This is a genomic window from Nocardia sp. NPDC058244 (genome assembly GCF_042882065.1).
Lineage (GTDB): Bacteria > Actinomycetota > Actinomycetes > Mycobacteriales > Mycobacteriaceae > Nocardia.
Window position 1 is genome coordinate 1 of the sequence record NZ_JBHVWX010000018.1, and the last position, 55,637, is coordinate 55,637.

At 70.2% G+C, this 55,637-nt stretch carries 59 protein-coding genes (1 of these 59 running past the window's edge); 22 read left to right on the forward strand and 37 right to left on the reverse strand.

Going from position 1 to position 55,637, the window contains the following annotated elements:
• The first annotated feature begins 602 nt into the window (after positions 1-602).
• Positions 603-1,091 (forward strand): transcriptional regulator, encoded by a 489-nt coding sequence (locus tag ACFVW6_RS34445; RefSeq protein ID WP_355284974.1) that lies wholly within the window; start codon positions 603-605, stop codon positions 1,089-1,091.
• A 60-nt stretch (positions 1,092-1,151) separates the two neighbouring features.
• On the opposite strand, the gene ACFVW6_RS34450 is transcribed toward ACFVW6_RS34445, so the two are convergent.
• Together ACFVW6_RS34450 and ACFVW6_RS34455 are read right to left on the reverse strand one after the other, a co-directional pair.
• Positions 1,152-1,556 (reverse strand): hypothetical protein, encoded by a 405-nt coding sequence (locus ACFVW6_RS34450; protein WP_355284971.1) that lies wholly within the window; start codon positions 1,554-1,556, stop codon positions 1,152-1,154.
• A gap of 79 nt (positions 1,557-1,635) precedes the next feature.
• Positions 1,636-3,132 (reverse strand): flavin-containing monooxygenase, encoded by a 1,497-nt coding sequence (locus tag ACFVW6_RS34455; protein ID WP_378833616.1) that lies wholly within the window; start codon positions 3,130-3,132, stop codon positions 1,636-1,638.
• 42 nt (positions 3,133-3,174) lie between these two features.
• On the opposite strand from ACFVW6_RS34455, the gene ACFVW6_RS34460 reads away from it, so the two are divergent.
• Genes ACFVW6_RS34460 through ACFVW6_RS34470 form a run of 3 tightly spaced genes read left to right on the forward strand, consistent with a single transcriptional unit; the run spans position 3,175 to position 6,165 of the window.
• A complete protein-coding gene (locus tag ACFVW6_RS34460; RefSeq protein ID WP_378833728.1) occupies positions 3,175-3,750 on the forward strand; it encodes a YdcF family protein in 576 nt (191 codons plus the stop codon).
• A gap of 57 nt (positions 3,751-3,807) precedes the next feature.
• A complete protein-coding gene (locus tag ACFVW6_RS34465) occupies positions 3,808-5,412 on the forward strand; it encodes a GMC oxidoreductase (protein ID WP_378833618.1) in 1,605 nt (534 codons plus the stop codon).
• A gap of 30 nt (positions 5,413-5,442) precedes the next feature.
• Entirely contained in the window at positions 5,443-6,165 is a 723-nt protein-coding gene (locus ACFVW6_RS34470; RefSeq protein ID WP_378833621.1) for a VIT family protein, read from the forward strand.
• A 6-nt stretch (positions 6,166-6,171) separates the two neighbouring features.
• Here ACFVW6_RS34470 and ACFVW6_RS34475 read toward each other — a convergent pair whose 3' ends face one another.
• The 11 genes from ACFVW6_RS34475 to ACFVW6_RS34525 form a co-directional block, all read right to left on the reverse strand.
• A complete protein-coding gene (locus ACFVW6_RS34475) occupies positions 6,172-7,746 on the reverse strand; it encodes a Na+/H+ antiporter (protein ID WP_378833623.1) in 1,575 nt (524 codons plus the stop codon).
• A gap of 53 nt (positions 7,747-7,799) precedes the next feature.
• The gene (locus ACFVW6_RS34480) at positions 7,800-8,414 is read right to left on the reverse strand and encodes a hypothetical protein (protein ID WP_378833625.1); all 615 of its coding nucleotides are present in this window, start codon (positions 8,412-8,414) and stop codon (positions 7,800-7,802) included.
• A 136-nt stretch (positions 8,415-8,550) separates the two neighbouring features.
• The gene (locus ACFVW6_RS34485; protein WP_378833627.1) at positions 8,551-9,510 is read right to left on the reverse strand and encodes an MlaD family protein; all 960 of its coding nucleotides are present in this window, start codon (positions 9,508-9,510) and stop codon (positions 8,551-8,553) included.
• Positions 9,507-10,556: an MlaD family protein gene (locus tag ACFVW6_RS34490; protein ID WP_378833630.1), complete on the reverse strand. Its 1,050-nt coding sequence runs from the start codon at positions 10,554-10,556 to the stop codon at positions 9,507-9,509. Before ACFVW6_RS34490 ends, ACFVW6_RS34485 begins: the two co-directional genes overlap by 4 nt.
• Positions 10,553-11,641, reverse strand: a complete 1,089-nt coding sequence (locus ACFVW6_RS34495; RefSeq protein WP_378833633.1) for an MlaD family protein — start codon at positions 11,639-11,641, stop codon at positions 10,553-10,555. The genes ACFVW6_RS34490 and ACFVW6_RS34495 overlap by 4 nt, the downstream gene beginning before the upstream one ends.
• Complete coding sequence (locus ACFVW6_RS34500) at positions 11,641-12,648, reverse strand: MlaD family protein (RefSeq protein ID WP_378833635.1); 1,008 nt, start codon at positions 12,646-12,648, stop codon at positions 11,641-11,643. Before ACFVW6_RS34500 ends, ACFVW6_RS34495 begins: the two co-directional genes overlap by 1 nt.
• On the reverse strand, positions 12,636-13,640 hold the full coding sequence (locus ACFVW6_RS34505; protein WP_378833638.1) for an MlaD family protein: 1,005 nt from the start codon (positions 13,638-13,640) through the stop codon (positions 12,636-12,638). The genes ACFVW6_RS34500 and ACFVW6_RS34505 overlap by 13 nt, the downstream gene beginning before the upstream one ends.
• A complete protein-coding gene (locus tag ACFVW6_RS34510; protein ID WP_378833640.1) occupies positions 13,640-14,671 on the reverse strand; it encodes an MlaD family protein in 1,032 nt (343 codons plus the stop codon). The genes ACFVW6_RS34505 and ACFVW6_RS34510 overlap by 1 nt, the downstream gene beginning before the upstream one ends.
• A 4-nt stretch (positions 14,672-14,675) precedes the next feature.
• On the reverse strand, positions 14,676-15,542 hold the full coding sequence (locus ACFVW6_RS34515; RefSeq protein WP_355284124.1) for an ABC transporter permease: 867 nt from the start codon (positions 15,540-15,542) through the stop codon (positions 14,676-14,678).
• Positions 15,542-16,387 carry an ABC transporter permease gene (locus ACFVW6_RS34520; protein WP_355284127.1) on the reverse strand — a complete coding sequence of 282 codons (846 nt, stop codon included), beginning with the start codon at positions 16,385-16,387 and terminating at the stop codon, positions 15,542-15,544. The genes ACFVW6_RS34515 and ACFVW6_RS34520 overlap by 1 nt, the downstream gene beginning before the upstream one ends.
• A gap of 198 nt (positions 16,388-16,585) precedes the next feature.
• Positions 16,586-17,686, reverse strand: a complete 1,101-nt coding sequence (locus tag ACFVW6_RS34525; RefSeq protein WP_378833644.1) for a calcium:proton antiporter — start codon at positions 17,684-17,686, stop codon at positions 16,586-16,588.
• 95 nt (positions 17,687-17,781) lie between these two features.
• On the opposite strand from ACFVW6_RS34525, the gene ACFVW6_RS34530 reads away from it, so the two are divergent.
• Positions 17,782-18,438: a PhoU domain-containing protein gene (locus ACFVW6_RS34530; RefSeq protein ID WP_355284133.1), complete on the forward strand. Its 657-nt coding sequence runs from the start codon at positions 17,782-17,784 to the stop codon at positions 18,436-18,438.
• Positions 18,439-18,443: 5 nt separating this feature from the next.
• Here ACFVW6_RS34530 and ACFVW6_RS34535 read toward each other — a convergent pair whose 3' ends face one another.
• Positions 18,444-19,277, reverse strand: a complete 834-nt coding sequence (locus ACFVW6_RS34535; RefSeq protein ID WP_378833646.1) for an RNA polymerase sigma factor — start codon at positions 19,275-19,277, stop codon at positions 18,444-18,446.
• Between the two features lie 17 nt (positions 19,278-19,294).
• Positions 19,295-20,218: a haloalkane dehalogenase gene (locus ACFVW6_RS34540; protein ID WP_378833649.1), complete on the reverse strand. Its 924-nt coding sequence runs from the start codon at positions 20,216-20,218 to the stop codon at positions 19,295-19,297.
• Between the two features lie 201 nt (positions 20,219-20,419).
• On the opposite strand from ACFVW6_RS34540, the gene ACFVW6_RS34545 reads away from it, so the two are divergent.
• The 3 genes from ACFVW6_RS34545 to ACFVW6_RS34555 are packed head-to-tail and all read left to right on the forward strand — an operon-like array spanning position 20,420 to position 22,216.
• Complete coding sequence (locus tag ACFVW6_RS34545) at positions 20,420-21,205, forward strand: HNH endonuclease family protein (RefSeq protein WP_378833651.1); 786 nt, start codon at positions 20,420-20,422, stop codon at positions 21,203-21,205.
• A gap of 35 nt (positions 21,206-21,240) precedes the next feature.
• Positions 21,241-21,465 (forward strand): hypothetical protein, encoded by a 225-nt coding sequence (locus ACFVW6_RS34550; protein ID WP_355284144.1) that lies wholly within the window; start codon positions 21,241-21,243, stop codon positions 21,463-21,465.
• Between the two features lie 25 nt (positions 21,466-21,490).
• The gene (locus ACFVW6_RS34555) at positions 21,491-22,216 is read left to right on the forward strand and encodes a phosphatase PAP2 family protein (protein ID WP_378833655.1); all 726 of its coding nucleotides are present in this window, start codon (positions 21,491-21,493) and stop codon (positions 22,214-22,216) included.
• Positions 22,217-22,226: 10 nt separating this feature from the next.
• Here the strand turns inward: ACFVW6_RS34555 and ACFVW6_RS34560 are convergent, their stop codons facing one another.
• Positions 22,227-22,577 (reverse strand): hypothetical protein, encoded by a 351-nt coding sequence (locus ACFVW6_RS34560; RefSeq protein ID WP_378833657.1) that lies wholly within the window; start codon positions 22,575-22,577, stop codon positions 22,227-22,229.
• Between ACFVW6_RS34560 and ACFVW6_RS34565 the strand changes: the two genes are divergently transcribed.
• The gene (locus ACFVW6_RS34565) at positions 22,534-23,178 is read left to right on the forward strand and encodes a transcriptional regulator (RefSeq protein WP_378833660.1); all 645 of its coding nucleotides are present in this window, start codon (positions 22,534-22,536) and stop codon (positions 23,176-23,178) included. The two genes, ACFVW6_RS34560 and ACFVW6_RS34565, sit on opposite strands and share 44 nt — an antisense overlap.
• Positions 23,179-23,203: 25 nt before the next feature.
• On the opposite strand, the gene ACFVW6_RS34570 is transcribed toward ACFVW6_RS34565, so the two are convergent.
• The 5 genes from ACFVW6_RS34570 to ACFVW6_RS34590 form a co-directional block, all read right to left on the reverse strand.
• A complete protein-coding gene (locus tag ACFVW6_RS34570) occupies positions 23,204-23,674 on the reverse strand; it encodes a DUF2231 domain-containing protein (protein WP_355284154.1) in 471 nt (156 codons plus the stop codon).
• Positions 23,675-23,763: 89 nt separating this feature from the next.
• Positions 23,764-24,975 carry an FAD-dependent oxidoreductase gene (locus tag ACFVW6_RS34575; RefSeq protein ID WP_378833662.1) on the reverse strand — a complete coding sequence of 404 codons (1,212 nt, stop codon included), beginning with the start codon at positions 24,973-24,975 and terminating at the stop codon, positions 23,764-23,766.
• A gap of 160 nt (positions 24,976-25,135) precedes the next feature.
• Positions 25,136-25,777 (reverse strand): PadR family transcriptional regulator, encoded by a 642-nt coding sequence (locus ACFVW6_RS34580; protein WP_378833665.1) that lies wholly within the window; start codon positions 25,775-25,777, stop codon positions 25,136-25,138.
• Positions 25,778-25,859: 82 nt separating this feature from the next.
• Positions 25,860-27,890: an MDR family MFS transporter gene (locus tag ACFVW6_RS34585; RefSeq protein ID WP_378833667.1), complete on the reverse strand. Its 2,031-nt coding sequence runs from the start codon at positions 27,888-27,890 to the stop codon at positions 25,860-25,862.
• A 67-nt stretch (positions 27,891-27,957) separates the two neighbouring features.
• Positions 27,958-28,590: a TetR/AcrR family transcriptional regulator gene (locus ACFVW6_RS34590; RefSeq protein WP_378833669.1), complete on the reverse strand. Its 633-nt coding sequence runs from the start codon at positions 28,588-28,590 to the stop codon at positions 27,958-27,960.
• Between the two features lie 129 nt (positions 28,591-28,719).
• On the opposite strand from ACFVW6_RS34590, the gene ACFVW6_RS34595 reads away from it, so the two are divergent.
• The 4 genes from ACFVW6_RS34595 to ACFVW6_RS34610 are packed head-to-tail and all read left to right on the forward strand — an operon-like array spanning position 28,720 to position 31,403.
• Complete coding sequence (locus ACFVW6_RS34595; RefSeq protein ID WP_378833671.1) at positions 28,720-29,640, forward strand: RNA polymerase sigma factor RpoD/SigA; 921 nt, start codon at positions 28,720-28,722, stop codon at positions 29,638-29,640.
• Between the two features lie 39 nt (positions 29,641-29,679).
• Positions 29,680-30,555: an oxidoreductase gene (locus tag ACFVW6_RS34600; protein WP_378833673.1), complete on the forward strand. Its 876-nt coding sequence runs from the start codon at positions 29,680-29,682 to the stop codon at positions 30,553-30,555.
• Between the two features lie 51 nt (positions 30,556-30,606).
• Positions 30,607-31,038: a transcriptional regulator gene (locus tag ACFVW6_RS34605; RefSeq protein WP_357350959.1), complete on the forward strand. Its 432-nt coding sequence runs from the start codon at positions 30,607-30,609 to the stop codon at positions 31,036-31,038.
• Positions 31,035-31,403, forward strand: coding sequence for a DUF3817 domain-containing protein (locus tag ACFVW6_RS34610; protein WP_357350957.1), 369 nt, complete (start codon positions 31,035-31,037; stop codon positions 31,401-31,403). The genes ACFVW6_RS34605 and ACFVW6_RS34610 overlap by 4 nt, the downstream gene beginning before the upstream one ends.
• Before the next feature lie 64 nt (positions 31,404-31,467).
• Here the strand turns inward: ACFVW6_RS34610 and rdgB are convergent, their stop codons facing one another.
• The 10 genes from rdgB to clpS all read right to left on the reverse strand — a co-directional run bounded on the left by rdgB (position 31,468) and on the right by clpS (position 38,331).
• A complete protein-coding gene (gene rdgB, locus ACFVW6_RS34615) occupies positions 31,468-32,073 on the reverse strand; it encodes an RdgB/HAM1 family non-canonical purine NTP pyrophosphatase (protein ID WP_378833676.1) in 606 nt (201 codons plus the stop codon).
• A gap of 2 nt (positions 32,074-32,075) precedes the next feature.
• Positions 32,076-32,840 carry a ribonuclease PH gene (gene rph, locus ACFVW6_RS34620; RefSeq protein WP_218716805.1) on the reverse strand — a complete coding sequence of 255 codons (765 nt, stop codon included), beginning with the start codon at positions 32,838-32,840 and terminating at the stop codon, positions 32,076-32,078.
• 44 nt (positions 32,841-32,884) lie between these two features.
• On the reverse strand, positions 32,885-33,649 hold the full coding sequence (locus tag ACFVW6_RS34625) for a cyclic nucleotide-degrading phosphodiesterase (protein ID WP_378833678.1): 765 nt from the start codon (positions 33,647-33,649) through the stop codon (positions 32,885-32,887).
• Positions 33,650-33,718: 69 nt separating this feature from the next.
• Positions 33,719-34,444 (reverse strand): rhomboid family intramembrane serine protease, encoded by a 726-nt coding sequence (locus ACFVW6_RS34630; protein WP_355284184.1) that lies wholly within the window; start codon positions 34,442-34,444, stop codon positions 33,719-33,721.
• A 56-nt stretch (positions 34,445-34,500) separates the two neighbouring features.
• Positions 34,501-35,463, reverse strand: a complete 963-nt coding sequence (locus ACFVW6_RS34635) for a cysteine synthase (protein WP_355284187.1) — start codon at positions 35,461-35,463, stop codon at positions 34,501-34,503.
• A 1-nt stretch (position 35,464) separates the two neighbouring features.
• Positions 35,465-35,743, reverse strand: coding sequence for a MoaD/ThiS family protein (locus ACFVW6_RS34640; protein WP_355284190.1), 279 nt, complete (start codon positions 35,741-35,743; stop codon positions 35,465-35,467).
• A 35-nt stretch (positions 35,744-35,778) separates the two neighbouring features.
• Positions 35,779-36,198: a M67 family metallopeptidase gene (locus ACFVW6_RS34645; protein WP_355284262.1), complete on the reverse strand. Its 420-nt coding sequence runs from the start codon at positions 36,196-36,198 to the stop codon at positions 35,779-35,781.
• Between the two features lie 114 nt (positions 36,199-36,312).
• Positions 36,313-37,371: a P1 family peptidase gene (locus ACFVW6_RS34650; RefSeq protein ID WP_378833682.1), complete on the reverse strand. Its 1,059-nt coding sequence runs from the start codon at positions 37,369-37,371 to the stop codon at positions 36,313-36,315.
• A 24-nt stretch (positions 37,372-37,395) separates the two neighbouring features.
• Complete coding sequence (locus tag ACFVW6_RS34655; RefSeq protein ID WP_355284194.1) at positions 37,396-37,965, reverse strand: DUF2017 domain-containing protein; 570 nt, start codon at positions 37,963-37,965, stop codon at positions 37,396-37,398.
• 15 nt (positions 37,966-37,980) lie between these two features.
• Entirely contained in the window at positions 37,981-38,331 is a 351-nt protein-coding gene (gene clpS, locus ACFVW6_RS34660) for an ATP-dependent Clp protease adapter ClpS (RefSeq protein ID WP_378833685.1), read from the reverse strand.
• Between the two features lie 61 nt (positions 38,332-38,392).
• Between clpS and ACFVW6_RS34665 the strand changes: the two genes are divergently transcribed.
• From ACFVW6_RS34665 to ACFVW6_RS34690, 6 genes are all read left to right on the forward strand, one after another.
• Positions 38,393-39,706 (forward strand): nicotinate phosphoribosyltransferase, encoded by a 1,314-nt coding sequence (locus tag ACFVW6_RS34665; RefSeq protein WP_378833687.1) that lies wholly within the window; start codon positions 38,393-38,395, stop codon positions 39,704-39,706.
• 116 nt (positions 39,707-39,822) lie between these two features.
• A complete protein-coding gene (locus tag ACFVW6_RS34670; RefSeq protein WP_378833689.1) occupies positions 39,823-40,389 on the forward strand; it encodes an isochorismatase family protein in 567 nt (188 codons plus the stop codon).
• An 86-nt stretch (positions 40,390-40,475) separates the two neighbouring features.
• Complete coding sequence (locus ACFVW6_RS34675; RefSeq protein WP_355284205.1) at positions 40,476-41,012, forward strand: hypothetical protein; 537 nt, start codon at positions 40,476-40,478, stop codon at positions 41,010-41,012.
• Between the two features lie 56 nt (positions 41,013-41,068).
• Positions 41,069-43,114, forward strand: a complete 2,046-nt coding sequence (locus ACFVW6_RS34680; protein WP_355284207.1) for an ATP-dependent DNA helicase — start codon at positions 41,069-41,071, stop codon at positions 43,112-43,114.
• Between the two features lie 167 nt (positions 43,115-43,281).
• Positions 43,282-43,911, forward strand: coding sequence for a methyltransferase domain-containing protein (locus tag ACFVW6_RS34685; protein ID WP_355284209.1), 630 nt, complete (start codon positions 43,282-43,284; stop codon positions 43,909-43,911).
• A gap of 150 nt (positions 43,912-44,061) precedes the next feature.
• Positions 44,062-45,399, forward strand: coding sequence for a glycosyltransferase 87 family protein (locus ACFVW6_RS34690; RefSeq protein ID WP_378833693.1), 1,338 nt, complete (start codon positions 44,062-44,064; stop codon positions 45,397-45,399).
• 3 nt (positions 45,400-45,402) lie between these two features.
• On the opposite strand, the gene ACFVW6_RS34695 is transcribed toward ACFVW6_RS34690, so the two are convergent.
• The 6 genes from ACFVW6_RS34695 to ACFVW6_RS34720 form a co-directional block, all read right to left on the reverse strand.
• Positions 45,403-46,215 (reverse strand): hypothetical protein, encoded by an 813-nt coding sequence (locus tag ACFVW6_RS34695; RefSeq protein WP_357350936.1) that lies wholly within the window; start codon positions 46,213-46,215, stop codon positions 45,403-45,405.
• A gap of 210 nt (positions 46,216-46,425) precedes the next feature.
• The gene (locus ACFVW6_RS34700) at positions 46,426-46,983 is read right to left on the reverse strand and encodes a DoxX family protein (RefSeq protein WP_378833695.1); all 558 of its coding nucleotides are present in this window, start codon (positions 46,981-46,983) and stop codon (positions 46,426-46,428) included.
• A 178-nt stretch (positions 46,984-47,161) separates the two neighbouring features.
• On the reverse strand, positions 47,162-47,575 hold the full coding sequence (locus ACFVW6_RS34705; protein ID WP_355284221.1) for a hypothetical protein: 414 nt from the start codon (positions 47,573-47,575) through the stop codon (positions 47,162-47,164).
• Between the two features lie 64 nt (positions 47,576-47,639).
• Entirely contained in the window at positions 47,640-49,001 is a 1,362-nt protein-coding gene (locus ACFVW6_RS34710; RefSeq protein WP_378833699.1) for an NCS2 family permease, read from the reverse strand.
• 97 nt (positions 49,002-49,098) lie between these two features.
• The gene (glgP, locus tag ACFVW6_RS34715) at positions 49,099-51,669 is read right to left on the reverse strand and encodes an alpha-glucan family phosphorylase (protein ID WP_378833701.1); all 2,571 of its coding nucleotides are present in this window, start codon (positions 51,667-51,669) and stop codon (positions 49,099-49,101) included.
• Positions 51,670-51,739: 70 nt separating this feature from the next.
• Positions 51,740-52,162, reverse strand: coding sequence for a VOC family protein (locus ACFVW6_RS34720; protein ID WP_378833703.1), 423 nt, complete (start codon positions 52,160-52,162; stop codon positions 51,740-51,742).
• Positions 52,163-52,241: 79 nt separating this feature from the next.
• Here ACFVW6_RS34720 and ACFVW6_RS34725 point away from each other — a divergent pair, with 79 nt between their 5' ends.
• The 3 genes from ACFVW6_RS34725 to ACFVW6_RS34735 form a co-directional block, all read left to right on the forward strand.
• Positions 52,242-52,832: a TetR/AcrR family transcriptional regulator gene (locus ACFVW6_RS34725; RefSeq protein WP_378833706.1), complete on the forward strand. Its 591-nt coding sequence runs from the start codon at positions 52,242-52,244 to the stop codon at positions 52,830-52,832.
• Positions 52,833-52,883: 51 nt separating this feature from the next.
• Positions 52,884-53,531: a LysE family translocator gene (locus ACFVW6_RS34730; RefSeq protein WP_378833708.1), complete on the forward strand. Its 648-nt coding sequence runs from the start codon at positions 52,884-52,886 to the stop codon at positions 53,529-53,531.
• A gap of 156 nt (positions 53,532-53,687) precedes the next feature.
• Positions 53,688-55,637, forward strand: partial view of a maltotransferase domain-containing protein gene (locus ACFVW6_RS34735; RefSeq protein WP_378833711.1) — the 5' portion only. Its footprint extends 51 nt past the window's final position; the window shows 1,950 of its 2,001 coding nt (coding positions 1-1,950); it begins with the start codon at positions 53,688-53,690; the stop codon falls past the right edge of the window.

Sequence of the window (55,637 nt, forward strand, 5' to 3'; positions counted from 1 at the left end):
GGGGGTATGAGAAGCGGAACCAATAATAATATTGGCACTGACATTCATCGACACACTATTGAGTTCTCAAAGAACACACGCACAAGCATCCACCCACAACATTTCGCAGGGGCTTCAGCAGGGCAAGGGTTCAAACTTTAGCGCGGGCGATCCACCGAAGCAAGTCCGGAAGACAGTGAGCCCGCACACATGATCAGTCAGGCGCTCATCGTCCTACCTCGTTTCCCTGTGCGATCCGCTAGCCTCGAGAGGCTCGGCGGTTCGGCACCGGGTCGGTGTCCGTGTCGCTCTGACTCGAATTAAGTTACGCAGCCGCGAACGCGAAGTCAAATCGCCTGGTAGACGCGGTGTTTCCCGAGGTTTTCGCACCTGACCGCGACCATTCGCCTGCGAGACCCGGCGGTCGAGCCGATGCCGGCGGCAACCCGCTTGTCGCGGCGATCCATTGGCAACTGATCATTCGTCCAGCTCTCGACGATCTTCGAAACTTCCCCCCACCTGCCGACATGACATGACACACGTAGACACCCCACCCCCTCCGAGATACAGTTTGCCGACGTTCAGCAATTTTCCAGTTAACGTCAGGGTGGAAGGAGGCCGAGGTGACGGAGGATCTCGACTCGGTCGAACGTCGCGCCTGGAGCGCGGTGGTCACCCTCGCGATGCGAGTGCCGAGCGCGCTCGACTCGCGGCTGCAACGCGAGTTCGGCGTGACCCATTTCGAGTACCGGGTCATGGCCCTGCTGCGGGAGGCGCCGGACCATCGGATGCAGCTGAGCCTGCTCGCGGCCCGCGGGCACGGGTCCATCTCCCGGCTCTCCCACGTGGTGTCCAAGCTGGAGCGGGTGGGCTGGGCCAAGCGGGCGGCGGCGGAATCGGGACGTGGCGTGGACGCGGTGCTCACCGAGACCGGGCTGGCCAAGGTGGCCGAGGCGACGCCGGAGTACCTGGTCGCGGTGCGCAGGCTGGTCCTCGACGGACTCGACGAGCCACAGAAGGCCGAGCTGGCCTCGCTGGGGGAACGGATCTCCGACCATCTGCTCGACACCCTCGGCGAGCCCGACGCCGGCGAACCGACCCTCGCCCGCTGACCTCCTACGACACGACGCCGCCCCGGTCGCTGACCGGGGCGGCGTTGTCGGTGGCGGGGATCAGGCGTTGTCGGGGCGCCAGGTGGCCACCGCCCAGATCACCACGACGCTGATGATGATGATCAGGATCGACCACCACGGGTAGTACGGCAGCCACAGGAAGTTCGCGATGATCGCGAGTGCGGCGATCACCATCGCCGCCACCCGTCCCCAGGTCTGACCGGCCAGCAGGCCGATCGCGACGATCACGGCGATCGCGCCCAGGACGATGTGCCACCAACCCCAGGCTGTCAGGTCGAACTGGTAGAGGTACTCGGGCCCGACGACGATCAGATCGTCGTTGGCGACAGCCGAGATACCTTCGAGGATCTGCAGGACACCGACCACGGCCAACAGAATGCCTGCGCCGATGGATGTTCCTGCCGCGATTCCCTCACGTACCGGGTGCTGATTCTGATCTGTCATCGCTCGGCCTTCCCGTCGGGTCAACGGATGTGCCACCACGGCACACGCCAACGGTAGAAACCCGACGGGGCCGCGCGCCTCACCCGTTGTGGGTGAACTCGCCTACCCGGCGGACCGGGCGCAATGTCTTGCCGAGATCGGTGCGCAGGGTGAACAACGTGTCCAGCAGGTAGTTCTGCCGGACCCGCCACGGACGGCGGTCGCCCTGCCGGGGGAACAGGGCGATCGAGCGCTGGATGTAGCCGGAGTTCAGGTCGAGCAGCGGGCGTTCGCTCAGCTTGCCCGTCGGCTCCGGGACGACGGCGGGCACCCCGGTCCGGTCGATGTGAGCGAGGACCTTGCAGACCAGGCGCGAGGTGAGATCGGCGCGCAGCGTCCACGAGGCGTTGGTGTAGCCGACGCAGATCGCGAAATTGGGCAGGCCGGTGAGCATCGCGCCCTGCCAGACGAACTGGTCCGACAGCGGGACCGGGGTGCCGTCCACCGAGGGCGCGATCCCGCCGAAGGCGAGCAGCCGCAGGCCGGTGGCGGTGACGATGATGTCGGCGGGCAGGACCTTGCCCGACGCGAGCTGGATGCCCTCGGGGACGAAGCGGTCGATCCGGTCGGTGACGACGGTCGCCTTGCCCTTCTTCATCGCCTTGAAGAAGTCGGCGTCGGGCGCGGCGCAGAGGCGCTGGTCCCAGGGGTCGTAGTCGGGGGTGAAGTGCTCGGCGACCAGCTTGTCGTCTTTGAGGATGCGGGAGGTGAGGCCGGTGAGCAGCTTGCGCGCGGCGGCGGGGCGGCGACGGCAGTACTGGTAGAAACCGATGTTGAACAGGATGTTCTTGGTCCGGATCAGCCGATGCGCGAGGTCGGCGGGCAGCGCTTCGCGGATCTTGTCGGCCTGCTTGTCGCGGCCGGGCACCGCGCTGATCCAGGTGGGGGTGCGCTGGAGCATGGTGACGTGCTCGGCCTCGCCGGCCAGCGAGGGCACCAGGGTGACCGCGGTCGCGCCGCTGCCGATGACGACCACCCGCTTGTCCCGCACGTCCAGATCGGTGGGCCAGAACTGCGGGTGCACGATGGTGCCGTCGAAGTCGGCGCGCCCGGTGAACTCGGGGGTGTGCGGCTGCAGATAGTCGTAGTAGCCGGCGCAGGCGTAGAGAAAACCGCAGGTCAGGGTGCTCAGTTCGGGGCCGTCGGGGCCCTCGTGGGCGATGGTGAGCTGCCAGCGCGCCTGCGCCGACGACCAGTCGGCACCGATCACCCGGGAACCGAAGCGGATGCGCCCGTCGATGCCGTTCTCCCGCGCCGTCTCGCGGATGTAGTCCAGGATCGCGGCGCCGTCGGCGATGGAGCGGGCCGCGCGCCAGGGCTTGAACGGGTAGCCCAGGGTGAACATGTCCGAGTCGGAGCGGATGCCCGGGTACCGGAACAGGTCCCAGGTACCGCCGAGATCGGCGCGGGCCTCGAGGATGGCGTAGCTGCGGTGCGGGTGTTCGGTCTGCAGCCGGTACGCGGCCCCGATGCCGGACAGTCCGGCGCCGACGATGACGACGTCGAGGTGTTCGGGGGCAACGGCGGAGTCGGTCATGGGGTCCAGTGTGCACCCTTCGCTATCCTCGATGCAGTGTCGATCTTTCGACGTGCGGGATGGTTGCTCGTCGGCGCACTGGTCATCGTGCTGGGTACGGCAATCGCCGGATGGCCCGTCTTCGTCAACCCGCAGCTGGACCCGCTGCGTCGCGCCGATGTGATCGTGGTGCTCGGCGGCACCCCCTACGAACGCTTCGACCTCGGCATCGAGCTCGCCGAGCGGGGCTACGCGCCCGAGGTGCTGATCTCGCAGTCCACCGGGGCCGACGACCCGATGATGGACAAGTACTGCGGCGGCCGATTCGCCTTCCGGGTCTCGTGTTTCCTGCCCGATCCGTGGACCACCGACGGCGAGGCGCGCGAAATCGTCCGGCGGGCAAAGATTTACGGCTGGCGCCACATCATCGTGGTGACGTTCACGCCGCACATCTCCCGCGCCCGCTACATCGTCGGCCGGTGTTTCGACGGCGAGATCACCATGGTCGCCAGTCCCACCGACACCGGGCTGGAATTCTGGGCGTGGATGTATGTGCGCCAATCCGCCGGGTACGTGCGGGCTTTCGTGAACCAGCATTGTGAGACCTCCGGAAATTCCGCGTCCCGGCTTCTAGAGTGACACCAAAGCGCGGCCGGGTGCCGGGCCGCGCGGGTGGCACGGGCGAGAGGACCGCCGATGCTGGTGGAGGATCTGCGCACCGTCGGCGACGACGCGCTGCGCGCCCAGATCTGCGTCATCGGCTCGGGCCCGGCCGGGCTGACGGTCGCCACCGAACTGGCCGCGGCGGGACTGCAGGTGCTGGTCCTGGAGAGCGGTGACCACGACATCGGTCCCACTGAAACAGAATTCGCCGCCATCGACAGCATCGGCGCGCCACGCCTGCCACCCGACCGGATCGCGGGGAGCCGGGTGCTCGGCGGCAGCTCGCGGGTCTGGGCCGGGCGCTGCGGCCTGCTCGACGATCTCGACTTCGCCACCCGGCCGTGGGTCCGCCGCTCGGGCTGGCCGATCGAGGCGACCGCGCTGCGCCCCTACGCCGACCGCGCCGCCGCGCACGCCGGACTCGGGCACGGCGGCGGGTTCACCGACGCCGAGTTCTGGTCGCTCGCCGGCCGTCCGGCACCCGCCGCCGGGCTCGACACCGCGTCCCTGCGCCCGTATTTCTGGCAGTTCAGCCGGGACCCGGTGAACCGGTTCGACAGTAAACGCTGGGGTCCCGCGGTGCGCGATGTCCTCGCGCCGACCGCGCGGGTGCTGGTGAACGCGACCGTCACCCATCTCGACACCGATGCCACCGGGGCGCATGTGAACTCGGTCGAGGTGACCGGCGCGGGCGGACGCGTGCGCACCGTGGAGGCGCGGCTGTTCGTGCTCGCGGCGGGCGGGATCGATACGCCACGGCTGCTGCTGGCCTCGCGGCGCACCGTCGCGGGCGGCATCGGGAACCGATACGACCAGGTGGGGCGCTATCTGATCGATCATCGCAGCGGCGTGGTCGGCGCCCTGTCCCCCGCCGCCGCGGGCGCGGCGCTGGCCCGGTTCGGCAAGTACGTGGTGCGGGGACCGCGCGGCAAGCACACCTACCTGCACGGGCTCGCCCTGTCTCCCGAGGTCCAGCGAGGGGAAGCGCTGCTCAACTGCGCGCTGTGGTTGCAGGAGGTCACCGCGCCCGACGATCCGTGGGACGCGGTGAAGCGGGTGCTCGGCGGACGGGGCCGCTGGCAGGACGGGCGGATCATGGTGTCGGACACCAGGCTGCTGCTGGCCGGCGCGCGGCGCAGGCTGATCGATGGGGTCGGGCTGCCGCATCGGCTGACCGGGGTCGAGGTGTGGGCGATGGTCGAGCAGGCACCCGATCCGGAGAGCCGCGTGCGGTTGTCGCAGCGCACCGACCCGGTGGGAATGCCGCTGCCCCAGGTGGATTGGCGCGTCGACGCGCGCGAGGACGCCACCGTGCGACGAGCGACGGCGCTGCTGGTGGCCGAGTTCGCGCGGCTCGGGCTGCCCGCGCCGGCGATCGTGCCCGCGGCCAGGGCGGGCAGTACCGAGCCGCTGGCGCTGGCCGACCGGGCGCATCCGAGCGGCACCACCAGGATGTCGGCCGATCCCCGGCACGGGGTGGTCGACCGGCACTGCCGGGTGCACGGCGTGGACAACCTCTATATCGCGGGCAGTTCGGTCTTCCCGACGAACGGGCATGTCAACCCGACGCTGACGGTGCTCGCGCTGGCCGTGCGCCTGGCCGACACCCTCCGCGAGGTTCTGCGCGCCCAGCGCTGATCCGGCCGCGACCCGGATTAGGCTGACCGGGTGCAGGACTCGTCTTCGACCATCCATCCGCACGAACCGCACGCGGAGGGACTCGCGTCGCGGTTGAACTGGCTGCGCGCCGGGGTGCTCGGCGCGAACGACGGCATCGTGTCCACCGCGGGTCTCGTCGTCGGCGTCGCCGCGACGACGAACAACACCCACACGATCCTCACCGCGGGCGTGGCCGGCCTGGTCGCGGGCGCGATCTCGATGGCCGCGGGCGAGTACGTGTCGGTCAGCACCCAGCGGGACTCGGAGAAGGCGCTGCTGGCCAAGGAGCGCCGGGAACTGGCCGAGGATCCCGCGGCGGAACTGGCCGAGCTGACCGGGATCTACGAGGCCAAGGGGCTCAGCCCGGCGACCGCCCGCACGGTGGCCGAGGAACTCACCGCCCACGACGCGTTCACCGCGCACGCCGAAGCCGAACTCCGACTCGATCCCACCGAGCTCACCAATCCGTGGGCCGCGGCGGGTTCGTCGGCGGTCGCGTTCACCTGTGGCGCGCTGCTGCCGCTGATCGCGATCGCGATCCCGCCCGCGCAGTGGCGGGTCCCGGTGACCTTCGCGGCGGTGCTGCTCGCCCTTGCCCTCACCGGATCGGTGAGCGCGCGGCTGGGCGGCAGCCACCGGGGCAAGGCGGTGCTGCGGGTGGTGCTCGGCGGCGCGCTGGCCATGGCGATCACCTACGCGATCGGCATGCTCACCGACACGCTGGGCGGTTGACGCCGGTCAGCGGGTCGGCCCGAGATCGAGCCTGCGGGTGACCCGGTCGACGACGTCGGGCGGCATGCCGGGTTCGCGGCGGGCGGCCTGGGCCTCGCGCCTGCCCGCCTCGAGGACGGCCGAGCGGACGGCCCGCAGCTGCGAGGCGAGTTTGCGTTCCTGATCGAGGGCGGCCTTGGCGTCGGCGTCGGCCGCCTCCGGGTCGGCCTTGGCCGAGAGGTGGCGCAGCGTGTCCTTGATGTCCTCGTAGACGTCGTCGGGCAGGCCGTCGCGGGCGGCGATCATCTTCAGCTCGGCGAGTTCGGCCCGCACCACCCTGGTCCACAGCTGCTGTTCGACCGCGCGTTCCTGGCGGGTGTCGGCGTGCACGCCGGTGATCCGCACGACCAGCGGCAGGGTGATGCCCTGCACGAGCAGGGTGAACAGGACGACGGCGAAGGCGACGAACAGGATCTCCGAGCGGGCCGGGAAATCCGCGCCGGAGTCGATGGTGAACGGCACGGCCAGCGCCAGCGCGACCGTGGCCACCCCGCGCATCCCCGCCCACCAGGTGACGATCACCTCGCGCCAGGTGAACGGCTCGTCGGTGTAGCGCCAGAGCCGGGTGCTCACCGCCCAGGTGACCAGCAACCAGGCCAACCGCAGCAGCACGACGACCGCGATCACCGCGACGGTGACCCCGGCCAGCGACGGCCAGCCGTGCCCGGTGGTCTCGATGACCACGCGCAGTTCCAGGCCGATCAGCGCGAACGCGAATCCGGTGATCAGCATTTCGGCGATGTCCCAGAACGCGTCGGCGACCAGGCGGTAGTCGCGGTCGCCGATCTCGGTCACCGCGTCGGTGAGGTACAGCGCGCACACCAGCACCGCGAGGACCGCGGAGCCCTCCCAGTGCTCGGCGACGCCGTAGGCGACGAACGGCAGCAGCAGGCTCAGGGCCACCTGGGCGGTCGCGTTGTCGAGGTATTTGGTGAGCTTGCTGCCCACCCAGCCGAGCACCAGGCCGACCACGAGACCGACCACCGCGGCCAGCACGAAGTCACCGAGGGCGTGCCACGGCGAGAACAGGCCGGTCACCACGGCCTGGATGCCGACGGTGTAGATGACGATCGCGGTGACGTCGTTGAACAGGCCCTCCCCGCCCAGGGTGACGATCAGCCGGCGGGGCAGGCCGAGTCTGCCCGCCATCGAGGTGGCGGCGACCGGGTCGGGCGGGGCGACCAGCGCGCCGAGCACCACGCCCGCCGCGACGGCGGTCGCCGGGTTCCAGGCGTGGAAGACCGCGGCCACCGCGACGGCGGTGACGATCACCAGCCCGACCGCGCGCAACGCGATGATCTGCCAGTTCTCGGCGAACTGCCGCCAGGAAGTGCGCCGGGCGGCGGCGTAGAGCAGCGGCGGGAGGACCAGCGGCAGGATCAGTTCGGGTGGGATGTTCAAGCTCGGGACGGCGGGGATCAGCGCGAGCAGACAGCCGAACACCGTCATCAGGATGGACGGCGCGATCCCCAGCCTGCCGCCGAGCGATTCGGCGAGCACCGTCACGAGCAGGATCACCAGAGTGAGTACCAACTGGTCCATAGCGGATCAGTCTCACCGACGGTGGCGACGGGCGGCGGCCGACCCGCCGCCCGTCACGGCAGCACGGCCGCGGCGGGCGGAACGAAGATCGGCGGCAGCGGGAACGGCAACTGGATGACCGGCGGGGGCGGGGGCGGCGGCGGGGGCGCCGGTTCGGGCGCCGGGATCGGCTCGGGTGCGGGCGGGGGCGGCGGCGGCGCGTAGACCGGCGGTTCGTACACCGGGGGCGGTTCGAACGCGGGCGGCGGCGCCTGGACCGGCGCCGGTTCGGGTGGCGGCGGCTCCGCGGGCGGCGGGGGCGGCGGTGCGGGGGCGGCGGGTACCGCGGCGTCGGGAGTGGTCATCGTGCACTGCCACTGACCGTCGGTCTCGACCCGCCAGTGGGCGACGATGCCGCCCGCCGAGCAGTTGCCGCCGACCCGGCGGGCCGGCCACGGTGGCGCGAAGGCGACTTCCTGGCCCGCTACCTCGGCGTCGACCGGCAGGCCGTTGGCGTCCGAGCCCATCGGATTGACGGTCGACGGATCGTTCTCGTCGCCCTGATTCGCCCGCAGCACCAGCCCGAGCGCCACCACCAGCGCCAGCAACGCGGCCAGCACCGCCGCGATCGCGATCACCCGGGTACTGCCTCCGGTCCCCTGGTCGGGATCCTCGCCGCCGTCTGCCATGGATCGCACCGCCTTCGCCCAGTGGACTCGGACTGCCTCGTCCAGCAGGCTACCGCACGGTTGCTCGAACCGGGCCCGGCTCGAGCCGACTACCACTGGCCAGGGAGTATACCTATATTCAGTGGTTGCCGGATGTTTACCTGATCGCGACCCTGACCTTCACCGCATCGGCGTCGGTGTTGTGCAACGCCTGCGCGATAAGTGTGCTGAGGTCGATCTGCGGGCCCGTCGCGGTGATCGACTCGGTGAGCGGACGCAGTCCGGGCAGCAGCGCCGAGAGCTCGGGGCCGAGCTCGTTCAGCTTGGCGGTGAGCTGCTGGAGGAACGGCACCAGGCCGCCGTCGCGCAGGTACATCTCCGGGTCACCGCCCGCCGCGCTGACCCGCCCGACCGACTCGACGAACTCGTCGATGACCTGACTCAGCCGCACGAAGGCGGGCGCGGCGGCCGAGGTGGCCGGTCCGGCCCAGCCGATGTCGCCGGAGACGTACTCGAAGTTGTTCTGCAGCTCGGCGATCGCGGGCGCCCGGCTCATGATGGCCGCGGCGAGCAGGTCGCCCGCCCTGGCCAGCTCCGGGATGACGTTCTCCGTACCGGTCATCGCCTGCCCGAGCGTGTCGACGAGCGATCCGACGACCGCCGGGTCGAGCTGCTCGACGGTCTTGGTGACCAGCCGCGCGACCTCGGGGATCGACATCGGCGTGCGCACGTTCTCCCCGGACAGCCGCTGGCCGTCGGTCAGATACGGCCCGTCCGCGCTGCGCGGCACGAACTGCACGTACGGCTCCCCCAGCGAGGACAGGTGCTCGATGGTGACGATGCTGCTCATCGGCACCTTGTTCGCGGCGCCGAACTCGAAGCCGACCCGCACGCCACCGGTGGCCGAGGTTTCGACCGCGGTGACCTTGCCGATCTCGATGCCGGTCAGCAGGATCGGCGAGCCGACGCTGAGGCCACCGGAGTTCGCCAGTTCGATCGAGGCCTCGGTGTAGTCGGCGAACGGGTCGACCCGCACCACCCCGAAGGTCAGGTAGCTCGCACCGAGCACGGTGATGGCGGCGATGCCGCCCAGCGAGGCGAGGGCACCGATCTTCATCGCACCATTCCGATCATCCGCAGCGCGGTCACGATCTGCTCCACCTGCTCCTGTTCGGCGACCCGCACGCCGGTGACGTTCACCTTCGGGCCGCGTTCGGCGAAGGGAATCACCTTGTCGCGCAACAGCGCGGTCAGCAGGGCCATGTTCGTCGACGAGCGCAGATCGGCGGAGCCGCCGGTGGCCAGCGGCAGGAACGCCGTCGCCGCCGCGTCGCCCGCGTTCGCGATGGGCGCCAGCCAGGTCAGCGAGGAGCCGACCGGGCCGAGTGCCAGGAAGATGGCCATGGTCTCGGCGATCGAGTCCTGGGTGCCCGAGAGTGCCCGCACGGCTTCGGGACTCAGGATGTGGGTGAGCTCGGCGTCGATGCCGACCATGATCTCGGCATTGGCGGCCAGGCCATTGACCAGCAGGTCGACCTGGTCCAGATGCGCGGCCAGATCGGCGGCGTCGGCACCCATCACCGCCGAGATCCGCGCGGTCTCCTTGGGATCGGCGGGCATCACCGAGTTGACCCGGCCGATCATCTCCTGCAGCTGACCGATCGCGCCGCCCTGCACGAACAGCGCCATGGTGGCCATCGTGTCTTCCAGCTGCACCGGCGGTTTCGTGCGTTCGATCGGAATGGTGCCGCCGTCGCGCAGCAGCGTGCCGAAGCCGTCCTTCGGGGTGGTAAGCGCGACGTGGATGTCGCCGAGGATGGTGTCCTGGCGCAGTTCGGCGATGGTGGTGGTCGGCAGCCGGACGGAGTCGAGGATGTCGGCCTCGACGACGACATACCCCCCGCGACCGGCGGGCGCGTCGGCGGGCTGGATCACCCGGACGGTGTCGACGGTGCCGATCTCGGCGCCGTTGGCGATCACCTTCGACTTGGCGGGCAGGTTCAGCGCGCTGCTGAACTCGATCTGCACGCGATAGGTCGGGCCGGCGACGGTGGAGCCGGGCACCGGCACCTCGGCCGGGTCGAAACCGCAGCCGCCGGCCGCGAGACCGGCCGCTACCACCAGCGCGATCATGGTGCGCCGCAGTGTCTTACGCGAGTTCATCGGGCACCTGCCATTCCCAGCACGACCTGCACGAGGTTCACATCGGTCAGGCCCTGCGCCGGATCGGCGCACTGCCCGGGGAGCAGCGCGTTCACCGCGGCGCAGACCTGGTCGGCCTCGCCGCCGGGCAGCGCCACCTTCGGCGCGGCGTAGGTGATCGCGGTGCCGCCCGCGGCGCTCTGGAAGGCCGAGGTCAGCGCGGGCATCTTCAGCACCACCTCGCGCAGCGATCCGACGTTGGCGCGCAACAACTTCACCAGCGGGACGGCGCCGTCGAGGGCGCCGATCAGCGGGTCACCGAGGATGGTGGTGACGTCGTTGAGCATCGGCAGCAGCTCGCGCAGGCCGTCGAACAGCGTGGTCGCGGGGCCGAGCAGGTCGTCGGAGGCCTGGTTGAGCAGCGGTGCCAGCCGGACCAGCATCGTTTGCAGGTCACCCCAGTTGGCGGCGACCCGGTTCGAGACCGAGGCGAACGCGTCGAACAGACCGGCCAGGTGGCCGATGTCGGCGTCGGGCTTGTTCATCGCCGAGCCGAGCTTGTGCACCAGTTCGTTGACGGTCGGGCCGACGCCCTCGGTCGCGCGGTCCAGCGAGGACAGCCCGTCCACGAGCGCGCTCGGCTGCCCGGCCTCGACGCCGGAGAGCTCTTCGGACAGGCTCGCCAGCGCGGTCAGCGTCTCGGTGATGGACTTGGGCGTCAGCGTCTTGGTGATGCAGCCACCGGTGAACTTCGTGGTGTCCTTGCCGCTGGACAGCACGGCCAGATTGCGGTCGGCGGCAACGGAATACGCGACGGTGGTCGCGGAAGCGTCGGCGTAGACCGGATGGTCGGCGTCGACCTCGAACTCGACGCGCACCTTGGCGCCCTCGTTGCGCACCGCGGTCACCTCGCCGACGTCGATGCCGCGCATCGTGACGTGGTTGCCTGGGTACAGCCCGATCGCGTCGGGCATGAGCGCGCAATAGGATTCGGTCTTCTTCAGCGGATCGAAGGTGACGAAGTAGCCGGCGATCACCAGCACCGCCAGCACGCCGACCCCGGCGATCGACATGAAAGCCTGGGATCCGAGCAGTCGTTTCAGCATCAGCACGCCTTCCCCGGCAGCGGCACGCAGACGCGCGCGCCGGACTGGTCGACCACGACGCCCGCGTCCGGGGTCACCAGCTGCGACAGCTTGGTCTGCAGGTCGTGCACGGTCCCCAGGACCGGCTCGAACCCGCCTTCGAGCTGCTGCAGTCGCGGCAGCGCGTCGGCCAGTGCCTGGGCCTGCGGTTTCAGCGTGGAATCCCAGCTGGGCGCGAGCCCGGCGAGCCGATTCACCACCGAGACCAGCAGCCGGACCGCCTCGGCCAGTTCGGCCTTCTTGCTCAGCAGCACGTCCTCGAGCATGTTCACGTTGTCCATGAGCCGACCCAGATCGGACTTGGCGCCGTCGTACATGGAGATGTACTCGTCGAGGATCGCGATCGACTTCGACACCTGCGAGCGCTGCCGGTCGAGCATGTCGACGTATTTGCCGACGGTGTCGAGGGTCGAGCGCAGTGCCTCCGGGGAGGCCGCGATCGCGGTGTTGGCGGCGGCCAGGTTCTTGCGCACGGTGTCGCCGTCGACGGCGGCCAGCGGCGTGGTGGCGTCCTGGAAGGTCTCGATCAGGCTGTAGGGCAGGCGGATTCGATCGGCCGGGATCGGCTGTTCACCCAGCGGTCGCGAACCGGCCGGGTAGAGCGCGACGTAGTGGCCGCCGACGACGGTGAGCATGCGCACGTCGAGGGAGGTCTGGTCGCCGACGAAGACGTCGGAGTCGACGGTGAACTCCATCAGCACCTTGTCCGGCTTCAGTTCGAGCGAGACGACGCTGCCGACCGAGATACCGGCCAGGCGTACGTCGTCGCCCTCGCGCACGGACTGCGCCTCGCTCAGCTCGGCGGTGTAGGTGTGCTTGCCCAGCGGCACCACGTAGATCACCGCGGCGCCGATCATGAACAGCACCACCAGGCTCAGGCCGATGATGCCCATCCGCAGTTCGCGGGCGCGCTTGCCCGCCTCGTCCAGGATCGGGCGATCACCGGCGAAGAACTTCAGGCGTTGCATACCGTCACCTTCTGTCCGGCGATCAGCACCTGCAGCGGCGCGGGCACCTGGGCGGCGCCGTTGCTGCAGTGCGGCGTGAAGTCGGCGAAATCGCGGGACAGCGACGCGTCGACCGTGGCGAGCAGCCCGGGCAGCCGCCCGAAGACCGCGACCGCCTCCTGCGGGTCGGGGAACAGGCCGCGGATCATCGCGTCGACCTCGGCGCTGCCGCCCTCGACGAGGCCGAGCGAGGCCAGCAGCCGGTCGACCGGGGCGAGCACCGACGGCGCGGTCATCGCGAACTGCGCGACACCGCCGATATTGCGCTGCATCGCCTCGAAGATGTCGGTGAGCCGGGCCAGCAGCGGCAGCAGGTAGCCGACGCGGCCGCCGTGCCGGTCGCCCAGCGTCGACAGGTTGCGGATCAGGGTGTCGATGACCTGCTGGCGGTCCTCGGCGTAGCTCGCGAGCTGGTCGATCGCGGTCAGCGCGGGGCCGAGGCCGCTGCCGTCACCCTCGATGACGGCGAGCATGCTCGCGGTGAACTGGTTGATCGCCTCCGGCGAGAGCGTCGCCAGCACCGGCTTCAGGCCGCTGAACAGGCTGGTCACGTCGAACGACGGGACGGTCATGTGCGCGCCGATCCGGGCGTCGGCGGCGATCCGCGTGCCCGGGTTGGGCGCCTGCTGCAGGTCGATGTAGCGCTGGCCGGTCAGGTTCTGGTAGCGGATGGCCAGCTTGCTGTTGTCGTAGATCGGGGTGTCGGTCTTGACCGTCAGGTGGACTTTGGCCTTGTCGCCCTCGAGGCTGATCTTCTCGATCTTGCCGACCTGCACGCCGAACATCCGCACGTCGTTGCCGACCTTGAGGCCGTTGGCGTCGGTGAACAGCGCGTCGTGGGCCTCGGTGTCACCGGAGACCGGGCGCTTGATCAGGGTGAAGACGAGTCCGAGCACGGCCAGCATGACCAGCGAGAACACGCCGAGTCGCAGTGCGACACCGCGAATCTTCATCACGCACCGGCCTTTCCGAACAGCGGCACCGCGATGGCGGGCACGCCGCTGAGCTCGACGTCGAGGTTGAGCACCGGGCCGTTCGGGCCGTCGGGCATGGCGCCGCGCAGGTTGGTCAGCAGGGCCTGCAGGTCGGCGCCGGTCTGCCGCGCGTTCGGCGACATCTGGGCCAGCGCGAACAGCATCGGCGCGAGCATGTCGGTGGTCTCGGCGAAGTGGCCGCCCGCGGTGGTCAGCGTGGTGGTCAGGGCGGGCAGGATGCTGCCGCCGATCACGCCGACGCCGATGTCGTAGCGGTCCTTGTCGACCTGGGTCACCTTGATGTCGCTGAGCTTGTCGATCACCTGCATGGTGGCGCCGGCGAACTGGCCGCCGCCGTCGAAGGCGGGGCCGAGCTTGCCGAACAGCTCCGAGGGCGACACGTCCTGGTTGTCGGCGATGGTCTTCGCCATCGTGATCAGCGCCTGGACCAGCGGGGTGAAGGCCTTGAAGTCGGCGGCCAGCTGGGAGATGACCGTGGCCATCTGCGGGCTGGTCACCGTCATGCCGACCTGCGAGAGGCTGCGCAGGATCGCGCTCATCGTCGCGTCGTAGACCCGCGCGGAGTTGGCCCCGGTCAGGTCGAGCACCGCGCCGGCGCGCAGCGGCGCGCCGCCGGTGCCGCGGCGCAGCTCCAGCTCGGCGATGCCGAACAGGTTGGTCGGGGCGTAGTCGACGGCGAGACTGTCGTCGATGCCGTGCAGGCGGTCGGCGTCGAGCAGCAGCGAGATCCGCTGGGTGCCGCGCTCGCCGGGGGTCACCTCGGCGACCTCGCCGACGGTGACGCCGTCGATGCGGACCTGGCTGCCCGCGCTGATGCCGTCACCGAGGTGTTCGGTGTGCAGCGCGATCCGCAGGCCCTCTTCGGTCTTCAGCGTGCGGTAGCAGACCGTGGCGAGCACGACCGCGGCGATGAGGCCGAGGATGATCGCGCCGGTCAGCCGCGCGGTGCGCCGATCGGCGGCGACGCCGGGCATTCCGTAGTTAGGCACTAGCTCACCCCGTAAAACTGATCGCCGAGTTGAAGCCCCAGAGCACGATCGACAGCACCATGTCGATGGCGACGATGGCCACCGAGCTGGCGCGCACCGCGCGACCGGAGGCGATGCCGACGCCCTCGGGGCCGCCGGTGGCGAAGAACCCGAAGTAGCTGTGCACCAGGATCACCACCGTGCCGAACACGGCCACCTTGATGACGGCGGCGATCATGTCGAACCCGGAGATGAACTGGAAGAAGTAGTGGTCGTAGACGCCGGCCGACTGGCCGTAGACCATCGTGAGCAGGCCGCGGCAGGCGCCGTAGGACAGGATCAGCGCGATCAGGAAGGTCGGCACGATGGCGATCGCGCCCGCGATGACGCGGGTGGTCACCACGAACGGCACCGAGCGCAGGCCCAGCGCCTCGATCGCGTCGATCTCCTCGGAGATGCGCATCGAGCCGATCTCGGCGGTGATCCGGCAGCCCGCCTGGGCGGCGAAGCCGATGGCCGCCGCGATCGGGGCCAGCTCACGGGTGGTGGCGTAGGCCGAGATCACGCCGGTCACCGGGCCCATGCCGAGCATGTCGAGGGAGGCGAAGGATTCGACGCCGACCGAGGCGCCCATCACCAGGCCGAGCACGATCATCATCGGGACGGTGCCGCCGCCGACGATGATCGACCCGCGACCCCAGGTCATGTCGGTGACCGCGCGCAGCGTCTCGTCCCGGTAGCGGCGCAGCGTCAGCGGCACCGAGGACAGCACCTGCCAGACGAACACCGCGACGAAGCCGAGCGATTCGCCCGCCGAGCCGATCCGCTTGCCGAGCCGGGCCGGCTTGCGCAGCCAGTGCAGGGAGGTGGGGATATAGGAGGAGGCAGCCATCACGCCAGCTTCGTCGGCAGGAACATGGCGCTGATCTGGGTGGCCAGTAGGTTCACGATCGCGATCGAGACCACCGAGAGCACCACGGCCGCGTTCACCGCGTCGGCGACACCGCGCGGACCGCCCTTGGCCTCCAGCCCGCGCTGGCAGGAGATGACGACGACCAGGAAGCCGAAGATCAGCGCCTTGAGCAGCGACACCCACACGTCACCGGCGGTGGCGAAGGAACCGAAGGTCGACCAATAGCTGCCCGGGGTCACGCCCTGGCCGCCGACGGCGACCGCGTACCCGGCGAGCACGCCGACGAAGATGATCAGCACGTTGAGCATCGGCGCGACGATGAGCATCGCCATCATGCGCGGGATGACGAGCCGGTGCACCGGGCTGATGCCCATGGTGTTGAGCGCGTCGATCTCCTCACGGATGGTGCGCGCGCCGAGGTCGGCGGCGATCGCGGCCGCGCCGGCGCCGCCGAGCAGGAAGCCGGTGGCGATGGGCGCGCCCTGCTTGATCACGCCGAGACCGCCGGTCGCGCCGAGCATGGAGTCGGCGCCGAGGCTGTGGATCAGGTTGCCGACCTGGATCGAGACGATCACGCCGAACGGGATGGCCATCAGGATCGCGGGGATCGCGGTGACCGTGATCAGCCGCCAGGCCTGGACGAGGGTCTCGCGCCACTGGAAATGTCCGCGGGCGATATCGGCGACGGTGCCGGTGACCGACTCCTGCGCGAGGTCGACCGCGCGCCCGAAGGTCCGCAACGACGACACGACCGTGTCGGTGAAGTTCTTGCGGACGATCTGGGTGGCGGAATCCGGCTTCGCGGAATGCAGATCGGTGGACATCAGCGATGCCCCCGGCCCGCTCGCGAAGCGCGGAGCATGGTGATTTTCATACCGCACTCTCTGGCTTCGGCGTCGGTGCCAACTCCAGCAAGCTAGCCGGTACTCTGCGTCACAACAAAATTTCGGGGTGGTGACCCTCGTCGCTTTTTCGCGGTTTCAATGACAGATCACCACCCCCTGTGATCCGCAACACCTCAGCTACGGGCTTGCGGCCAGGAACACAAAAGCGGCGAACAACGCCAGGTGAACGCCACTGTGCAGGAGGGTCGCGCGGCCGGGAACGATGGTCAGCGTGCTCACCACGACGGTCAGCGCGAGCAACACCATCTGGGTGGCGCCGAGGCCGAGCACCAGCGGCCCGCTCAGCCAGATCGTGGACAGGGCGATCACCGGAATGGTGAGGCCGATGCTGGCCATGGCCGAGCCCAGTGCCAGGTTCAGGCCGATCTGCACCTGGTTGCGGCGCGCGGAGTTGACCGCGGCCAGCGTCTCCGGCAGCAGCACCAGCATCGCGATCACCACGCCGACCGCCGACTGCGGCAACCCGGCCGAGGCCACGCCCGCCTCCAGCGCGGGCGAGACCACCTTGGCCAGGCCGACCACACAGACCAGCGCGAGCACCAGCATGCCCAGGCTGATCAGCGCTTCCCGGTTGGACGGCGAGTGGTCGTGGATATCGGCGTCGTCGACCGCGCCGCCGTCCTCCACCGGCAGGAAGTCGTCGGGGTGGCGCACCGTCTGCACCATCACGAAAAGCAAATACAGCGCCAGCGAGGCGACCGCGGCGAAGGCCAGCTGCGCGGGTGAGAACTCCGGGCCCGGCTTGCTGGTGGTGAAGGTCGGCAGCACCAGGCTCAGCGTCGCCAGGGTGGCGACCGTGGCCAGCGCGGCACCGGTGCCCTCGGAGTTGAACACCGCGACCCGCCTGCGCAGCGCGCCGACGAGCAGGACCAGGCCGAAGATGCCGTTACAGGTGATCATCACCGCGGCGAAGACGGTATCGCGGGCCAGCGAGGCCGCCTTGTCGCCACCGGAGATCATCATCGTCACGATCAGCGCCACCTCGATCACGGTGACGGCCACGGCCAGCACGAGCGAGCCGAACGGTTCGCCGACCCGATGCGCGACCACCTCCGCGTGATAGACCGCGGCCAGTACCGCGCCGACCAGCGCGGCGCTGACCACCGCCACCACGAGTCCAGGCACGTCGCGCCCCCAGGTGACGGCGAGTACGAGCGCGGCGAGTATCGGGACTAAGAGGGTCCATCTGGTCGTCAACGCGGCAATCATGGCCTCCATCGTTCCAGCCGCGCCGGAGTGCGCCGGGATACGCGGCCGCGAAAGATCCGCCGATGGATTCCCCGGGACCGCCTCGATGGGGAACAATTCAGCCCGTGCGGACCCAGTTCACCCTCGAGCTCGTTGCCCTGTCCAACGATCTCACCCTGATGTCGCGCTTGGCCCATGATGCGACCGAGCGAGTCACCGAGGCGCTGGCAGGCGCCGACCTGACCGCCGCCTACGAGGTCTTCGCGCTCGACGAGCAGCTCCAGCAGATGTTCGCCGCCTGCGAGAGCCGCACCATGGCCCTGCTCGCGTTGCAGGCGCCCGTCGCCCGCGACCTACGGCACGTGGTGACCGCGATCCAGATCGCCGGGGAGCTCTCGCGGATCGGCAGGCGCACCGAGACCGCGGGGCAGTACGTGTACCGCGCGCATCCGCGCGCCGTCGCGCCGGAGCCGGTCGTCGCCGAGCTGGTGGCGATGGGCATGCTCGCCGCGGAAAGCGTTGCGCGGGTGAGCGCGTCGGTCGCGACCGGCCGCTTCACCGAGGACGACGGCACCGCGGCCGCCACCATGGAGACACGTTGCGGGCAGCTGCGCACGGTGCTGACCACGGCGGAGATCGGCGTCGGCACCGGCCCGGCGATCGATCTGGCGTTGCTGGGCAGCCAGTTCCAACGCTGCGTCGACCACGCCGCCCGCATCGCCCGCCTGATCCGCTTCCTGGACACCGGGATTCCGCCGGAGACCGGCACCCTGCCCGACTGATCCGCTCAGTCGAGCAGCGGAAACCGGCCCGAGCCGAGCAATCCGGTGATCGCCGCGATCTTCTCCCGCGGCGCCGCGTAATCCGGGTGCGCGGTCAGCACCGCCGCCGCGTCCCGCAGGTCACGCAGCTGCGCCGCCGCCTCCGCGACCGTCCGGCCACCCGGCCGCACCGCGTGTTTCGTGTAGACCGGGCGCGCTGGATCGATCCGCCCGAGCTCTCCCGCGCGGGTCACCCGCCGCGCGCACCGGCACGGCGCCGCCGGATTCGCCAGCCCGCACGCGCTGCGCAGGAAGGCGCCGAGCCGCTGTTTGGCCCGCTCCCAGCGCTTCTGGTACGCGGCCGGGGTGATGTCGAGCACCCAGGCCGCCTCGGCCACCGAGAGGTCGAACACCTCACCGAGGACGAAGGCGATCCGCTCGTCCCGGCTCAGGCATTGCAGGACCGCCTGGGTACAGCTGAGCCGGACCTCCTCGGCGAGCAGGGTGGCCTCGGGACCGCGATAGTCCTCGGTGGCCAGCCCGTCGAGCAGACTCGCGCCGAACTCGTCGAGGCCCACCTGGTCGCGCTCGACCGCCGAACGCCGGTGCTGGGAGATCAGATAGTTCGCCCCGACCCGATAGGCCCAGGTGCGCAGGGCGGCCTCGCCGCGCCAGGTGGACAACCGCGTGACCACCCGGATCAGGATCTCCTGCACCGCGTCCTCGGCGTCGGCGGGACGGCCGGTCATCCGCAGCGCCAGGCGGTACAGGGGATCCTGCAGGTGCGCGATCACCTCGCCCAGCGCCGCCCGGTCACCCGCGACGGCGCGGGCGACCAGTGCGGCCTCGTCGGTCTCCATGCCGACATTGTCGCCGGTCACGCCAGTAGCCCGTGCCGATCGAGCCAGCCCGCAACGGATTTCGCGATGGCCACCGGCTGATCCTCCGGCGCGTGGTGCGAGCCCCGCCCCACCGATTCCACCTCGAGGTCGGCGAAGGTGGCGGCCGCCCAAGCGATCACCTCGGCGCTGCCGAGGCCGACGGCGGGCTCGACCGTCATCAGCAGCTTGGGCACACCCGCGCTCGCCGCCATCCACGCGCCGTAGGCGTCCACCCTGGCCACGACGTCGGCGGGCTCGCCGTCGAGCGGGAACTCCCTGGCCCAGGCCAGCATCGGCGCCCGCGAGGCCGGAGTGGGATAGGGGGCGCGGTAGGCGTCGAGGTCGGCCTCGGTGAGCGCGGGGACCAGGGTCGGCAGGTTGTATTCGATGAACTTGTTCTCCGCGAGCACCGCCTGTTCGCCCGCGGGCGACCGGAACAGCCGGAACATCTCGGCCGAGCGGGCGGGCAGTTCCGACCAGCGCAGCGGGCGCAGGAAGGTCTCGATCACCGCGATCCCGGCGACCCGGCCGGGATGCCGGGCGGCGAAGTCCATGGCCAGGGTGCCGCCCCAGTCGTGGCCGACCAGGATCGGATCGGTCAGGTCGAGCGCGTCGAACCAGGCGTCGAGGTAGCGGGCGTGATCGTCGAGGCGGTAGGCGATCTCGGGTTTTCCGGAGGCGCCCATCCCGATCAGGTCGGGGGCCAGGCAGCGGGCGTGCTCGCGGACCACCGGCAGCACGTCGCGCCACAGGTAGGAGCTGGTGGGGTTGCCGTGCAGGAAGACGACGGGTCGGGTGTCGGCACCCGCGTCGCTGTAGGAGATGAACGAGTCGATGACGTCGACGGTCGGCATGGCCGGTTCCTTTCGCTGAATGATCCTTCCCCCGGTTGGACGCGCGGAACCGGCCGCCGCCGACACGGATTCCCCGTGACGTGCGTCACTCCGGGTTTACGGCACTCCACCGCAGTTCACCACCATCGATAGGCGAACGCTATTGAGCCGCAATTCCTTTGCGGTGTCGTGTGCCGAACGTCATAGCCGACAATCGGATACGACACCCGGCGCGGCCGTTAGGTTGTGCCGGTTCATTTTCGACGAAGGCATGTGGGTGGTACGGGCATGAAATGGTCATCGATCAGCAGCTCTCCGCTGGGCAAGGCGCTGCTGGCGCTGGCCGCGGCGGTGATCGTCGGCGTCGTGCTCACCGTGGCCAACTCGATGCTGGACAAGGTGAGTCCCACCGCGCCGGGGCCCGGTCCGGCGAGCGCGGCGACGGTGTCGGGCAAGGAGATCGGCGATCTGGTCGGCAAACTCGTTGTCGCCAAGGAAGGCCCGATGACGGGCTACACCAGGGAGAAGTTCCCGCACTGGGACACCAACAAGCCCGAGCACGGCTTCGGCGGCGACCTGGCGCAGTACCCCAAGTGCACCAGCCGCGACGTGATGATGCTGCGCGACGCGACCGGCAAGGTCACCCTCGACCCGAAGACCTGCGAGCTGACGATCCCCGCGGGCGCCGGCTGGCAGGACCACTACGGCTTCGTGGACAAGAAGACCGGCGAGCTCGGGCCGTACAAGTTCATCACCGACCCGGCCAAGGTCGACGCCGAGCACATCGTGGCGCTGGCCGAGGCGTGGCGGTCCGGCGCCGCCGACCGCGACGAGGACACCCGCCGCCGCATCGCCAACGACTCGATGAACCTGGTCGCCGCCGATCCCTCGGCCAACCGGTCCAAGGGTGACCAGGACCCGGCGAACTACCTACCGCCCGGCAATTTCCGGTGTGCCTATATCGAGCATTACGTCAAGGTCAAGATAAAGTACGCCCTGACCGTTGATACCGCCGAGCACACCGCGTTGCGCACCGCAGTCGACGACTGCCTCCGCCGAGGAGAGTTCAAATAAGCGAGACGATCGAGATCACCGCCGAGAGCGCCGTCATGACCGAAGAGGAAGGGACGGTGTCCGGCGAGCTCGACGTCATGCTCGACGACGCGGGCAAGGGCCTCGTCCGCTACCGCGGTACCGATACCTGGTACACCATCGGCAACATCGACTGCGAACCCCCACGCGTGTGGGACACCGTCGCCGACCTGGTGAAGGCGATCAAGAAGGTCGCGGGCACCCGCGACGTGACGGGGAACACGGTCGTCTTCGAAGCATGAGGCCGGAGCTGGCAATCTGGTAGCTATGCCGATCGCCTCCCGCCGACCCCCGCCCGACGACCTCGCCTGGTCGGTCCTCGGCCGACGGCCACCGCTGGCCGCGGCCCTGCTCGCGACCGCCGCCGTGCTGCTGGCCGTGCTCACCTGGCAGGTCAACAACGACGCGGGGATCATCCGGATCGATCCACGCGTGCTGGAGTGGATGATCGCGCACCGCGGCGAACCGCTGACCTCGATCGCCCGGGTGATCACCGATCTGGGCGACACCCAGTCGATGACCATCCTGGCGGCCGTCACGGTCGCCTGGTTCGCCTGGCGGCGCGAGTGGGCGACCGCCGCGCTGGTCGCCGTGACCTCGGTGGGCGCCGGGGTGCTGGTGGTGGTGATCAAGCAGCTGGTCGGCAGGCACCGGCCGCCGGAGGTCACCCGCCTGGTCGCCGAACCGAGCCTGTCCTATCCGTCCGGGCACACGCTCGGCACGACGGTCGTGGTCGGCATCGTCGCGATCACCGTGATCCCGACGGTGCGCAGGCGCTGGGTCCGCTGGGTGGCGACGGTGGTCGCGGTGCTGTTCCCGATCGCGGTCGGGCTGTCGCGGATCTATCTGGGCGTGCACTGGTGCACCGATGTGCTGGCCGGTTGGCTGTTCGGGCTGGCCTGGCTGGTCCTGTGCGTCACCGTGTTCTGTCTGCTGCACCGCTCCCCCGCCGATCAGCCCACCGTCACCACCGCCGTGCCCGAACGCAGGTAGCGAGGGGCTCTCATCGCGACCCCTCGATGAACTGGTGGTCGGTGACCACGCGGCCGTCGCCGTCGAGGGCGAGCAGGTCGAAGCCGCCGCCCTGGGGTGTGCCGTCGTCGCGGCGGTTCATCGTCCAGGCGACGCCGACCGTGCCCGCCGGGAGTTCGACGGCCGGGCCCGCCGCCGCGAACACGAATTCGCCGTCGGCCAGGAACATCTCGTAGGCGCGGGTGACCCGGCGGTCGAGCGCGTCGTGGCCGTGCACCGCGAGCGGCGGCGCCGCGATCGCGAGACAGGGCCGGTCCCAGCCGGGCCGGACGATGGTGGTGCGGCTGGCCGAATCGCTGGAACTGACGCTGCGCGATCGCAACAATCTCCTGCTGGCGGCGGGTTTCGCGCCGGTGTTTCCCGAAAGCGATCTGGCCGCACCGGAATTGGCGCCGGTGCGGGAAGCGCTCACCGCCGTCCTCGACGGGCACCTGCCGTATCCGGCGCTGGTCGCCCGGCCGCGCGGGGAGCTGGTCACCGCCAATGCCGCGTTCGACCTGTTCACCGACGGCGTGGCCGATCACCTACTGCGCGCGCCGATGAACGTGCTGCGCCTGGCCCTGCACCCGGACGGCGTCGCGCCGCGCGTGCGCAACCTGCCCGAATGGGGCAGGCACATCATCGACTCCCTGCGCAGCCGGGCGGCCCACACGCCCGATCCCGCCGTCGACGCGCTGATCACGGAACTGTCGGGCTATCTGCCCCCGGTGGCCCCGGGTCCCGACCATGTCGGCTTCGCCGTGCCCCTGCACCTGCGCACCGACGACGGCGACCTGCGCCTGATCACCACCCTCACCTCGTTCGCCACCGCGACCGACGTCACCCTCGCCGAACTCCACCTCGAGGCGTTCCTGCCCGCCGACGCGGAGTCCGCGCGCATCCTGGCCGGGCGCGCGGCACGGCGCCGACCCGCCGGTCGATAGGAATCGGCTATTTCCGGGTGCCGCGTCAGCCCGTCGCCGACACCAGCGGCCCCCAGGTGGCCCGGGCACCCGAATCACCGACCCGGACGACCTGCACGGTCGCGGCCACGCCCGCCGCCACCGCGAGCACGGCCACCACCGCGACCACCCCGCGCGTGAGCCGTCTGCCCGCGCGCTCGGCCAGGTGCACCCCGACGAGCAGGGCCGCGACCACCAGCAGCGGGATCACGAAATACAGCAGCGTGCCGCCCAGATCGATGTGGGTCTGGATGGCGGGCGTGCTGCCGACCCGCTGCGCCAGCCAGCGCCCCGCGCTCACCGTCACCGGGGTGAGGGCCACGGTGAGCACCGCCAGCGCCGCGGTCGGCCAGACCAGGACGCGGCGGGCCGCGGGCCAGAGCGCCGCCAGGATCAGCAGCAGCGCGGTCAGCGGGACGAGCACCACGAGCAGGTGCACCAGCAGGATGTGGGCGGGCAGTCCGTTGATCGTCGACACGAGCGTCTCCTGGCAACCAGAGTCTGTCGTCCCAGTATGCGCGCGCGAACGCCCCCGGTCGGCGGATACCGGCCGGGGGCGGGCGCGGATCAGGACCCGATCGCGGCGAGTTCCCGCTGGACCGGCGCGTCCCAGTCGATGCGGTAGCGGCGTTCGGCGCCCATCGTCTTCTCCGGGTTCATCACCGTCTTGACCATCAGCGGCATCATCGCGTTCATGATCCTGCGGGCGAACGGGCCCGGCGTCTTGCTGTGGTTGACCTTCGCCGCGCGCGCCGCGATGCCCTCCACCCTGGACCGGCGCAACCGCTCGTAGGCCGCGAAGGCCGCGGCGGGCGGCTCGATGTCGCGCAGGCAGCGGGCCAGCTGCACGGCGCTCTCGATGGCCAGCGACGCGCCCTGCCCCGAGCTGTTGGACGGCGCGTGCACGGAGTCACCGACCAGCACCATCCGGTCGCGATACCAGTGCGGCACCGGCGGCATGATGTGCAGCGCCCCGGTGATCTCCAGGTTCTCGGCGGTCGTGCGGCGCGCGAACTCCCCACCCGGAGTGTCGGGCGCGTAGGTCTCGCGCAGCACGCGCAGCCAGTGCTCGGCCGGGACCGCGCGGGCCTCGGTCAGCGAGTAGTACTGCTCGCTGGGCAGATTCGCGCCCCACACGACGCGGCCGTCGGCGTGCTGCCAGTACAGGTAGTAGGCCTTGGCGCCGAAGGCGAACACCATGGTGTCAGCGGGCAGGGCCTGGTCGCAGTCGACCAGCGCGCCGAAGCCGAGCATGCCCGTGTAGTCGGGTCCGGGCGCGGCCGGATCGATCAGGGTGCGGACGGTGGACCGGATGCCGTCGGCGCCGACCAGGATGTCGGCCGACGCGGTGGAGCCGTCGGTGAAGTGCGCGGTCACGCCGTCGGCATGCTCGTCGACGCGCACCAGCCGCTTGTCGTAGCTGAACGGCACGCCCGCGGCGACCGCGTGATCGTGCAGCGCGCGGTGCAGTTCACCGCGGTCGACGACCTGCAACGGCGGCTGATCGGCCAGCACCGGCAGGACGTGTTCGCGGCCGCCGACGGCCAGCCGCATGCCGCGCACGGGCAGCGCGATCGCGCGGACGGCATCGCCCGCGCCGATGAGGTCGAGGGCCGCGACCCCGTTGGGAGCGAGGGCGAGCCCGGAGCCGATGCCCTCGGACGGCCCGGAATAGGCCTCGTAGACGTGGGCGTCGATGCCTGCCCGGAGCAGGGCGGTGGCGGCGACGGGTCCGGCGATGCCACCGCCGATGACCAAGGCGGAACGGGTGTTGGACATGAGTGATCTCCAGATCTGAGTCCGCGTCACCCGGGCTATCCTGTGGTAGCCAGCCTCGTAGCCGGGTGCGCGTATGTGTGAACACGGTGTCGGGACGGTTTCTCGGACTCGGTGGGGTGTTGCCGCACACCACCGGGTCCGGGTCTTTTCTGGGCGAGAGCTAGCCGGTCCCCCCTTCGCCGAATTCCGGAATCCGGTCGGCGGGCATGCCGTCGGCATGCCACTGCCGCCACATCTCGAGGCCGTCGAAGGTGCCATCGCACAGTTCGTCGCGCAGCGACCGCGCCCAGCGCGCCTCGGCTTCCAGCATCGCCACCCCGAATTCGGTCTCCACGAGGAACAACCGGGGCAGGGTGCCCGCCAGGCCGGCGAGTTCGGCCTTCGCGCGGTCGACGGACCGCTCGAGCGCCTCTATCCGCAGGCCGAGCAGCTCGGCCACCTCGTCGGGCGGGAGCACGGCCAGGATCGACAGCCCGGCGGTGAAGCGGTGGTGTTCGGGCTCGGGCGAGGCGAGCAGTTCCCTGGTCCAGTCGGCCATCTCGGCGCGGCCCGCGTCGGTGATCCGGTAGATCACGCGCTCGGGGCGGGCGCCGTCGCGTTCGCTGCCGACGACTTCGAGGAATCCGGCCTTGGCCATGTTCTGGACGACCGTGTAGAGCGAACCCCACTTGATGTCCATGTCCTTGTCTTTGCCATGGGCCCGCAGGGTGGCGGCGATCTCGTAGCGGTGCATCGGCCGTTGCACGATCACCGACAGCACGGCGAGCGCCAGCAGGTTGTTCACCTTGCGCTTCGTGGCCATGCGCACCTCCTTACTCGTCTACGAATATACGTCTACGAGTATTCGGCGGGCAAGGACTGTCCAGCCGACTGGACGAATCGGCTCAGACCTTGGCGACCTCGGCGCTGTCGGCGCCCTGGTCGAGCAGCTTGCCCGCGATGTTCGACAGCGCCTCGTCGAGCAGCGCGCGATCGGCCGGATCCTGGTAGTTCCAGTCGTCGAGCCGGTCGCCGAGCCAGCGCCGCCACCCCGCCCGCAATCGGTCGACCTCGCGGGTGCCCTGCTCGGTCAGGGCCAGCGTGCCGCCGTCGTCGAGCAGCAGACCGTCGTCGACGGCCTGCCGGAACACCGGCGAGAGCACCTCCACCGGCAGCCGGTGCCGGAAGGCGATGCCGTGCACCCTGGGCGACAGGCCCTGCTTGTCGTACAGGTACACCTGCCCGAGCGCCCAGGCGGTGTCCGGTTCCAGCGAGCTGCCCGCCGCCGCGATGAGCTCGGGGATGATCGGCTTCTGCGCCCTGGCCTTGCGCACCGTCGCCGCGACCGCGCGTTCCAGCTGCACCACCCGGTCGTCGGAGTCCGGCACCGAGAAACCCTCGCCGATATCGCCCGCGCCGTGCCTGGCACTGTCGCGCAGCCGGACCTGCGGCAGGAACCAGGCGACGACGAATCCGAGCACCGCGACCGGGACCACCCAGCGGAAGACGTAGTCGATCGAGTCGGCGTAGGCGTCGATGATCGGCGCGGTCTGCTCGAGCGGCAGCTCCCGCAGCAGTTTCGGATTCGCGATCACCTCCGGGGTGAGGCCGGGGGTCTGCTGGATCGCCTCGGCCAGCGCGGTCTTGCTGTGGTTGTTGTAGAGCGTGCCGAAGACCGCGGTACCGAACGCGCTGCCCAGGGTGCGGAAGAAGGTCACGCCCGAGGTGGCGGTGCCGAGGTCGGCGTAGGGCACAGTGTTCTGCACGACGATGGTGAGCACCTGCATGGACAGGCCGAGCCCGGCGCCGAGGATCAGCATGTACAGCGATTCCAGCCAGACGCTGGTCTGGCGGCCCATCGTCGACATCAACCACAGGCCGAGGACCATCACCGCCATGCCGACGATCGGGAAGTACCGGTACTGCCCGGTGCGCCCGACCACCTGGCCGGAGAAGACCGAGGTGACGAACAGGCCGACGACCAGCGGCAGCGTCCGCACCCCCGAGATCGTCGCCGTCGCACCGTCGACGTATTGCAGGTAGGCGGGCAGATACGTCATCGAGCCGAGCATCGCGAACCCGACGATGAAGCTGAGCACCGACGACACCGTGAACACCCGGCTGTTGAACAACCGCATCGGCAGCATCGGCGCCACCGCCCGCTTCTCCACCATCACGAACGCGGTCAGCAGCACGGCCGCCAGCACGAACAGCCCGATGATCTGCCACGAGCCCCACGGATATTCGTTGCCGCCGAACTCCAGGCCGAGGATCAGCGCCGAGACGCCGAGCGCGACCAGCCCGATGCCGAGGTAGTCGATCACCGGCCGCGCGACCGCGCGCAGGTGTGGCAGCGTGCGCGCCGCCATCGCCACCATGATGATCGCCAGCGGCACATTGACGTAGAAGCACCAGCGCCAGCTCGCGTGATCGGTGAACAGCCCGCCCAGTGTCGGGCCGATCACCGTGGTGATGCCGAAGACCGCGCCGAGCGCGCCCTGATACTTGCCGCGTTCGCGCAGCGGGATGGTGTCGGCGATCAGCGCCATCGAGGTCACCATCAGACCGCCGGCGCCGACGCCCTGGATGCCACGGGCCAGGATGAGCACACCCATGCCGGGCGCCATGCCCGCCAGCGCCGAGCCCGCGATGAAGATGACGCCGCTGATCTGGAACAGCAGTTTGCGGCCGAACAGGTCGCCGAGCTTGCCCGCGAGCACGGTCGCGACGGCCTCGGCGAGCAGATACGCCGTCACCACCCAGGCCATGTGCCCCGCGCTGCCGAGATCGGCCACGATCGAGGGCAGCGCCGCCGACACGATGGTCTGGTCGAGCGCGGCCATGAGCATGCCGAGCACGACCGTCGTGAAAATGAGATTGATCTTGGTCTTGCTCATCGGCTCGACGGGCTCGTCTACAGCAACACCATCCGACATGGCCTCAGTATGGGCTTTCCAACGGCGCGCGGTGTCTCAGTGACACGGCAGCAATCGGACCGATACGTCAGCGGACGGCGTACCCGCCCAGTCCCGGCTCGAGCGCGTCGAACGCGATCCGCGCGTATTCGGCCATGGCGGAGGCGATCTCGTCGCCCGACTGGCCGTCGAGCGTGCGGCGCAGGATCTCCTCGAACAGCACCCGCTGGACGCCGACGAGCTGGGCCGCGGCGACGCGCGGGGTGATGTCGTCGGCCGCCGCGCCGGTGACCTCGCCCAGGACCCGCGCCAGCGCGAGCTGCCGCTCGTCGTGGAACTCGCGCAGGCGGGCCACCAGCGCCGGGCTGTCGGTGATCATCCGCGCGAACGGTTCGCCACTGAACCCGATCAGCTGGGACTGCGCGGCCACCGCGGCCAGGTAGTCACCGCGCAACGCGGCCAGCGCCGATTGCCCCGGCGCGCGGTCACGGACGACGGCGGCCAGCTGCTCGACGAACACCTCGCCCAGGTCGAGCGCGAGGTCCTCCTTGCGCGGGAAGTAGTTGGTGACCGTCATCTTGGCGACGTCGGCGGCCGCGGCGACGTCGGCGATCGTCACCTTGTCGAAGCCGCGCTCGAGGAACAGCTCGGTCGCCCGGTGCGAGATCTGTTCCCTGGTCTGCTGCTTCTTCCTGGCCCGGAGCCCCTGCTGCGTCGTCATGGTCGAAGCATAACTGAAGTCGACCCAAAATTGTTCTTGACATATTTTTAGGTCCGTTCTAAATTTGTCTTCGTCGCCCCACCGGGCACCCGGCCAGTCACGCTTTCGCCGCATCGAACGGAGCTCTTCTTGACCGTCACCACCGATTCCGTCCGCGACTACCTGACCGCCATCGCCCGCACTCCCCTGCTCACCGCCGAGGAGGAGTACGCGCTCGGCGCCCGCATCGCCGCGGGCGTGGCGGCGCGCACCGAGCTCGACGAGAACGCCGCGGCGGGCATCGAGCTCACCGCCGCGCGGCGCGAACAGCTGCGCCGGACCGAACTCGACGGCCTGCGCGCGAAGGACCGGATGGTGCGGGCGAACCTGCGCCTGGTCGTCTCCATCGCGCGCCGGTTCCCGACCAACACCGGAATGGCACTGCTCGACCTGATCCAGGAGGGCACCCTCGGCCTGATCCGCGCGGTGGAGAAGTTCGACCACACGCGCGGGCTCAAGCTCTCGACCTACGCGACGTACTGGATCCGCCAGTCGATCGGGCGCGCGCTCACCGATCAGGGCCGCACGATCCGGCTGCCGTCCAATGTCGCCGACGTCCTGCACCGGGTGATCCGGGTGCGTCGCGAGCTGACCCAGCGGCTGGGCCGCGCGGTCACCGTCGAGGAACTGGCCGCGGCCGCCGAGCTCACCGTCGCCCAGGTCGAGGCGGTGCTGCGGCACGAGCCGGAGCCGGTGTCGCTGCACGCGCCGGTCGGCGAGGGCACCGAACTGGGCACCCTGCTGCCCGACACCGCGCCCGCACCGGCGGATGTGGTGGCCGAGCGGATGCTGCCCGGGTACGTCGAGGCGGTCCTCGCGGTTCTCACCGAGCGCGAGTCGGCGGTCATCCGGCTGCGCTTCGGCCTCGATCGCGGCGAGGCGCGCTCGCTGGAGGAGGTGGGTTCGGCGCTCGGTGTCTCCCGGGAACGGGCCAGGCAGATCGAGGCCAAGGCGCTGACCAAGCTCCGCAGGCCCGCCTGCGCCGGTACGCTGGCCGGGCTGCTCGGCTGACCACTTCCCTCCGATCTTACTCAGGAGTAAGGTCGGCCCATGGCATGGAAACCCACTGACATCGCGGACCAGACCGGCCGCACCTTCGTGATCACCGGGGCCAACGGCGGCCTCGGTGCCGAAACCACCAAAGTACTGGCCGGCAAGGGCGCCACGGTGATCATGGCCTGCCGCAACGCCGCCAAGGCCCAGCCGATCGCCGACGCCATCCCCGGTGACGTCCGCGTCGCCGCGCTCGACCTCGCCGACCTGGCTTCCGTGCGCGCCTTCGCCGAACAGCAGGGCGAGTTCGACGTCCTGATCAACAACGCGGGCCTGATGAACATCCCGTTCTCGCGCACCGCCGACGGGTTCGAGACCCAGTTCGGCGTCAACCACCTCGGCCACTTCGCCCTCACCGGCCTGCTGCTGGACCGCATCACCGACCGCGTCGTCACCCTGGCCAGCATCGCCCACAAGCAGACCCCGAAACTCTGGATCGACGACCTCAACTACGACCACCGCCGCTACCAGCGCAACCTCGCCTACGCCCAGGCCAAGCTGGCCAACCTGATGTTCGGCCGCGAACTGCAGCGCAGGCTCACCGAAGCGGGCTCGACCAAGAAGTCCTACGCCGTGCACCCCGGCGTCTCCGCGACCGACCTGTTCGCCCGCACCGAGACCCCGCTCGACCGGGTCAGCAAGCCGTTCATCAAGCTCGTCGGCCACCCGCCGGCCAAGGCCGCCCACTCCAGCCTGTTCGCGGCCACCGAACCCGACGCCGACCCCACCGTCTACTGGGGCCCCAACAAGTGGATGCAGTCCCAGGGCCCGGTCGAGGCGTGCCCGTCCAGCGCCATCTCACGCAATCCGGAACTGCTGCGCAGGCTGTGGGAGGAATCCGAGCGGATGACCGGGATCACCTACAAGTTCTGAGCCGGTGACCTGCTCCTACGCCGCCTGTAGTAGGCGGGTACCGTGGAGCGCGTGTCCGCTTCATCTCCCCGCCCGGCGCACAATCGACCGGCCCTGATCGCGCTGGTCATCGTCGTCGCGCTGGGCTGCCTCGCGCTGGCCTGGTGGCAGTGGGAGCGGTTCGAATCGGCCTCCGGAACCGGCCAGAACCTCGGCTACGCCCTGCAGTGGCCGCTGTTCGCCGCGTTCGCGGTCTTCGCCTACGTCCGGTTCGTCCGCCTCGAGCGCGAGGCCGAGGAACCGGACACGGCACCGCGCGCGGCGAAGGCCGAGGCACCGCGCGAGATCCCCGCCGGGATCCTGCCCGAACGCCCCAGGGCGGCCCCCGCCGACGACCCGGAAACGGTCGCCTACAACCAGTACCTGGCGGGACTGCACGCCAGCGACATCGATGCGCAGGTCCGCTCGGCCGGTCTGCACGCTCCTGAGAGGAACGCCGGGTGACCACCGACGAGAACACGACCGCACCGTCGCTCGACAAGGCCGCCCCGGCGGGTGACACCGCCAAGATCCGCCCGGCGCTGCAGCGCTACCGGGTGCTGGCCTGGGTCACCGGCCTGTGGCTGCTGCTGCTCACCGGCGAGATGATCGCCAAGTACGGCTTCGACGTCGACACCCCGAGCTGGATCGCCGTCGTGCACGGCTGGGTGTACTTCGCCTACCTGCTCGTCACCGCCGACCTCGCGGTGAAGGTGCGCTGGCCGATCGGCCGCACCGTCGGCACCCTGATCGCCGGCACCATCCCGCTGCTGTCGTTCTTCGTCGAGCACCGCAACGCCAAGGACGTCCAGCAGCAGTACGGACTCTGAGTCCCGGAAACGACGACAGCGCCGCCGCACCCGGTATCCGGGGCGGCGGCGCCGTCGTTTCGGCTCAGGCCAGGGCGGCCAGTGCGGGCAGGAGCTGGGTGAGGGCCCGGCCGCGGTGCGAGACCGCGTCCTTCTCGGCCGGGGTCAGTTCCGCGGCGCTGCCGGTGCCGCCCTCGGGCAGGAACAGCGGGTCGTAGCCGAAACCGCCCTCGCCCACCGGCTTCCGGGCGATGGTGCCCGGCCATTCGCCGCGCACCACGGTCTCGGTGCCGTCGGGCAGCACGAGCGCGCAGGTGGAGATGAACCGCGCGCCGCGGCGCTCGTCGGGCACGTCGCCGAGCTGACCGAGCAGCAGGGTGTTGTTGGCCGTGTCGTCGCCGTGACGACCCGACCAGCGCGCCGAGAGCACGCCGGGCATGCCGTTGAGCGCGTCCACCTCGATCCCGGAATCATCGGCCACACACGGCAATCCGGTGGCCACGGCCCCGTCGCGCGCCTTGGCGAGGGCGTTCTCCTCGAAGGTGGCGCCGATCTCGGGCGCCTCCTCGTAGGGCGGCACCTCGTTCAGGCTCACCAGTTCGATCCCGGCCACGCCCGCCTCGTCGAGGATCCGGCGCAGTTCCTTCAGCTTCTTGGCATTCCGGCTGGCGACCAGCACACGCACGGCCACGGCTACTTCTTACCGGCCGGCTCGGGCAGCGCGCCCGGGTAGGGCTGGGCCAGTACTTCCTTCTGCACCGCGAACAGCTGCTCACAGCCGGCCAGCGCCGAGTCGAGCAGCTTGTCCAGGGTCGAGCGCGGGAACGTCGCGCCCTCGCCGGTGCCCTGGATCTCGACCAGGGTGCCGGTGTCGGTGGCGACCACGTTCATGTCGACCTCGGCGCGCGAATCCTCCTCGTAGGGCAGATCCAGCCGCACCCGGCCGTCGACGACGCCGACGCTGACCGCGGCGATCATGCACGAGATCGGTTGCGGGTCGGCCAGTTTGCCCGCGGCGGCCAGGTAGGTCACCGCGTCCGAGAGCGCGACGTACGCGCCGGTGATGGCGGCGGTGCGGGTACCGCCGTCGGCCTGCAGCACGTCGCAGTCCAGCGCGATGGTGTTCTCGCCCAGCGCGGCCAGGTCGATGCAGGCCCGCAGCGAACGCCCGATCAGCCTGCTGATCTCCTGGGTCCGGCCACCGACCTTGCCCTTCACCGATTCCCGGCCGCTGCGGGTGTGGGTGGCGGCGGGCAGCATCGCGTACTCCGCGGTGAGCCAGCCCAGCCCGGAGTCGCGCCGCCAGGGCGGCACGCCCTCGGTGACGCTGGCCGTGCACATCACCCGGGTCTGCCCGAACTCGACCAGCACCGATCCCGCCGGGTGCGTGGTGAAGCCACGGGTGATCCTTACCTCGCGGAGTTCGTCATCCGCCCTGCCATCGGCTCGTCTCGACACAGTGTTGGATTATGCCCGCCTGCGCGGGCCTGCGTGCGAGACCCCTACAGGTCGAAAGTTTCGCCCGGTGAGACGGCGTGAACGGGGCCGGAGAACGCCGCCTTCGCCTCCGCGATGACGTCCTCGCGCGAGGTCCACGGGGGAATGTGGGTGAGCAGCAGTTCCTTGGCGCCCGCGCGGGTGGCGATCTCGCCCGCCTCGGTGCCCGAAAGGTGAATGCCGGGCGGACGATTGGCCGGATCGTGGGTCCACGAGGCTTCCGCCATCAGCACGTCGGCGCCCTGCGCCAGGTCGACGACGGCGTCGCACATGGCCGTGTCGCCGGTGTAGACGAAGACGCGGCCGTCGGCGGCGGTGATCCGCAGGCCGTAGGACTCCGGCGGGTGGTACATCCGGCGGGCCTCGACGGTGTGGCCGGGACCGAACGGCACCGGCACGTTCTCGACCCAGGCCTGCGAGTCGATCACGTCGGACCAGTCGTCGGTCTCGCCGCCGATCTCGGCGGAGGCGTTGCCGATGCGCAGCGCGGCGTCGGAGGGGCCGCGCACCAGCGCCAGGCCCTGCGGCGGATTCGGGTGGTAGCGACGCCAGACCAGCAGCGCGGGCAGATCGAGGCAGTGATCCGCGTGCAGGTGGGTCAGGAAGATGTCCACGTCACCCGGGTTCAGGTACTTCTGCAGCGCACCGAAGATGCCGGGACCGAAGTCGATGACGGTCGGCCTCATGTCGGGACCCGTCAGCAGGTAACCCGACGCTGGGGAGTCCGGGCCGGACACGCTGCCCGAGCACCCGAGGACGGTAAGGCGCATGCCCCCATGCTGCCACGACGTGCTGGTGCTCAATGCAGGATCCCCCCATTTTCCAGACCGGATCCCCGGCTACCGCGTAGGTACTGCGCGGCCGACCGATGCTCCACGGCGGCGTCGACGTTCATCACCAGAGAGTACCCAGCCCGCGAGGACTCCACCCACCGCCCCGAAAAGATGTCCCTGCCAAGAAATTAGGGGGTCGCTGGGCAGCACGCCCCACAACATCGAGCCGTACAGCGCGAAGATCACCACGCCGAGCACGATCTGCCCCACATTGCGGGCGAACCACCCGCGGCAGATCAGGTAGGTCAGCCAGCCGAACACCAGCGACGACGCGCCGACGTGCACGCTGCCCGCCGAGCCGGTCAGCCAGGTGCCGACCCCGGCGACCACCCAGATGATCGCGGTGGCCGCGATGCCACGCCCGATCCCGGACAGCAGCACCAGGAAGCCGAGGATGAGCAGCGGCAGGGTGTTGGCCATCAGGTGATCCCAGCCACCGTGCAGCAACGGCGCCCACAGGATGCCGTCGAGGCCGTCGAGCTCGCGCGGCTCGATCCCGCCCGCGTCGAGCTGACCGGGCGCGCCACTCGGCCGGTCGGCCGAGAGCACCGCGTCGACGCCCTCGATCACGTACAGCGACCCGACGAACGCGACGATCACGACCGCCGCGCGCGTCCACGCCCGGACGCCTTCGCGCCGGGCGGGCGGGGTCGCGCCGGGCCGCCCCTGCAACCCGGCGATCCGATCCGGATCGAACGAGGCTCCGATTCCTCCGCCACCGCTCACCGACATCGCCTCCGCTCAGGCCGGGCCGCCACCGGGCCCACTCTCCACAGGGTACCGAGCCGTCAGGCCCAGAGCTGGCCGTCGAGGCGTTCCTCTGCCTCGTCCAGGGTGCCGTCGTAGGCGCCGGTGGACAGGTACTTCCAGCCGCCGTCGGCGACGACGAACGCGATATCGGCGCGCTTGCCCGCCTTCTGCGCCTTCTTCGCCACGCCGAGCGCGGCGTGCAGGATCGCGCCGGTGGAGATGCCGGCGAAGATGCCCTCCTCGCCGACGAGCTCGCGGGTGCGCTTCACCGCGTCGTACGGGCCGACGGAGAACCGGGTGGTCAGCACCGTCTCGTCGTACAGCTCGGGGATGAACCCCTCGTCGATGTTGCGCAGGCCGTACACCAGCTCGCCGTAGCGCGGCTCGGCGGCGACGATCTCGATGCCGGGCACCTTCTCGCGCAGGAACCGCCCGGTGCCCATCAGGGTGCCGGTGGTGCCGAGCCCGGCGACGAAGTGCGTGATCTCGGGCAGGTCGGCGAGCAGTTCCGGGCCGGTCGTCTCGTAGTGCGCGAGCGCGTTGGCCGGGTTGCCGTACTGGTAGAGCATCACCCAGTCCGGATTCTGCGCGGCGATCTCCTTGGCCATGGCCACGGCCTGGTTCGACCCACCGGCGGCCGGCGAATCGATGATCTCGGCGCCGAACATGGTGAGCAGCTGACGCCGCTCGACCGAGGTGTTCTCCGGCATCACGCAGACGATCCGGTAGCCCTTGAGCTTGGCCGCCATGGCCAGCGAGATCCCGGTGTTGCCGCTGGTCGGCTCCAGGATCGTGCAGCCGGGGGTGAGCTTGCCGTCGGCCTCGGCCTGCTCGATCATCCGCAGCGCGGGCCGGTCCTTGATCGACCCGGTGGGATTGCGGTCCTCGAGCTTGGCCCAGAGGCGGACGTGATCGTCGCCGTCCCACTGCGGGGACAGCGTCTTCAGTCCGACGAGCGGGGTGTTGCCGAGAGTCGCGATGAGCGATTCGTAGCGGGCCACGTCAGCGCGCGCCGCCGGCGACGGCCGGCAGGATGGTGACCGACGCGTCCGCGGGCACCTCGGCGTCGAGCCCGCCGGCGAACCGCACGTCCTCGTCGTCGACGTAGATGTTGACGTAGCGGTTGAGCTTGCCGTCCTTGAGCAGCCGCTCCGCCAGACCGGGGTGGTTGGCCTCGAGGTTGTCGATCAGGGCCGACAGGGTCGCGCCCTCACCCTGGACGCGCTTCTCGCCTCCGGTGAGACCTCGCATGATGGTCGGAATGGACACGGTTACCGGCATGGGGACTCCTCGGGTGTGACTTCGTTTCGGTGGGTTCAGGCGTCGTAGGAGGCGACGATCCGCACGGGCTCTTCGGTGACCTCGCCGTCGACGATGCGGTAGCTGCGCAGTTCGTGCTGCTCCGGATCGCGGGTGGAGATCAGCACGTAGTGCGCGAACGGCTCGGAGGCGTAGGAGATGTCGGTGCGGCTGGGGTAGGCCTCGGTGGCGGTGTGCGAGTGGTAGATCACCACGGGCGTCTCGTCGGCGTCGTCCATCGCGCGCCAGACCTTCAGCTGCTCACCGGAGTCGAAACGGTAGAACGTGGGCGAGCGCTCGGCGTTGACCATGGCGACGAAGCGCTCTGGCCGGTCGCCGCCCTCGGGTCCGGCGATGATGCCGCAGGCCTCGTCGGGGTGGTCGGCGCGCGCGTGCGCCACCATCGCGTCCACGAGATCGGCCCTGATCACCAGCACTTCCTCGACCCTTTCCACAAACCTGCCTGCGTGCTGTCGAGCACCACCTCGACAACGACCCACCCTATTCGGCTATTCCGCGCCGCGCGCATCCCGGTCCCTACCTGCGGGGAGTCAGCGCGGGAACAGATCGTGGTAGGCCGGGATCCCGGCGATCGAGGTCGCGCTGAGCACGGCGTCGACGACGGCCCGCTCCACCACCACGGCCGCGGCCGTGCACAGCTGGTCGAGCAGCAGCAGATCGCCGGGGAAGGCGCCGGGCAGCGGGATCGGCGGCACTTCGATCGTGCCGGTGGACAGGGCGAACAAGGTGTCGCCGTCGAGCGGGGAATGCACCGGGCGGATCGCGCGGGCGAGCCCGTCGTGCGCGGTGGTGGCCAGTCTGAGGCAGGCGATCGGATCGAGCGCGGCGTCGGTGGCGACGACGCCGATGGTCGTGTTGAGCACGGTGCCCTTCACCGGCAGGGCGGCGAGCGCGGCGATCTCGGCCGCGGTGCCGGGCCGCAACCCGAAGAAGTCGGGCCCGTCGGTGCCGGCGCCCCACGGCAGACCGGTGCGCGGATCGACCACCGAGCCGACCGGATTGGCGACGATCACCGCACCCACCGTGACCCCGGCGCCCGGCCCGTCGGCGAGAACCACACTCGCCGAACCGATTCCGCCCTTGAGCGCCCCGGCCCGCGCCCCGACCCCGGCACCGGCGGTACCGCGCGCGAACTCCCCCGCGGCCGCCTCGGCCGCCAGGAAACCGAAGTCGGCGTCGGGCCGGATGTGCCACGCCCCCACCGGCAGGTCGAAGATCACCGCGCCGGGCACGATCGGCACCACCCGGCCCGGATCGGTGGGGTCCATCGGGATGCCCTCGCCGTGTTCCTCCGACCAGCGCATCACGCCGTCGGCGGCGGCCAGCCCGTACGCGCTGCCACCCGCGAGCAGGACCGCGTTCAGCTGCCGGACGGTATTGCCCGGATCGAGCAGGTCGGTCTCCCTGGTGCCGGGCCCGCCGCCGCGCACGTCCACCGCGGCGGTCGCGCCGCCGGGCACGCGCACCACGGTGCAGCCGGTCGCCGCGCCGGTGCCGAGGGTGACGTCGTCGTCGAGGACCTGATGATGGCCGACCAGCACGCCGGACACATCGGTGATCGCGTTGCGTGGACCGGGAACACCGCTCATGCCCCCGACCCTAACGCGCGGAAATCAGGGCGCGAGCGCCTGCAACAGCGAGTCCTGCATCCAGGTCAGCCAGTGGTAGACGTCCAGGTGCGGCGCGCGCGGATCACTCGGATCGAAGTGTTCGGGCGTGTCGTCGTCGATGTCGAGCAGGGTGCCCAGCGCCAGGCGGACATCGGTGAGCGCGGCCAGCCAGGCGTCGGCCTGCTCGGGGGTGAGCACGATCTTGCCGCCCACCTCGGGGCAGCTGTCCAGCACGACCCGGCCCGCGGCCAGTTTCGCGTCGATGATCTCGGGCTCGTGCAGGCTGCGCAGGGCGGAGTTGAGGTCGGCGCGCTTGGCGTCGGGCGACCCGGGTTCGGCGCGGTGGAAATCGGGCAGCAGGCGCAGCAGCTGCGGATCGTCGGGCGGGGTGGAGTTGCCGGTGCGCAGGCCGGTCAGCGCGGCGAGTTCGTCCTCGGGCGCCTCGGCCGCGCGGTCGCTGAGCAAGCCGGACACGGCCCCGACCAGGGAGCGCAGAACGGTGGCCTCGTGCTCGTCCATCTCGGATCGAAGCTTCAGGCCACTCAGTGAGTTCTTCCTGCTCCACTTGCGCACAGGGTTACACGGTACTCAGTCGTCTCGCTGCATGGTTGCCCAGAGTCCCGCCGCGTGCAATCGGCGGACGTCCTGCTCCATCTTGTCGCGTGATCCGGAGGACACGACCGCCTTGCCCTCGTTGTGCACCTGCAACATCAACTCGGTCGCCTTGGCTTTGCTGTAGCCGAAGAGCTTCTGGAAGATGTAGGTGACGTAGTGCATGAGGTTCACCGGGTCGTCCCAGACCACGGTGACCCAGGGCCGGTCCTCGGCCTCGAGGATCTCGGTCTGCTCGACCGCTTCCGGCGTCGCCTGTGCCGCTGACAGTGCGGCGTTCACGGCGCTGGTGACGGCGCCGGCTCGAACGGAATTGCACACGGCCATAAATCCCAGGGTACGACGCGGCCACACAGAAACAACACCCGCGGTGACTACAGTTTCCGGTGTGCAGATCCGTGACGAGTTCGCCAGCACCGCGCTGCTGACCGATCAGTACGAGCTGACCATGCTCGCCGCCGCCCTGGCCGACGGCTCGGCGCATCGGCAGTGCACCTTCGAGGTGTTCGCCAGGCGCTTGCCGCACGGTCGCCGCTACGGCGTGGTGGCCGGTACCGGGCGGCTGCTCGACGCGCTGACCCACTTCCGGTTCGGTCCCGCCGAACTCGACGTGGTCGCCCGGTTCCTCGACCCGGCCACCGTCGACTGGTTGCGGGAATATCGCTTCACCGGCGATATCGACGGCTACGCCGAGGGCGAGCTGTATTTCCCCGGCTCGCCGATCCTGTCCGTGCGCGGCAGTTTCGCCGAATGTGTGCTGCTGGAGACGCTGGCCCTGTCGATCCTCAATCACGACAGCGCCATCGCCTCGGCGGCCGCGCGCATGGTGAGCGCGGCGGCGGGCAGGCGGATGATCGAGATGGGCTCGCGGCGCACCCACGAACTGGCCGCGCCGTCGAGTTCGCGCGCCGCCTACCTGGCCGGTTTCGACGCCACCTCCAACCTGGAAGCCGTGCGCGGCTTCGGCGTGCCGGGCGCGGGCACCAGCGCGCACGCATTCACGCTGCTGCACAGCGGCGCCGACGGCGAGCACGAGGCGGCCGCGTTCCGCAGCCAGATCGACGCGCTCGGCGTCGGCACCACCCTGCTCGTCGACACCTTCGACATCACCAGGGGCGTGGCGACGGCGATCGAGGTGGCCGGTCCCGAGCTGGGCGGCGTGCGGATCGACTCCGGTGATCTCGGCGTGCTGGCCAGGCAGGTCCGCGACCAGCTCGACGGGCTCGGCGCCACCGGCACCCGCATCGTGGTCTCCGGCGATCTCGACGAGTACGCGATCGCGGCCCTGCGCGCCGAACCGGTCGACGTCTACGGCGTCGGCACCTCGCTGGTCACCGGCTCCGGCGCGCCGACCGCGGGCATGGTCTACAAGCTGGTCGAGGTCGACGGCATCCCGGTGGCCAAGCGCAGCAGTCACAAGCAGTCGCGTGGTGGCACCAAGAAGGCGGTCCGGCTGGCCCGCGCGACCGGCACGATCGTCGAGGAGATCGTCTACCCCGCCGACGGAGAAGCACCGGCCACCAACGGTTTCCAGGCCAGGGAGCTGCTGGTGCCGCTGGTCCGCAAGGGCGCCGTGGTCGATGGTGTCGCGACACTGGCGCAGAGCCGGGAGCTGGTCGCGCGCGGGCTGGTCAGCCTGCCGTGGGAGGGGCTCAAGTTGTCGGCGGGCGAGCCCGCGGTACCGACGACCTTCCTGGGCTGAGCACACGCTCGGCCGAGTGGCCGCACCGGCACAGGCAGCGGACAATGATGTCGTCGGAGACCGGCGTGACGCGACCGGTCGCGCGAGTTCGGACCGACGGAGATGTGGAGGACGGCATGGCACGCGGTCTGGTGATCGTCGACGTACAGAACGACTTCTGCGAGGGCGGCTCGCTCGCCGTCGCGGGTGGTGCCGCGGTGGCGGCGGCGATCAGCGAGTTCGTCGCGGGCGCCGACTACGACGCGGTGGTCGCGACCAGGGACTATCACGTCGATCCCGGTCCACATTTCTCCACCGAACCCGACTACGTCGACACCTGGCCGCCGCACTGCCGGGTCGGCACGCCCGGCGCGGACTTCCATCCCGCCCTGGATACCGGCTCTATCGCGGAGATCTTCTCCAAGGGCGAGTACTCGGCCGCCTACTCCGGCTTCGAAGGCGCGGCTGCCGACGGCACCACCCTGGCCGACTGGCTGCGCGCCCGCTCGATCGACACCGTCGACGTCGTCGGCATCGCCACCGACCACTGCGTCCGCGCCACCGCCCTCGACGCCCGCGCCGCCGGCTTCGGCACCCGCATCCTGCTCGACCTCACCGCGGGCGTCGCCCCGGCGACGGTCGCCGCCGCGCTGACCACGCTGCGCGAAGCAGGCGTCGAGTTGTCGGGCGAAATCCCCGCCTGACCCGGTCCTCGGCGCAACCGGCTCCCGGCGCGGGCGGCCGCGTGACCGCTCGCGGCGAGCGGGTGGGACACGGCTAGCCTGCCCCCATGGACTACCGATTCCCGGCGCAGGCGCGCGCCCGATTGACGACGGCGCTGGCCGAGATCGACTCCATCCACGACGCCGCCGACATCGTCTTCTGGTCCAACCCCGTCACCGACGACCTCCAGCGTCGCGGCGTCGGCGCCTTCGCCGAACTCCCGCCCGCCTTCGCCCACCTGCTGGCCCTGTCGAGCCTGCACACCAGCGTCCTGGACACCGGCTTCAGCGGCTACCTGCGCACCCGGCGCGGCGAACTCCCCTGGGCCACCCGTGGTTTGCGCGCCGCGGGCATGCCGCGCCTGGCCGCCGCCGCGATCCTGGCCGCCCGCGACGCCTCCCCCAGCTCCCCCGACGACGCCCTCGACCGCTTCTTCGACGACGAACACCAGACCCTGGCCAACCCCGGCCAGATCCGCCGCCCCGACGGCGCCCGCGCCGACGACCCCGACGAGATCTACGACATCAACGAACCCGCCGACTTCGAACAGCGCGTCCTCGACTACATCCGCGCCAACCTCGACGACTTCGTCCGCGAGTCCTGACCGGGGCTCGCCGTCGGCCGATCGGACTTGTCCGAGGGGGCGGATAAGCTGCCTGCGTGCCCGAACTGCCGCCCGTCGCCGACCTGCTCGCCACCGCCGTGCATGCCCTGGGAGGCAAGGAACGCACCGGCCAGACCACCATGGCGACGGCGGTCGACCACGCGATCGACACCAAGGAGCACCTGGCGGTGCAGGCGGGCACCGGCACCGGTAAATCGCTGGCCTATCTGGTGCCGAGCCTGCGGCACGCGGTGCGGACCGGGCGCACCGTGGTGGTCTCCACCGCGACGATCGCCCTGCAACGCCAGCTCGTCGACCGCGACCTGCCGCGCCTGGCCGACGCGCTGAGCAAGCCGTTGGGCCGGGTGCCGCAGTTCGCGATCCTCAAGGGCCGCAACAACTATCTGTGCCTGAACAAGATCAACAGCGTGATCCCCGAGGACACCGGCGGCGAGGCGGAACTGTTCGACGCCTTCGCCATCTCCAAGCTGGGCCGCGAGGTGCAGCGGCTCAACGAGTGGGCGTCGGACACCGAGACCGGCGACCGCGACGAGATCGCCCCCGGCGTGAGCGACCGGGCCTGGCGTCAGGTCAGCGTGTCCTCGCGCGAATGCCTCGGCAAGACCCGCTGCCAGTTCGGCCAGGACTGCTTCGCCGAGAAGGCGCGCGCCGAATCGGCCCAGGCCGACGTGGTGGTGACCAACCACGCGCTGCTGGCCATCGACGCGATCAGCGGCATCCAGGTGCTGCCCGAACACGATGTCGTGGTGATCGACGAGGCGCACGAACTGGTCGACCGGGTCACCGGCGTCGCCACCGCCGAACTCGCCGCGACCGCGATCAGCGCCGCGGCCCGCCGCTGCACCAAGCTCATCGACGAACGCGAGGTCGACCGGCTCGAGGGCGCCGCCGAGGCATTCCACGAAGCGCTCGAGGACATGCCGCCCGGCCGCTGGGACCAGCTGCCCGACGGCATCGCACCCGTCCTCGCGCTGGTCCGCGACGCCGCCTGGAACGCGCGCACCGCCCTGGCCCCGACGGGCAGCGTGAAGGCCACCGACGATCCCGACAACGCCGCCGCCCGCACGATGGCCGTGGCCGCCATCGACGACGTGCACGACGCGGCGGTGCGCACCCTGACCGCCTTCGAGGAGGCCGATCCGGCCGCGCGGCGCGATGTCATCTGGCTCTCGGCCGACGAGATCCGCGGCGTCGCCCGCCGCACCCTGCGGATGGCGCCGCTGTCGGTGGGCGGCCTGCTGCGCAGCAGGCTGTTCGGCACCGCGACCGTCGTGCTCACCTCGGCCACCCTGCAGATCGGCGGCTCGTTCGACGGGCTCGCGATCACCTGGGGCCTGCCCTCGCAGTCCGGCGGCAAGGTCGACCCGGCACTGGCCAACGGCGCCACCGCGCCCGCCGACCTGGAGTCGGTGCGGTGGAGTTCCCTCGATGTCGGTTCGCCGTTCGATCACGCGAAGTCCGGCATCCTCTACGTCGCCAAGCACCTGCCGGCGCCGGGCCGCGACGGCCTGGCCCCCGCCTATCTCGACGAGATCGAGCAGCTCATCACCTCCGCGGGCGGGCGCACGCTCGGCCTGTTCTCCTCGATGCGCGCCGCCAAGGCCGCCACCGAGGCGCTGCGCGAGCGGCTCGACACCCCGGTGCTGTGCCAGGGCGACGACTCGATGGGCGCGCTGGTGCGCAAGTTCGCCGACGACCCGGCCACGTCGCTGTTCGGCACGCTCACCCTGTGGCAGGGCGTCGACGTGCCCGGCCCGTCGCTGAGTCTGGTGATCCTGGACCGCATTCCGTTCCCCCGCCCCGACGACCCGCTGCTCACCGCCCGCCAGCGGGCGGTGGAATCGCGCGGCGGCAACGGCTTCATGACGGTGGCGGCCAATCACGCGGCGCTGCTGCTGGCCCAGGGCACCGGCAGGCTGTTGCGCAGCGTCGACGATCGCGGCGTCGTCGCGATCCTCGATTCGCGGCTGGCCACCGCCCGCTACGGCGGCTACCTGCGCGCTTCGCTGCCGCCGTACTGGGAGACCACCGACCCCGAGGTGGTCGCGAAGGCGCTGCGCAGGCTCACCGCGTCCGCGTGAGCTGAGGGACATTTACACCCGGTCTTGCAATCGGCATGACCACACCCGTGAATTCACCGCCGGGCGAACGCAACTCGTGAGAACGTTGGGTGATGAAGCACCACGCCGATGGCGAGGTACTCGGCGAATTTCTGGTCAGTGCAAGATCTTTGGCCGAGTACCGCGCGATGTTTCACCTGTCCGACGACGATCTCACCGGCCGCAGGGTGCTCGATTGCCCCGGCGGCGCAGCGAGTTTCGCGGCCGAGGCCACCGCCCTGGGGGCCACGGTCACCGCGATCGATCCGATCTATGCCCGTCCGACCACCGACCTGGCCGTCGACGCCGTCACCGAGAACGACCGCGCCGTGGCCTGGGCCGCCGCCAACGCCCACCGCTACCGCTGGGACTGGTACGGCTCCCCCGACGGCCATGCCGCGATCCGGCGCGGCGCGGCCCGGCGCTTCGCCGCCGATCTGCGCGCCGCGCCCGACCGCTACATCGCCGCGAGCCTGCCCGAACTCCCGTTCCCCGACAAATCCTTCGATCTGTCGCTGAGCTCACACCTGCTGTTCAGCTACGCCGACCGCCTCGACGCCGAATTCCACCTGTCCGCCCTGCTCGAACTGTCCCGCGTCACCGAGGGCGAGGCCCGGCTCTATCCCCTGCTCGACTACACCGGCGCACCACTGGACGACCTCATCGCCGGGCTGCGCACCGAACTCCACGACAAGGGCGTCCCCACCGCGCTGCGCAAGACCCGTTACGAATTCCATCACGGCGCCGACACCATGCTGGTCCTGCAACCGGCCGCGTGACCGGCCCTTTCCGAGTTCGGTGCGCCGCCAGGCCGAACCAGTTTCATAGGGATCGCCTACCAACGGCGGGCCACACCACGCCACTCCGACGGGCGGGCGGTAGGTTCTTAGTCGTGCATACGATGCGAGCCGGCCGGTAGTACGGCAGTGGTGGAGAAATCTCGACGCGCGGAGCTCCCGCGCACGGTCTCGACGCTCCTCCTGCTACTCGGTACCGCCGTCCTCGGCGTGACTCTGCTGTTCACCACCATGGATCCGTGGATGGACAGCGGCGGCATCCTCGTCGGCGGCCTCGACGTCCACATCTACCGCGACGGCGGCTGGCGGGTGCTGCACGATCGGGCGCTCTACATCGAGCCGACGCACTACGGACTCCTCTACACCTACACGCCGTTCTCGGCGCTGGCGTTCCTGCCGCTGGTGCTGGTGCCGTGGTCGGCCGTCACCACGACCTGGCTGGTCCTCAACCTCGCCGTGCTGTTCGCCTGCGTGCTGCAGAGCTGGCGGATGCTCGGCTACCGGGTGACGCCGCGCCTGGCCGTGGTCAGCGCGCTGATCACGCTGGCGTTCGTCTTCGCCGAGCCGGTGCGCACCACGCTCTACTACGGGCAGATCAATCTGTGGCTCATGCTGCTGGTGCTGTGGGACTTCTCCCGCGCCGAGCACAGCAGGCTGCGCGGTCTCGGCGTCGGCATCGCGGCGGGTATCAAGCTGACCCCGCTGTTCTTCGTGGCCCAGTATCTGGCGCAACGGCAGTGGCGCGCCGCGGCCACCGCCGCGCTGACCTTCGCCGCGACGATCGGCCTGACCGCCCTGGTCCTGCCGAGCGATTCGTACCAGTACTGGACCTCGACCTTCTTCCAGTCCGGTCGCATCGCCCCGGATGTCCACCCCGCCAATCAGTCGCTGCGCGGCGCCGTCGCCCACCTCGTGCACGGGCCCGCCCCGGTCTGGTTGTGGCTGCTGATCGCCGTCCCGATCGCGCTGCTCGCCCTGTGGCTCGCGGCCGAGCTGGTGCGCCGCGACGAACCATTGCTGTCGGTGACCCTCGGTGGGCTCACCGCCTGCGCGGTCTCGCCGTATTCGTGGGGGCACCACTGGGTCTGGTTCGTCCCGCTGACGGTCTATCTGATCCATCGCGCCCAGACCCGCGGCCGCTGGTGGGTCGCGGCGGGCGCGCTGTACCTCGCCATCGCGGCGTGGACCTACACCTACACCCCCACCTGGGTCAGTGTCGGCACCTTCCTGCTGCCGCCGTGGTGGCCGGGCGCGCAGGTGATGATGAACATCTACGTGGTCGTCTACCTGATCGTGCTGATCGGGGTGTTCCGCCTGGTCCGCTCGACGCCGCCGCGCCGACGCCCCGAGCCGATCGAGCCGACCGTCATCGATCCCCCTGCCGCGCAAGAACTCTCCCGCGCGATCCGGCCGCCGCGCGTCGCCGGCGGGGCGCACCCCGACGACGACCGCCCGGCCATGGTGGACTGAGCGCTACCCGCAGGCCCAGTCGAAAACGCCCGACTCCAGGTCGAGCTGGGCGTTGCCGCCGCCGAAGTTCATCCCGGAGACCTCCTCGATCTCCAGGTAGAACGGGGTCAGGCCCTCAGGGAGCGCCTGGACGGGGAACGCGGTGCCGCCCAGGTGGGAGCGGCCGAACAGCGGCTCGGCCCAGGGGTTCCAGCCGGAGTCCTCGGTGAGCGGGTCCTGGTAGCGCGAGTTCGGGACGTATTCGACCGGCGGGATACCGACATTGGGGTCGGCGACGCGCTCGGCCAGCCAGACGCCGATGGTGGGGTGCACGTCGTCCCAGGCGTTGCAGCCCTCGTCGCTCGCGACCGGCGAGCCGGGCAGGCGCACGTCGGCGGGCGGCGCGACCGGGCCCGCGGCGAATTCCGCTTCGGTCAGCCAGACCAGCGCGAAGACACCGCCGATCTCGTCGTGCAGGAGCTGTAGCTGCGAGTGCAGCCGGGTCGAGACCAGCTCGCGGGCGACCGGATCGTCGGCGGCCGCGTCGGCCACGATCGGGTCGGTCGCGTCGGCGAACTGCCCCTCACCCTGGAAGAAGGCGATGGCCGGGTATTTCGGCCCGCGGCGCTGATAGTCGACGGGCAGTCGCAGGGTGAGCGCGTGCATCATCGGCAGTCCGGTGACCGGCCCGCGCGGCCAGCTCGCCGGATCGATCGCGGGCCCGTCGCTGCCGATCCACCCGGAGCGCACCGGCGTGTCGAGCGTCAGCGGCTCACCGCCGGGCGTCTCCGCCAGTTTGTCCGCCGAATCCCCGAAACCCAGGTCGTAAGCCTTCATCGCAGCTCTCCTCTTCGATGCGCGGACGGTGCGTGGCGCCGCTTCGACAAGCGCCGTCGCCGAGGGTAACCGCTACCGGCGACAGGCGCGGGCACTGCGTGGAACCACGGGCATACGGCCGATGACGAAACGTCGCACACCGGCAACGAAAGCGGCGGCGCGGCAACCGGATACCGGTCACCGCGCCGCCGCGGACGAACGCCGCTCAGCTCAGAGCGCGGCCTTCAGGATCAGCGTCAGCACCGCGGCGACCACGGCGACGGCCACGGCCGCGCCGCCCCAGACGACACCCTGGCGCGCCCACGGACGGCCCGCGTCGAGCGAGAAGCGGCCCGGGCCGGTGAAGGCCAGGCCGGCGGCGGCGATGGCGTAGACCAGCGGGGTCGAGTAGCCGGTCACCGACGGGTCGGCCGGGAACAGGCCACCGGCCCAGAGCACATTGATCGCGTTGATCATGGTGCCGAGCACGATGGCGGCGGCCAGCGGCGTGAACAGACCGAATACCAGCAGCAGGCCGCCGACCAGCTCGCTGAGTCCGGCGAGCGTGCCGAAGAGCACGCCGGGGTTGTAGCCCATCGCCTCGAAGCTGTCGGTGGTGGTCTGCCACCCCATGCCGTTGAACCAGCCGAACAGTTTCTGCGCGCCGTAGGCGGCCATCAGGCCACCGAAGCCCACGCGCAGCACCAGCAGGCCGATGCCGGCGGCGGTGACCTCGTCGGCGGTGGAGGGGGAAGTAGCGGGAGTGGTGCGGGTAGCGGTGTCGGTCATCGTTTCCTCATCTGCGATTCGATACATGCCCACAACCGGACCACGGTCCGATTGCCTCGTCCGGTCACAACCCCGGGTCCGGCGCGACTATTTCCCGCCGCCCCCGGCACTTCCGTGACCCTGCTCACACAAAAAAGAAAGGCCGCCCCGAAGGGCGGCCTCTGCGCGAAGACTCAGTTCACCACGCCATGGTCGCGTAGCTGACCAGGGTGCTCTCCGATTCCTGCGACAGCTTCCAGGTGCCGCCGATGTTCTTCCAGGTCACCGGGATCGGGAAGGCGTAGTCGCCGAGGCGGCTGTTCAGGGTCGCCGAGAGGGTGTCACCGTCGACGGTGACCGGGCCCGAGACGTCCCAGCTGTAGCCCGGGATCCGGTTGACGGTGTCGCGAACGACGGTGAGGCTACCGGCGTTGCCCGACTCGAGTTCGGCCGAGGAGCCGTTCATGGCCGCCTGCAGCTTGCCCTGCAGCTCACCGGCCGACGGGGTCGCCGGGGCGGCGATCGCGGCGGGAGCGGTGGCGACGACAGCCGCGGTGACCGGCGCGAAGATGGTGGCGACGGCCATCGACGCGGCAACGAGCGAGCGCTTCATAGGTAACTCTCCTTCAAGCTTGGCTAGGCTAGCCTAAGTATAGGCATACCTATGGTGAGTTCACCTACTCGACGAGGAAGAAGAAGTACCCCAGGAACAACACCATCAACACCCACATGGCCGGATGGACTTCCTTGACCCGGCCCCGGGCGACCATCACCACCGGGTAGAAGATCATGCCCATCGCCAGTCCGTTGGCGATCGAATAGGTCAGCGGCATCATGATCACGGTCAGGAACGCGGGCACGGAGTATTCGAGGTGCTGCCAGTCGATCTCGCCCAGCGAGCGCGCCATCAAGACGCCGACCACGATCAACGCGGGCGCCGTCACCTCGGCCGACCCGGCGATCACCGAGAAGATCGGGTAGCAGAACATCGCGATCACGAACCAGCCCGCCGTGGTGATCGCGGTGACACCGGTCCGGCCGCCCGCCGACACACCGGCGGTCGATTCCACATACGCGGTGGTGGTGGAGGTACCGATGATCGCGCCCGCCGTCGTACCGACCGAGTCGGCGGCCATCGCGCTGCGCGCCCGTGCCAGCGTGCCGTCCTTGTTGAGCAGGCCCGCCTGGTTGGCGACACCGATCAGGGTGCCCGAGGCGTCGAAGAAGTCGACGAACAGCATGGTGAGCACCACCACGATCATCTGCCCGGTGAACGCGTCGGGCAGATGGATGATCGCCTGGCCGAAGGTCTGATCCAGGCCCTTGGGCAGCTCGGCGATCCCGTCCGGGATGCCGACCAGGCCGGTGACCATGCCCAGGACCGTGGTCGCGACGATGCCGTAGAGCACCGCGCCGTGCCAGCCGATCACCAGGAAGACCACCGTGACGACCAGACCGAACAGGGCGAGCAACGTGGTGCCCTTGGTGAAGTCGCCGAGCGTGACCAAGGTCGCGTCGCTGTTGACCACGATGCCCGCGTTCTTCAGCCCGAGGAACGCGACGAACAGACCGATGCCCGCGCCCACCGCGAACTTCATCTGCAGCGGAATGGCATTGAGGATTCGTTCCCGGATCTTGGTGATCGCCAGGATGAAGAAGATGATGCCCGACAGCAGGGTGCCCGACAAGGCGACCTGCCACGGAATGCCCATGCTCAGCACGACCGTGTACGCGAAGAACGCGTTGAGACCCATGCCGGGCGCGAGCGCGATCGGATACCGCGCCCAGATGCCCATGACCAGGGTGCCGAAGATCGCGGCCACCGCCGTCGCGGTGAACACGGCCTGCATCGGAATGCCCTTGTCGCCCAGGGCGCCCTCGTCACCGAGGATCGACGGATTCACCGCCAGCACATAGGACATCGCCAGGAACGTGATCGTGCCCGCCATCGCCTCGCGCCGGAAGGAGGACCCGCTCGACGTGACACCGAAGTATCCGTCGATGCGCCGTCGGGCGCGGGTTACGACATCGCTGGCCATGACACTCCAGTCCGAATTTCAAAGAAGAAGGATGCCCAGGAACGGTAGCGGAAAGTTCACTGAATCGAAGAACCCGGCATCCGTGTCACGACGCAGGTCACGCCCCCGCGACGGCCACCAGCCCCAGTTCGGCATCCGACGCGAGCAGCGCGTTGTGGGGCAGCACACGCACGGTGTAGCCGACGGCGCCCGACAGCGGCACCGGCGACTGCACGGCATACAGCTCCACACCCTCGTCGGTCCCGGTGTGCGTCATCTCGATGGTGGTGGTGTCGGACAGGTCGTCGGCCGGCGAGACCCGGCCGAGCACCGCCTGCACCACGACATCCGAGGGCGCCAGCCCGCCGAGTTCGACGCGCGCCTCCAGCGACAGCTTCGCCCCGATCACCGGGGTGTCGGGCAGGCCGGAGCTGTCGACCTGCGCCACCCGCACCGACGACCAGGCCGCGTCGACCCGCTTGCGGTACTCCGCGACCTGCGCCGCGCCGGCGAATCCGTCGGCGGCGGCCCGGCCGAACGCGGCGGCCGCCGGGCCGTAGTACTGCTCGGCGTAATCGCGAACCATCCGCGAGGCCAGCACCTTCGGGCTGGTGGTCTGCAGGGTGTGGCGCACCATCTCGGTCCAGCGCACCGGCACGCCCGCGGCGTCGCGGTCGTAGAAGCGCGGGGCGACCGTGCGCTCGACGAGCTCGTAGAGCGCCGCGGCCTCGAGATCGTCGCGGCGGTGCTCGTCGCGCACGCCGTCGGCGGTGGGGATCGCCCAGCCGTTCTCGCCGTCGAACATCTCGTCCCACCAGCCGTCCCGGATGGACAGGTTGAGGCCGCCGTTGAGCGCGGACTTCATGCCGGAGGTGCCGCACGCCTCGAGCGGGCGCAGCGGATTGTTCAGCCACACATCGCAACCCCAGTAGAGATAGCGCGCCATCGACATGTCGTAGTCGGGCAGGAAGACGATGCGGTGCCGCACCGCCGGATCGTCGGCGAAGCGCACGACCTGCTGGATCAGCGCCTTGCCGCCGTCGTCGGCGGGATGGCTCTTGCCCGCGACCACCAGCTGCACCGGCCGCTCGGGATCGAGCAGCAGCGCGCGCAGCCGCTCGGGGTCGCGCAGCATCAGGGTCAGCCGCTTGTAGGTGGGCACGCGCCGGGCGAACCCGACGGTGAGCACCGAGGGGTCGAAGACCTCGTCGATCCAGCCCAGTTCCGCGTCGGCCGCGCCGCGCTGATGCCACGACTCGCGCAGCCTGCGGCGCACCTCTTCGATCAGGACGCCGCGCAGGGTGTTGCGCGTCGACCACAGCTGCCCGAGATCGACATCGCTGAGCTTCTCCCAGCCGCGCGCCTCCTCGACCAGCTCCGGGCCGACCAGCTCGCGCGCCTTGTCGATCCACTCCCTGGCCGCCCAGGTCGGCGCGTGCACGCCGTTGGTGACCGAACCGATCGGCACCTCGGCCGCGTCGAAGCCCGGCCACAGCCCGGCGAACATGTCCCGGCTGACCTCGCCGTGCAGTTTCGAGACACCGTTGGCGCGCTGGGCCATGCGCAGACCCATGTGCGCCATGTTGAACACGGAGGGATCGGATTCCCGGCCGAACGCCAGGATCCGGTCGACCGACAGCCCCGGCAGCAGCGCGGATTCGGACTCGCCGTGCGCGCCACCGAAGTAACGGCGCACCAGCGGCATCGGGAACCGGTCGATGCCCGCGGGCACCGGGGTGTGCGTGGTGAACACGGTGCCTGCCCGGACCGCGGCCAGCGCGGTGTCGAAATCCAGTCCGCCCGCGATGAATTCCCGGATCCGCTCCACCCCGAGGAAGCCGGCGTGGCCCTCGTTCATATGGAACACATCGGGATCGGGCAGCCCGTTGGCGCGGGTGTAGGCCCGCACCGCGCGGACCCCACCGATCCCGGCCAGGATCTCCTGCTTGATCCGGTGGTCCTGATCGCCGCCGTAGAGCCGGTCGGTGACCGCGCGCAACTCCGGATCGTTCTCGGCGATATCGGAATCGAGCAGCAGCAGCGGGATCCGGCCCACCTGGGCGATCCACACCCGTGCCCGCAGCACCCGGCCCTCCGGCATGCCGACATGGATCAGCACCGGCGAGCCTTCGCTGGTGAGCAGCCGCAACGGCAGACCCTGCGGGTCCAGCGCCGGGTAGTGCTCCATCTGCCAGCCGTCGGCCGACAGCGACTGCCGGAAATACCCGGAGCGGTACAGCAGCCCGACGCCGATCAGCGGCAGACCCAGATCGGAGGCGGCCTTGAGATGGTCACCGGCCAGGATGCCCAGCCCACCCGAGTAGTTCGGCAGCACCTCGGTGACACCGAACTCCATCGAGAAGTAGGCGATCCCGGCGACATTCGTCCCGGTCTGCTGCTGGAACCAGCGGGGCCGCGCCAGATAGTCGCGCAGCCCCTCGGCGGCCGCGTCCACCCGGGCGACATACGCGGCATCGGCGGCGAGCGCGTCGAGCCGCTCGGCGGGCACCTCGCCCAGCATCCGGACCGGGTCCTGGCCGACCGCGCGCCACAGCTCCGGGTCGAGGTCGGCGAACAGATCCTGCGTCGGGCCGTGCCACGACCACCGCAGGTTCGTCGACAACTCGCCCAGCGCGGTGAGCCGCTCCGGCAGATGGGCACGGACAGTGAACCGACGAAGTGCCTTCACCCGCCAAAGAGTACCGAGTGTCGCGCCCGGATGCTGTTCGGGAGCCCGAGCGTCGGCGATCCAGCCGGTTCTACCCGGTGAACTGGGCGGCGAACTCGGGGGTGGGTGGGACCTCCGTGATGACGTCGATCAGGACGCCCGCGGGGTCGCTGACGATGAAGTGGCGCTGGCCGAAGTCCTCGGTGCGGAGGGCGAGTTCGGGGTGCAGGCCGCCGGTTTCGACCAGGCGGTGCCATTCGGCGTCGACATCGTCGACCTCGAAGTTCAGGACCAGGCCCTGGACCGGCTTGCCGTAGCCCTCGGGGATGGTGGGGTGGGTGGGATCGAGCAGGGCCAGTTCGTAGGCGGGCTCGGCGTCGCGGGCGGGGCGGCGAAGGCTGACGTACCAGTCGGCCTCGAAGGTGATCTCGAAGCCGAACCAGCGCGTGTAGAAGTCGCGGGACTCCGCGATCCGGGAGGTGGCCAGAACCGGGTAGAAGCTGCTCAGTGCCATGACTTTTCCTTTCACATACCGATGGTATGTGTCGTAGGCTAGTTCACATACCACCGGTAGGTCAATGGGAGGACGGCGGATGACAGCCACGGCGCGGGCACGACAGCGCGAGGAGACGCGACGGGTGCTGGTGACGCAGAGCAGGCGGCTGTTCGCCGCGAAAGGCTATGCGGCCGTTGGCCTGTCGGAGATCGTGTCGGCGTCGGGGGTCACCAAGGGCGCGCTCTACCACCACTTCGACAGCAAGGCCGAGCTGTTCCGCGCGGTGCTCACCCAGGTGCAGCAGGAGGTCGGCGAGCAGGTCGCCGCGGCCGCCGACGCCGAGCCCGATCCGTGGGCCCAGCTGACCACCGGATGCGCCGCGTTCCTCCGGGCCAGCGCCGATCCCCTGGTCCAGCGGATCATGCTGATCGACGGACCCGCCGTGCTCGGCTGGCACGAATGGCGCGCCCTGGACGAGGCCAACTCGGCCCGGCACCTGCACGAGGCCCTGGCATCCCTGGTCGACGCGGGTATCTTGGCGCCCCAGCCGATCGCTCCCCTCACCCAGCTGCTCTCCGGCGCGATGAACGAGGCCGCCCTCTGGCTCGCCACCACCGCCGACCCCGGCGCGCTCCCCGACACCATCACCGCCCTGGTCAAGCTCCTCGCGGGACTGCGCACCACCTGACCACCACAAAACCGCTGGCAGCCACCGCCGAACCCATGTCACCATGCAGCGATGCCGCACTGGGTCGATGTCCTGCCCGAATTCCTGCTCGCCTCGCTGATCCTGGCCGCCCTGCCGGGCCCGGCGACCGCGCTGTTCCTGCAGCGCTCGGTGCGCGACGGCCGACGCGCGGGGCTGGCCGCGGTCGCGGGCAACGAGATCGGCGTTCTCGGCTGGACGCTCGCCGGCGGCACGGGGCTGTCGATCCTGCTGGCGGCGAACCGGTGGCTGAACACGGCGATGCACGTCGTCGGCGCGGCGGTGCTGATCTGGCTCGGTGCTCAGGCGTGGCGCCACGCCCGCGGCGCCGACGACGATTTCGGCGCCGCCCTGACGGCGAAACTCCCCGGCGGCAACACCCCCGCCGCCGCCTTCCGCGCGTCCCTCGTCTCGATCGCCGCCAACCCCAAGGCCGCGGTCTTCGGCATCACGATCCTGCCGCAGTTCCTGCCGACCGAAGGACCGGTGCTGCCCACCCTGCTGATCCTGGGCACCATCCAGGTGATCCTGGACGGCGCCTGGTGCGTCGCGGTCGTCCTGGCCGCCGATCGGGCGGGTGCCTGGCTGCGCCGCGCCGCCATCCGCCAACGCGTGGAACGGACCCTGGCCGCGATCTTGGTCGCCCTGGGCTTGGGCCTGGCTCATTCCGCCTCCCCGTGAATTTTGCGGGTCGTCCGGTAGCTCGGCGATTGGCAGTCGGTCTCGCGTCGAGCGCGTCACGGGTCGGAGATGGTCGGGGAGTTACCCATGTACTCACGCGATCCGTGGCTTGCGAGGCGCACAGCTCGGTCGCCGGAAATGCAGTAGGTTGGCCAGGTGACCGGCCGGATTGCCATAGATGACATCGCCCCGTCCATCCCCGGCGGCCGCCCGGCCAAGGCCGCCGTCGGCGAGGTGTTTCCCGTCCGCGCCGTGGTGTGGCGCGAGGGGCACGACGCCGTGGCGGCGACGCTGGCGGTGCGCGCGCCCGGCTCGTCGCGGATCACCCGCCTGCGGATGACCCCCGATTACGAGCCCGACGTCTTCAACGGCCTGTTCACCCCGCACACCCCCGGCGTGTGGACCTTCCGGGTCGAGGGCTGGAGCGATCCGATCGCGACCTGGCGCTCGGCCGTGGAGGCCAAACTCGCGGTCGGCCAGACCGCCCTCGACCTGGCCAACGATCTCGAGATCGGCGCCACCCTGTTCGAGCGGGCCGCCCAGGCGGTGCCCAAGAAGCAGTTCGAACGGTTGCGCGCCGCCGCCACCGCGCTGCGCGGCGACGAGCAACTGCCTGCCAGGGTCGCCCCGGCGTTCAGCGAGGAGGTCGCCGAGATCCTGCGCGCGACCCCGCTGCGCGAGATGGTCACCCGTGGCGCCCAGCATTCGGTGCTGGTCGAACGCAGGCGCGCGCTGGTCGGGTCCTGGTACGAGTTCTTCCCGCGCTCGACCGGTGGCCGTGACGCCGACGGCCATCCGGTGCACGGCACCTTCGCGACCGCAGCGCGCGAACTCCCCCGCATCGCGGGCATGGGCTTCGACGTCGTCTACCTGCCGCCGATCCACCCGGTCGGCGAGATCAACCGCAAGGGCCGCAACAACGCGCTCACCACCGAGCCGGGTGACGTCGGTTCACCGTGGGCGATCGGCTCGGCCGACGGCGGCCACGACGCCACCAACCCGCTGCTGGGCACCGAGGCCGATTTCGTCGACTTCGTCGCCACCGCAACAGGTCTCGGCCTCGAGGTCGCGATCGACCTGGCCCTGCAGTGCGCCCCCGACCACCCGTGGGTCCAGGCGCATCCGGAGTGGTTCACCACCCTGCCCGACGGCACCATCGCCTTCGCGGAGAACCCGCCGAAGAAGTACCAGGACATCTATCCGGTCAACTTCGACAACGACCCCGACGGCCTCTATGCCGAGGTGCTGCGGGTGGTCCGGCACTGGATCGCCCTCGGCGTCACCATCTTCCGCGTGGACAACCCGCACACCAAGCCCGCCGACTTCTGGGAGTGGCTGATCGCGCAGGTGCGCCGCACCGACCCCGACGTGATCTTCCTGTCCGAGGCGTTCACCCGCCCGGCCCGGCTCTACGGTCTGGCGCGGCGCGGATTCAGCCAGTCCTACACCTATTTCACCTGGCGCGTCTTCAAGTGGGAGCTGGCCGAATTCGGCACCGAACTCGCGGCCAAGGCCGACGAGGCCAGGCCGAACCTGTTCGTGAACACCCCCGACATCCTGCACGAGAGCCTGCAGCACGGCGGTCCCGGCATGTTCGCCCTGCGCGCGGTCCTCGCCGCGACCCTCGCCCCCACCTGGGGCGTGTACTCCGGCTACGAGCTGTTCGAACACGAGGCCGTGCGCGCGGGCAGCGAGGAATACCTGGACTCGGAGAAGTACGAGCTGCGCCCGCGCGACTTCACCGGCGCGCTGGCCCGCGGCGAGTCCCTGGAACCGTGGTTGACCAGGCTCAACGAGATCCGCCGCGCCCATCCCGCGTTGCAGCAGCTGCGCTGCATCCACTTCCACGAGATCGACAACGACGCGCTGCTGGCCTACTCCAAGATCGATCCGGCCTCCGGCGACGCGGTGCTGGTGATCGTCAACCTCAACCCCTACGGCGCCGAGCAGGGCCACATCTCGCTCGACCTGCCCGCGATCGGCCGCGAATGGCACGACCACCCGGTGGTGTTCGACGAGATCACCGGCGAGGAATACCACTGGGGCCAGCGCAATTTCGTGCGCCTCGACCCGGCGCGGGCCCCCGCCCACATCCTCGCGCTGCCC

What these genes read in the sequence shown, in the direction of transcription:
- ACFVW6_RS34450 (WP_355284971.1), bottom strand. Translation starts at nt 1,556, where the DNA reads ATGACAGATCAGAATCAGCACCCGGTACGTGAGGGAATCGCGGCAGGA.
- ACFVW6_RS34455 (WP_378833616.1), bottom strand. Translation starts at nt 3,132, where the DNA reads ATGACCGACTCCGCCGTTGCCCCCGAACACCTCGACGTCGTCATCGTC.
- ACFVW6_RS34465 (WP_378833618.1), top strand. Translation starts at nt 3,808, where the DNA reads ATGCTGGTGGAGGATCTGCGCACCGTCGGCGACGACGCGCTGCGCGCC.
- ACFVW6_RS34475 (WP_378833623.1), bottom strand. Translation starts at nt 7,746, where the DNA reads ATGGACCAGTTGGTACTCACTCTGGTGATCCTGCTCGTGACGGTGCTC.
- ACFVW6_RS34480 (WP_378833625.1), bottom strand. Translation starts at nt 8,414, where the DNA reads ATGGCAGACGGCGGCGAGGATCCCGACCAGGGGACCGGAGGCAGTACC.
- ACFVW6_RS34485 (WP_378833627.1), bottom strand. Translation starts at nt 9,510, where the DNA reads ATGAAGATCGGTGCCCTCGCCTCGCTGGGCGGCATCGCCGCCATCACC.
- ACFVW6_RS34490 (WP_378833630.1), bottom strand. Translation starts at nt 10,556, where the DNA reads ATGAACTCGCGTAAGACACTGCGGCGCACCATGATCGCGCTGGTGGTA.
- ACFVW6_RS34495 (WP_378833633.1), bottom strand. Translation starts at nt 11,641, where the DNA reads ATGCTGAAACGACTGCTCGGATCCCAGGCTTTCATGTCGATCGCCGGG.
- ACFVW6_RS34500 (WP_378833635.1), bottom strand. Translation starts at nt 12,648, where the DNA reads ATGCAACGCCTGAAGTTCTTCGCCGGTGATCGCCCGATCCTGGACGAG.
- ACFVW6_RS34505 (WP_378833638.1), bottom strand. Translation starts at nt 13,640, where the DNA reads ATGAAGATTCGCGGTGTCGCACTGCGACTCGGCGTGTTCTCGCTGGTC.
- ACFVW6_RS34515 (WP_355284124.1), bottom strand. Translation starts at nt 15,542, where the DNA reads ATGGCTGCCTCCTCCTATATCCCCACCTCCCTGCACTGGCTGCGCAAG.
- ACFVW6_RS34520 (WP_355284127.1), bottom strand. Translation starts at nt 16,387, where the DNA reads ATGTCCACCGATCTGCATTCCGCGAAGCCGGATTCCGCCACCCAGATC.
- ACFVW6_RS34525 (WP_378833644.1), bottom strand. Translation starts at nt 17,686, where the DNA reads ATGGAGGCCATGATTGCCGCGTTGACGACCAGATGGACCCTCTTAGTC.
- ACFVW6_RS34535 (WP_378833646.1), bottom strand. Translation starts at nt 19,277, where the DNA reads ATGGAGACCGACGAGGCCGCACTGGTCGCCCGCGCCGTCGCGGGTGAC.
- ACFVW6_RS34545 (WP_378833651.1), top strand. Translation starts at nt 20,420, where the DNA reads ATGAAATGGTCATCGATCAGCAGCTCTCCGCTGGGCAAGGCGCTGCTG.
- ACFVW6_RS34550 (WP_355284144.1), top strand. Translation starts at nt 21,241, where the DNA reads ATGACCGAAGAGGAAGGGACGGTGTCCGGCGAGCTCGACGTCATGCTC.
- ACFVW6_RS34555 (WP_378833655.1), top strand. Translation starts at nt 21,491, where the DNA reads ATGCCGATCGCCTCCCGCCGACCCCCGCCCGACGACCTCGCCTGGTCG.
- ACFVW6_RS34575 (WP_378833662.1), bottom strand. Translation starts at nt 24,975, where the DNA reads ATGTCCAACACCCGTTCCGCCTTGGTCATCGGCGGTGGCATCGCCGGA.
- ACFVW6_RS34580 (WP_378833665.1), bottom strand. Translation starts at nt 25,777, where the DNA reads ATGGCCACGAAGCGCAAGGTGAACAACCTGCTGGCGCTCGCCGTGCTG.
- ACFVW6_RS34585 (WP_378833667.1), bottom strand. Translation starts at nt 27,890, where the DNA reads ATGTCGGATGGTGTTGCTGTAGACGAGCCCGTCGAGCCGATGAGCAAG.
- ACFVW6_RS34590 (WP_378833669.1), bottom strand. Translation starts at nt 28,590, where the DNA reads ATGACGACGCAGCAGGGGCTCCGGGCCAGGAAGAAGCAGCAGACCAGG.
- ACFVW6_RS34600 (WP_378833673.1), top strand. Translation starts at nt 29,680, where the DNA reads ATGGCATGGAAACCCACTGACATCGCGGACCAGACCGGCCGCACCTTC.
- ACFVW6_RS34625 (WP_378833678.1), bottom strand. Translation starts at nt 33,649, where the DNA reads ATGCGCCTTACCGTCCTCGGGTGCTCGGGCAGCGTGTCCGGCCCGGAC.
- ACFVW6_RS34630 (WP_355284184.1), bottom strand. Translation starts at nt 34,444, where the DNA reads ATGTCGGTGAGCGGTGGCGGAGGAATCGGAGCCTCGTTCGATCCGGAT.
- ACFVW6_RS34640 (WP_355284190.1), bottom strand. Translation starts at nt 35,743, where the DNA reads ATGCCGGTAACCGTGTCCATTCCGACCATCATGCGAGGTCTCACCGGA.
- ACFVW6_RS34650 (WP_378833682.1), bottom strand. Translation starts at nt 37,371, where the DNA reads ATGAGCGGTGTTCCCGGTCCACGCAACGCGATCACCGATGTGTCCGGC.
- clpS (WP_378833685.1), bottom strand. Translation starts at nt 38,331, where the DNA reads ATGGCCGTGTGCAATTCCGTTCGAGCCGGCGCCGTCACCAGCGCCGTG.
- ACFVW6_RS34670 (WP_378833689.1), top strand. Translation starts at nt 39,823, where the DNA reads ATGGCACGCGGTCTGGTGATCGTCGACGTACAGAACGACTTCTGCGAG.
- ACFVW6_RS34675 (WP_355284205.1), top strand. Translation starts at nt 40,476, where the DNA reads ATGGACTACCGATTCCCGGCGCAGGCGCGCGCCCGATTGACGACGGCG.
- ACFVW6_RS34685 (WP_355284209.1), top strand. Translation starts at nt 43,282, where the DNA reads ATGTTTCACCTGTCCGACGACGATCTCACCGGCCGCAGGGTGCTCGAT.
- ACFVW6_RS34695 (WP_357350936.1), bottom strand. Translation starts at nt 46,215, where the DNA reads ATGAAGGCTTACGACCTGGGTTTCGGGGATTCGGCGGACAAACTGGCG.
- ACFVW6_RS34700 (WP_378833695.1), bottom strand. Translation starts at nt 46,983, where the DNA reads ATGACCGACACCGCTACCCGCACCACTCCCGCTACTTCCCCCTCCACC.
- ACFVW6_RS34705 (WP_355284221.1), bottom strand. Translation starts at nt 47,575, where the DNA reads ATGAAGCGCTCGCTCGTTGCCGCGTCGATGGCCGTCGCCACCATCTTC.
- ACFVW6_RS34710 (WP_378833699.1), bottom strand. Translation starts at nt 49,001, where the DNA reads ATGGCCAGCGATGTCGTAACCCGCGCCCGACGGCGCATCGACGGATAC.
- ACFVW6_RS34720 (WP_378833703.1), bottom strand. Translation starts at nt 52,162, where the DNA reads ATGGCACTGAGCAGCTTCTACCCGGTTCTGGCCACCTCCCGGATCGCG.
- ACFVW6_RS34725 (WP_378833706.1), top strand. Translation starts at nt 52,242, where the DNA reads ATGACAGCCACGGCGCGGGCACGACAGCGCGAGGAGACGCGACGGGTG.
- ACFVW6_RS34730 (WP_378833708.1), top strand. Translation starts at nt 52,884, where the DNA reads ATGCCGCACTGGGTCGATGTCCTGCCCGAATTCCTGCTCGCCTCGCTG.